The organism is Mycobacterium sp. (assembly GCF_049683935.1).
Taxonomy (GTDB): Bacteria; Actinomycetota; Actinomycetes; order Mycobacteriales; family Mycobacteriaceae; genus Mycobacterium.
The window spans coordinates 1-51,983 of the sequence record NZ_JBAUJR010000257.1 but is presented as its reverse complement, the minus strand read 5'-3'; the positions used below and the strand labels follow the sequence as shown (position 1 = coordinate 51,983).

The following is a 51,983-nucleotide window of genomic DNA, read 5'->3' as shown; positions in this document are numbered from 1 at the left end:
GCATTCGGCCGGGACCGCGTGACGCCGCCCGCAGCGACGGTTCCCGCCGGTGCGTGGCCGGTGCAGACGGCCGATGTGGTCGACGGTTGGCCCTCGATGAGCCAGGACCGGATCGCCGCGCAGATCGCCGCGATGACGCCGGCACAGCGCGAGCACCTGACCGCCACGTTCCCCCGGCAGATAGGCAACACCGACGGCGTTCCCTGGGAGATGAGGGTCGCCGCCAACCGGATCAACATCGCCGAGGCGATCGTCGCCGAACCCGGACACGACGCGGCGTCCCAGCGCCGAATCACGTTCTACCGCAGCCTGCTCGGTGAGATCGACGATCCGGCCGGGGTCGGCGGCCGGATCCGGCGTCAGATCCTCGCATTCGACCCGCACCGCGCATCGCTGGTCGAACTCAACGGTGATCTGGCGGCGGCAGAGAGCGTCGCAGTGCTGGTTCCCGGAGTGAACACCACGATCGAGGCATCCGCGGCCAACACCGCCACCGCCCGCAGATTCGTCTCGGCCACCGGAGGCGACGTCGCCGTGATCACCTACCTCGGTGGACCTTTCCCGCAGGTCCGTGATCCCGCGGGAGTACTCGTCAACGCCGCCGATCCGCGCTACGCCCTCGACATGGCGCCCCGACTGGTGGCGTTCACCGAGGACGTCGAACGTGTGGTGCCCGACGGCGTCCCCGTGACGGTGATCGGTCATTCCTACGGCGGCTCGATCGTCGGGACGGCCGAGTCGCTCGGCCTGACGTCGGACCGCACGCTGTTCCTGGCTGCGGCGGGTGCCGGCGTCGGTGTCGACGACCCCGACGACTGGCACAACCGAAATCCCCACGTGCTCAGATTCTCGATGACCCCACCCGGGGATTTCATCGAGCTCGTACAGGGCATCCCCGGCGGTCCGCACGGGGCGGATCCGGACGACGTCGACAGTGTGATCCGCTTGCGCACAGGATATTACGACGATGGTGGGCCGGTGTCGGGCTGGGGAGCACACACCGGCATGCTCAATCGCCCGTCTGATTCGTGGCGGACGATCCTGGCGGTCATCACCGGGGATTCACGGACCCTGCGTCGCGCAACCGCGGGCGCGCCGCATTGAGCCATGGGCGACCGTGGGCGCGTGCGCTCAGTCGCGAGCGATCCAGCCCAGACGCCGGCTGATCGCGTCCGCCGCCGCGATGGTCAGCTTCGCGACCTCTTCGAACCGCTCCACTCCCAGGCGGTAGGAGGGGCCCGAAACACTCAGCGCCGCAATCACTTGGGAGTGGGCGTCGTACACCGGCGCGGCTACCGCGTTCAGGCCGACCTCGAGTTCTTCGGACACGCTGGCCCACCCGCGTTCGCGTACCGCGGTCAAGTCCCGCTCGAGGTCGTTGGGGCTGGAAACCGTGCCGTCGGTGAACGATTCCAGCGCAGGCCCCAGCCGGTTGCGAACCTCGGCGGGGTCCAGTCCGGACAGCAACACCTTGCCGCTGGAGGTCGCATACGCCGGGCAGGTCTGACCGACCCAGGTGCGCAGCGTGATCTCCGACGGACCGATGGCCTCGACGATGTTGACGATGCGATCGGCGTCGAGCACCGCCAGGTTGGCGGTCTCCCCCACTTCGACGCTGAGCTCATCGCAGATGTCCTGACCGACCTTGACCATGTCCAGCTGGGCGCTTGCGGCACGCGCGAGCCGGGTGACGGCAAAACCGAGTTGGTACTTGCCCCGCTCGGAGACCTGAACGACGAACCCGCGGGCCTCCAAAGCCGCAATCAGCCGCGACACCGTCGACTTGTGCACACCGAGTTGGTCGGCGATCTCGGTGACCCCCGCCTGACCCGTCTCGGCCAGGATCTCCAGGACCTGCAGCGCGCGGTCGACGGACTGTACGGCGGGTGGGGTATCGCGGCTGACCATCACCCACGACCCTATACGCCGTGAATCCCGACGTTGCCGACCCGGCGTCGCACCGCCGCGATCTCGCGCAGACCCTCGCCGAGCAGGCTGCGGTTGAGTGGCGACAGCTCCGACATGGTGATGACGTCGCCCGGCGGGTGTCCCGCGGCGACCTGTTCGACCTGGTGCGCCAATCGCAACCGCTGCAGCATGGCGAACACATCACCCAGTGTGCGGGCGTCGCGCTGGCTGAAGGCGCCGGACTGCGCGCCTGCCTCCAGCCGGGTCGGCGTGCTCGCCGAGGTCAGTCCGGCGGTCAGCCCACCCCAGCGGGACAGGTTCACGATCGGTGTCAGCGCGTGACTCTTCAGGTCGAACGTGCCGCCGCGCCGCGACAGCACATCGCGCAGCGACCTCGTCCTCACCCGGCCCGACAACGCGTTGAGCAGCTGCAGCCGCAACGCATTCGGATGTTCCTCGCGGACCCGCTGATACGCGGCTGCCACGCTGTGCAGGCCCGGGTCACCCCACACGACCCTGCCGTCCAGTAGCAGAGACGAGAAGATCAGCCCGCGATCGCGCAGCGGGTCCTGCAACCATCCCTGCGCGGCGTGCCGCCAGTCCGCTTCCGATCGGGAGAAACGCGCCGTGGCGGCGATCGCGCCGTTGCGATCCGACGGCAGTCCGCAGCCGTCGAGCAGGGTGTGCACCTCGGCGGCCACAGCACGCAGTCGCGCGGCCTGATCGGTGTGGTCGTCACGCCAGGACAGCGCGCTGTCGACGTCGGAGGACGGCATCGCCTCGCGACGTGCCACGCTGCCGAGCGTCAACCAGGCGAAGCCGTCCAGCCCCGCGTTGGCCGGCTGTGCCAGAACAAGTTCCAGTGCCCGCCGCACCAGGCTGTCGATGACGACCGACAGGATCGCGCTCGTCGCTGTGGCTTTGGTGCCGTTGCGGAACAGGTCGACGGCGATGCCGGTGACACGTCGGCCCACCTGCTGCAATGTGGCCGGGTCGTCGGCCTGCGCGATCGAGCGGCGGAGCATGAAGCTCTGCCGCGCCGACGCGGCCAGCAGGTCGGCGTCCTCGAGAACACCGAGCACCTCGCCGCGCGAGGTCAGCACCGGCATGTGCCGCAAACCGCACTCCAGCATCTCCATCAGGACGCTGTCCGCTGTCAGGTCGGCGGTCACCGTTCGGGCGGGCGCACTCATCACCTCGGCGATGGCCACCTCCACCGACAGACCCGCGGCCACCACCCGGGTGCGGAGGTCACGATCGGTGAAGATGCCGAGGCGGCCGTCGGGCAACCGGATCAGCGCATACGACACGTGACGCGCGGTCATCTGAATGACGACATCACGCACCGAATCCGACGGTTCGGCCATCAACACCTCGCCGTGGACGAGTTCGGCGACGGGCCGGCTGTCGATGGTCGGCGCGATCGTGGGGCGCTCCGCGGTCGCACCGCTCCAACCCGATGACGCCAGGAACGCCAGCCCGGCGGGCTTGGCGAACTGCGCTCGCACCAGCGCGCCGGGAAGCCGGACCAACGTGCTCGGCGCACTGGTGCGCGCCTCGAAATCCATTCCGGCCCCGGTCAGCAGCGGCAGGTAGCCGAAGATCCCGCCGGGGCCGACGGTGTCGATCAGCGAACCGTCCCCGCTGGCGCGCAACGCCACCGCGCCGTCGCGGACCATCCAGATCTCGTCGGGTACCCGCGCCGCGTAATCCGCGACGACCGCGTCGGCCGGAAACCGCTCTACCGAGGCCCCATCGGCGAGCTCGGCGAGCTCTGAGTCCGTCGATCCCTGGAACGGGATGTGCCCGGCCAGGAACGACGGCAGCTCGGAACCGTCAGGACGTTCTGATGAGGTCGGCACACTTCTCCGCCATCGTCATCACCGTGATGTTGGGGTTGACCGAGGGGAGCTTCGGCATGGCCGAGGCGTCCACCACGCGCAGACCCGAGACACCCTTGACCCGAAGCTGCGGATCGAGCACCGCCATCGGATCGTTCACCGCACCCATCCGCGCGGTCGCCGCCGGGTGATAGACGGTGTTGTGGCATTTGTGGAGGTAGTCGAGCAGCTCGTCATCGGAGGTCGCCTCCGGCCCCGGCGCCAGCTCCGCGCCCACCCAGGCGGCCAGCGGGGGCTGCTCGGCGATGGTTCGGGCCAGCTTCACCCCGGCGAGCATGATCCGTTCGTCGTAGCCGTCAGGGTCGGTGAAGTACCGCGGGTCGACCCGCGCGCGGTCGCGGAAATCGCGGGACCGCAACCGCACCGTACCGCGGGATCGGCCCTGTGTGACGTTGGGCGTCAGGCAGAATCCGTTGTCGGTCGTGGGGTACCCGCGACGCAGGGTGTTCATGTCGAACGGCACACTGCCGTAGTGCATCATCAGGTCCGGCTGGGCGAGTCCCTCGTCCACTGTGGTGAACAGCCCGATCTCCCACCACTGGGTCGACTCGGTCACCATCGGCCTGGCGGCCTCCCAGAACACCAGGCCCTCCACGTGGTCGTCGAGGTTCGCCCCCACTCCCGCTGAATCGACACGCACCGGGATGCCGATCTCGCGCAGGTGCGCGGTGGGGCCGATTCCGGAGAGCATCAACAGTTTCGGCGTGTCGACGGCACCGGCGGTCAGGATCACTTCGCGGCGGGCGGCCACGGTGTCGTACCCGGTCAGGTCAGGCCGCTGGTAGCGAATCCCGTTGGCCCGTAGGGACTCGTCGAAGAGAATCTTCGAAACCCAGGAATCGGTCCGGACCTCCAGATTCTTGCGGGCGCTAAGGATCGGATGCAGGAAGGCGTGCGACGTGGACATTCGAGTGAGGCGGCCGCCCTCCTCGGCGGCGTTGATCTGGAACCACCCGGCGCCGTTGCGCACCGTCTCACCCCGGTTGAACTTCACCGTGGGCAGACCCACCATCGCAGCGGCCTCCAACACCGCTGTGCCGCAGGGGTCCGCGGGCGGGACATCCTGCAGCAGCACGGTCTGGGTGAGCCGCTCGACCAGCGGCAGGATCTCCGCTGCACTCCAGCCCGACGCGCCCATCTGCACCCAGTCGTCCAGACATTCGGCGGGTGGGTGGAACGCGATGCACGAGTTGTGCGAGGAACATCCGCCGAGCACCTTCGCTCTGGCGTGGCGCATGAACGAGTTTCCCCGTTCCTGGGGTTCGACGGGATAGTCCCAGTCGTAACCGGAGTCGAGCAGGTGCATCCACTCGGACAGCGCGAGGATGGCGTCGTCGTCGACGTCGGACGGCCCGGCCTCGACGAGGCACACCGTGACATCGGGGTCCTCGGACAACCGTGCTGCCAGCACGCAGCCCGCGGTGCCGCCGCCGGCGATCACGTAGTCGAAGGTCCCGGCGTCAGCCATCCGTGCGGACTCCCGGAATAGATCCCGCTGCATGCGATTTCAATATACCGATGTGGTCGCGGCCCTTGGCGTGGTACCACAGTAGACCGGCGCCCAGGATGATGCCGATGTAGATGAACGCCCCCCACTCGTAGTACCAGCCCTCGCCGTAGACCGCGGCGCGGGGCCAGGCCAGGTTGGTGGCCATCGCGATACCCCAGACGACGGCGACGATGTTGACGGGCATCCCCCATTTACCCATCGTGAAGTAGCCGCCCTCTTTGAGATCCTTCGGCGGCCACTGCCCCTGGAATCGCTTCTTGAGCAGCGGTCCGGTCACCATCAGGTAGGCGAGGTAGATCATGATGATGGCGATCGAGGTCAGCACCGTGAAGATCTTGGGCTGACCGATGTTGATGACCAGGATGACGATCGCGATGATGCCGATGGTGACGGCCGGGACTATGGGTGTCTGGGTCCTCGGATTGACGGTGGCCAGTTTCTCACCGAAGGGCAGTGCGTTGTCCCGGGCCATCGCAAAGGTCAGCCGGATTGCGGCAGTGTGCACCGCCAGGCAGCAGACGGTCACCGCGATCACGATGCAGACCAGAAAGACGGTTCCCAGTGGACCCCACATCACCTGCTCGACGATGTACTGCAGGCCACCGCTGCTCTCCCCGATCTGAGGATCCTGCAGGTTGGGTGCGGCCATCACCGCGAACACCAGGATCGCGCCGCCGATCACGAAGGACGCCAGGATCGCCCGCGCGATCGCCTTGGGCGCGGTGCGGCGCGGCTCCACCGTCTCCTCGCCCAGCGAGCTCGCCGTGTCGAACCCGTACATCACATAGCCGGACGCCAGCGACGCGATCAGGAACGCTCCGAGGAATCCCATGCTCTCGTCGGTGCCGTAACCATTGGTGGAGAAGAAGATATCGGGCCCGCGGTTGATGTTGATGGCCAGCAGGAAGGCGATGAGCACAGCGGCGATCAGCTCGATGAACACCCCGGAGCTGTTGATCCTCGCAATCAACCGCACTCCCAGCGCATTGACCAGCGTGGTGAACGCGATGAGCGCGCTGCCCAACAGCACCGCGTTGGCGGCGTAGTCGTAGTCACCGCTGCCGTCGCCGATGATCTGGAATCCGCTCCACACTCGGGGCAGGTTGAGCTGGTAGGCCAGCGCCACCGCGGAGATGGTCACGATCGACGCGGTCAGCATGAGCCATCCCGATGTCCAGCCGACCAGCCGGCTGGCGAGCTTCTTGCTCCAGTTGTAGACCGATCCGGCGACCGGGTACTTGGCGGCCAACTCCATGAAGCACAACGCCACGGCCATCTGGCCGACGAACACCAGCGGCCACGACCACAGGTAGGCGGGCCCGGCGGTGCCGAAGCCGAAGTAGAAGAGCTGGAACGTGCCGGTCAGGATCGAGATGTAGCTGACCCCGGCCGCGAAGCTGGCGAACTTGCCGATGCTGCGATCCAGCGACTCCTTGTATCCGAAGTCCTCCATGCCACTGTCGGCGGACGGCTCCTTGACAACCATGCGCGGTCCTTTCCGAACCTGTCAGTGCTTGAACCAGCCCGCGGCAGTGGGAGCGGTGTTGTGCCAGATGTGCTTGAGCTCTTGGTATTCCGCAAGACCTGTCGGACCGAGCTCGCGGCCGTTGCCCGATTTGCCGAAACCGCCCCATTCCGCGGCGGCGGTGTAGTACCCGAAATCGTTGAGCCAGACCGTGCCGTGCCTCAACGCTCGCGCCACCCGCTCGCCCCGCGCCGCGTCCGATGTCCGCACCCCGGCGGCGAGACCGTACTCGGTGTCGTTGCCCAGTGCGATCGCCTCGGCTTCGGTGGTGAACCGCTCGACCGTGAGGATCGGACCGAACGTCTCCTCCTGAACGATCCGCATCGACCGATGACACTTGTCGAAGATCGTCGGCAGGTAGAAGCTGCCGTCGGCCAACGCCGGATCGGACGGCCGTGCGCCACCGGTGATCAGCTCTGCCCCTTCCGAAATTCCCAACTGCACATAGGCTTCCACCTTGGATCGGTGCTGCTCGGAGACCAGCGGACCGGTTTCGCTGGCGGGGTCGCGGCCGTCGCCCACCGTGATGCCGGCGGCGCGGGCCGCCACCGCGCCGACGAATTCGTCGGCGATGGCGTCTTCGACGATCAGTCGGGTGCCTGCGGAGCAGACCTGCCCCGAATGCAGGAACACCCCCGTCAGGACGTGGTCGACGCCGGCATCAAAACCGTTCGGATCGTCGCTGATGTCGGCGAACACGATGTGCGGGTTCTTGCCGCCGAGTTCGACCGCCACCTTGGTGACGTTCCCGGCAGCAGCCCTCGTGATGGTCTGCCCGGTCGCGAGCCCGCCGGTGAACGAGATGAAGTCGACGTCCGCCCCGGCGGTCAGCGCTTCACCGAGAACGGCGCCGCTGCCCTGCACCAGGTTCAGCACGCCCGTCGGCACTGAGAATTCTTGGAACGCCTCCTCGAGCAGGTGCACAAAAGCGATGGTGGACAGCGGGGTCACCTCGCTGGGTTTGGCGACCATCGTGCACCCGGCGCCGAGCGCCGGTGCGATCTTCCAGGACATCTGCAGCAGCGGATAGTTCCACGGGGCGATCAACACGCACACCCCGATGGGTTCCCTGACCACCCGGCTGATGACCGCCGGGTCCCCGACGTCGACGACCCGGTCGGACTGGACTCCGACGAGCTTGGCGTAGTAGCGGAACACCGACGTGACGTCGTCGATGTCGATGCGACTCTCGGCCAGCGTCTTACCCGTGTCGCGGGTTTCCAGCAGGGCGAGATCCTCTTTGTCGCGCTGCAGCAGATCGGCCACCTGATCGAGCAGAGCGGCCCGCTCCGTCGCCGGCGTGGCGCGCCAGGCACCGTCGTCGAAAGCACGGCGGGCGGCGGCGATCGCCTCACGGGCATCGTCGGGGGTGGCTTCGTCGACGACGGCGGCAACGCTCCCGTCGGCCGGGTTGACGATGTCGCGGGTCCCCCCATCGCGGGCATGACGCCATACCCCTCCGATATAGAGGTCAGGCTCGCCGTCCATCCGCTCTCCCGTTCGCGTCAACCGACACGGGACACTACCCACTCATGGAACTCCGCGATGTGGTGTTCGGCGGGGACGAGTACTCCGCCGTGGCGGTAGGCCCGCGACGACATCGCCGGCTGGGTTCGCTCACAGGCGGCGAAGTCCTGCTCGTTGACACGATGGAACAGTTCGACCGACCGAGACACGTCGTGGTCGGATCTGACCACCTCTCCGGTGTAGAGCCAGTCGCACTCCACCACCGTGCGATCGGCCGCCATCGGATACATCCGGTGGAAGATGACGTGGTCGGGCACCAGGTTGATGAACACCGTCGGTTTGACCGTGATCGCGAAGTAGCGCCGGTCCTGTTCGTCGGTGATACCCGGCAGCCGGTCGAATCCCGACGCGCCGTCGATCGTGAATCCGGCTACTTGTGAACCGAATTCGGCACCCCTTCCGATGTTCGCCTGTGCTGCCACGCCGCGCGCGAACTCGGGGACGACGCCGACCAGCTCGGGGTGGATGGAGCTGCAGTGGTAGCACTCCATGAAGTTCTCGACGATCAGCTTCCAGTTCGCCGCGACGTCGTAGACGACCCGGTGGCCGACGTCGAGTCCACCGATGCCGTACCGGTTGATCGCATCCGGGTCCCCGAGCGTTCTGGTCGCCTCGGCCATCACGTCGTCGAACGGCGGCGGGGTGTCCGACAGGCACACCCAGGCGTAGCCGAGCCACTCGGTCAGCGCGACCGGAATGAGGCCGAATCGGCTGCGGTCGATCGGGGCGCCGGCGTCGTCGGTCAGCGTCCCGATGTTCGGCGCGGCCGTCAGTCTGCCGTCGAGCCCGTAGGTCCAGGAGTGGTACGGGCAACGCAGGCTGCGCTTCACCTCGCCCACGGCCTCGGTGCACAACTGGGCGCCGCGGTGCCGGCACACGTTCAGGAACGCCCGCAGCAGACCGTCCCTCCCCCGGACGAGCAGCACGCTCTCGCGGCCGATCTGCACCTTCTTGAACTTGCCTGCCAATGCCAGATCCGAGGACCGGACGGCGCAGAACCACATGTTCTCGAAGATGTGTTCCTGCTCCGTGGTGAACACGTCCGCGCTGGCGTAGTAGTTCCCGCCCAGCGTGGCGCGCAGTGCGGGTGCCGAGGGTGGCTCAACGCTGGTCATGACGTCACCAGTCGTTTCGGGTCGAACAACGAGATCGGGTGACCGGTGGCGCCGTCGATGGCGAGATCGGCGAGGATCTCGCCGACCACCGGGACGAACTTGAATCCGTGCCCGGAGAATCCGCACGCCACCGTCACGTAGGCGCTGTCGGGGTGCCGGGCTATCACAAAGTGCTGATCCGGGGTGTTGGAGTACATGCAGGTCGCTGTGTGCAGGCACGGCCCGTTCAGCGCGGGCAGCAATTGCACCGACCGATCGCGCATCTCGCGTATCTCGTCGCCCCGAACGGTGCGGTCGATGGTCTCCGGCGTACAGGCGACGCCCTTACGGAAGAAGGCGACCTTGACACCGCCGCGCGCGCCGTCGATCGCCGGGAACCCGTAGATCTGCATTCCGTCGGAACTCTCGTCGATGAAGATCGGGTGCTCGACAAACGATTCGGTTCCTGCGACCGGGTCCAGCCAGTAGAGCACCTGACGCTCCACGGTGATCGGGATCCCGAACTCGGCCAGCAGCTGTGGCGCCCATGCGCCGGGACAGACCACCAGTTGCCCGGCGGTGTAGGTGCCGCGATCGGTCCGGACGACGACACCTGCTGCGGTGTCGGCCCATTCGAGAACCTCCTCGCCGAACTGCAGGGTCGCGCCCGCGCTTTCGGCCAAGCTCAGGTGGGCCTGCACGGTCAGTTCCGGTCGTGCGAAGCCGGCCATGTCCTCGTACAGCGCGATGTCACCGGATTCCGGGGTGAAGTTCGGGAAGCGGGCCCGGATCCCGGCGGCGTCGAGCACCTCGTGCGGCAGATCCCACTCCCTGCTCGCCGCGAGGCTGCCTGCGACGGTGAGGCTGTCCGGAGCGCCGATGAACAGGCCACCTGTGACCCGGTACACCTCGCGCTGCGAGTCGGCGGCGAGCTTGTCCCACAACTCGTAGGCGCGCAACAGCAGCGGCACATAAGCGGGGTCCTCGAAGTAGGACTGCCGGATGATGCGGGAGCCGCCGTGGCTGGAACCCCGGTCATGGGCCGGGGTGTACTTCTCCAGACCGAGAACGCGCTGCCCGCGCGACGCGAGATGGTAGGCGGCCGAGGATCCCATGCCTCCGAGGCCGATGACGATGACGTCGTATCCCATGGCTGTCGTCACCTTTTGATCCGCGCCATCTCGGGGTCGACCACCGGCTCCGCATGGATGACAGCAGGAAAGTCCGAGCCTCGGTAGGCGACGGTGACCGCATCGCCGACGCCCAACTGCGCGGGGAGCCACGCGTAGGCGATGGTGCGCCCCATGGTTGGTGAGTAACCGGCGCTGGTCACATAGCCGATGCAGGCACCGTCGACGGATACCGGTTCCTTGCCCAGCACTGCGGCATTCGGGTCGTCGAACACGATGCTGCGCAGCATCGAGGCGGGAGTCGACGCCCTCTGCAACGCCGCCCTGCCGACAAAATCAGACGCCTTGTCCATCCGCACCGCAAAATCGATCCCGGCGGCAGCCGGGAGGTGTTCGGCGGTCATGTCGGTACCCCAGCTGCGGTAGCCCTTCTCGATCCGCAGGCTGTTGAACGCGATGCGGCCCGCGGGGATGATGCCGTGTGGTTTTCCTGCCTGGGCGAGCAGGTCCCACAGCGCTGCACCGTATTCGGCGCCGGTGTAGATTTCCCAGCCGAGTTCACCGACGTAGGACACCCGCATCATGGTCACCGGGATGGCATCGAGGTAGGTGCTGATCGCCCGGAAGTACCGGAAGCCCTGATGCGACAGGTCGTCGGGACACAGCGGCGCCACCACGTCGCGAGCAGCCGGACCCCACACTCCGATGCAACAGGTTCCGCCGGTGATGTCGCGCAGTACGACGTCACCGGGTAGACGGCGGCTGAGCCAGTCGAAATCCATCGGCGAGTTGGCGCCGACCTGGAATGTCTGCGGCCCCAGGCGCGCCACCGTGAGATCGCTTCGGATGCCTCCGGTTTCGTCGAGCAGCAGCGTGTAGGTGACCGACCCGACACTCTTGTCGACGTTGTTGGTGGTCATCTGTTGCAGGAAGGCCGCGGCACCCGGGCCGCTGACCTCATAGCGGGTCAGCGGCGTCATGTCGTACATCGCGACGTTCTCACGGGTCCACTGCGCTTCGGCGACCGAGATCGGTGACCAGAACTTCGACGCCCAGTCGTCGCGTTCGGGCAAGGCCAGACCCTCGGTGGAAAGGCGTTGGGTGAGTTCGGCGTTGGCCTCGTACCATGCGGGGCGTTCCCACCCGCCACCTTCGTAGAAGTACGCGCCCGATTCGATCTGGCGTGCGTGGAACGGGCTGGTGCGCAGACCGCGCAACGCGGTGCGGTACTGGTGCGGGTGGACGACGTCGTAGACCTCGACAAATGCCTGCGAGCTGGTCTGCATGATGTACGACAGGCTGCGTGCGATGTCCTCGAAGCGGTACAGGTCGCATTCGTGGGTGTCGATCGACGGTGTGCCGTCGATGATCCACTCGGCCGTGGCCCGGGCGACCCCTGCCGAGTGGGTCACCCAGACCGCCTCGGCGACCCAGAAGCCGGCCAGCTCACGGTGCTCCCCGATGAGCGAGAACCCGTCCGGGGTGAACGAGAAGATCCCGTTGAACGCCTCTTCCAACTTCGAATCATCAAGCGCCGGAATCAGTTCCGTTGCCGCTTTCCACGCAGGCGCGAAGTCCTCCTCGGTGAACGGCATCATCGAGGGCATCGGTTCGCCTGCGGTGTCGGACAGCAGGGTGGACATGTCGACGGGCATCGGCTTGTGGCTGTAGGAGCCGATACCCAGACGGTCGACATGTTCGCGGAAGTACAGATCCTGGTCCTGGTGGCGCAAAATGGGCAGGCCGGCTTCGGCCGACTCGGTGTTGCGTCCGACCAGCGCCTCGATCTGACCGGTGCGTCCGTACTGGTGCGCCATCGGGACCAGTGGGAGCACCAGTCCGACCTGCTTGGCGATCTGCGCGCCCCAGAACCCGGCCGCGCAGACGACGACGTCGGCATCGATGACACCGTCGGCGGTGCGCACCCCGGTGACCCGGGTCCCGTCGTCGACGATGCCCAGCACCTCGGTGTGGGGACGCAGGGTCGCTCCCCTGGCCTCGGCTCGACGGCCCTGCGCCTCTGCGGCGCGCAGCGCTTTGGCCAGTCCGTCGGCCGGGGTGTGGAAACCGCCGAGGATGCGGTCGCGGTCGATCAGCGGATGCATCGCCACACACTCGGCCGGGGTGACCAGGTTGCCCTCGATTCCCCACGCCTGCGCCCAGCCGGCCTTGCGATGAAGATCCGCCCAGCGTTCGGGAGTGGTGGCGACCTCGAGTCCGCCGACCGCATTGAATGCCCACCCGTCGGGGTGCCGGAGTGCGCCGAACTTCTCGACGGTGTACTTGGCGAAGGAGGTCATGGTCTTCGACGGGTTGGTCTGGAACACCAGTCCGGGGGCATGCGACGTGGAGCCGCCCGTGGCGAACAGCGGCCCGCGGTCGACGACCGTGACATCGGTCCAACCGCGCGCGGTCAGCTCGTCGGCAAGGGAGGTGCCGACGATACCTGCACCGATAACGACGACTCTGGGCATGGCGGGACCGCTCCGATTCAGCAGTGAGATTCTTGAGGACTAGCTGTGAAGATGTTGTGTATTACGCAACGCTGTGCACGATACGCAACAGATCATCCATCTTCGGACCCGTTCACGCAAGACGGACTCGCCGGTGAATCACAAATGCCGCGAGCGTGCAGTCACGGTGGGAGCCCGAGGGGCCGGACTACCGGGACTGCACGCTCGCGGCGATGACAGGGGTGAGGCTAGGAATCGCGGTCCGGGGCCGCGCCGACCTCGTCGGCGACTATCGGATCACCTTGCGGCAGCAGCTCTTCCAGAGCAGTACCGGTGATCCGGCGGAACGCCCGGCGACGCCGGTTGGAGTCGAGGATCGCGACCTCGAGGGTGGCAGGTCCCAGCGTGCGCGGTTCGGTTCCGTTGCCGCCGGCACTCAGCGCCCCCACGGCGATGGACACCGCGTCGGCCAGACTCGCGTTCTCGGCGTAGGTGTCGTTGAGCGCCGTGGCGATGGGCTCGGTGGTCCCGCCCATCACGACAAAGCTCGGCTCGTCGGCGATCGACCCGTCGTAGGTGATGCGGTACAGCTCAGGAGCTTTGGTTTCGCCGTAGTGGGCGACCTCGGCCACGCACAGCTCCACCTCGTAGGGCTTGGCCTGCTCGGTGAAGATCGTGCCCAGCGTCTGGGCGTAGACGTTGGCCAACTGGCGGCCGGTCACGTCCCGGCGCGAATAGGCATACCCCTGCGTGTCGGCGAACCGGATACCGCCACTGCGCAGATTGTTGAACTCGTTGAAACGGCCCACCGCGGCGAAGCCCACGCGGTCGTAGAGTTCGCTGACCTTCTGCAGTGATCGCGACGGGTTCTCCGCGACGAAGAGCACACCGTCGGCGTAGGCCAGCACCACCACGCTACGGCCTCTGGCGATGCCCTTACGCGCCAGTTCCGAACGCTCACGCATCGCCTGCTCAGGCGAGATGAAATAGGGAAAGCTCACGAATCCTCACCTCGAGGCTCGGCGTCGGGGCCGAATGTGTCTGCCCGCGAACGACTCTCGATGATCGCACGACACATCGCTGCGATCTGCTGCTCGGGGATGTCTGCTGCGCCGTCGGCGCCGATCACGACGGCGGTCGGGTAGATGCCTCGTACCAGGTCCGGACCGCCGGTCGCCGAGTCGTCGTCGGCCGCATCGTAGAGCGCCTCGATCGCGACGCGCAGCGCGGAATCGGCGTCGGTGACCTGTGAATAGAGCTTCTTCATCGACGACTTCGCGAAGATCGATCCAGAGCCGACCGACTGGTAGCCCTCTTCTTCGATGTTCCATCCACCAGCGGCGTCGAACGACACGATCCGGCCCGCGCCCTCGGCGTTCGGATCATCGAGGTCGTAGCCGGCCAGCAACGGTAGCGCCACGAACCCCTGGAGCGCGGCGCCCAGGTTGCCGCGGACCATGGTCGCCAGCCGGTTCACCTTGCCGGGGAACGTCAGCGCCACCCCTTCGATCTTCTCGTAGTGCTCGAGTTCCACGGCGTAGAGACGGGCGAACTCGACGGCGATGGCGGCGGTCCCCGCGATGCCGGTCACGGTGTAGTCGTCGGTGATGTACACCTTCTGCACATCGCGGCTGGCGATCATGTGACCTTGGGTGGCCCGGCGGTCGCCCGCCATCACCACACCACCGGGGTATTTCAGCGCGACGATCGTGGTGCCGTGGGGCACCGCGTCGGTGGGCACCGGTCCAGCGCCGGGCAGCAGGTGGGGCGCCTGATGCCGAAGATAGTCAGAGAACGACGACAAATTGACGCCGCCTTGTGAAAGACCTTGAGACAAGGGGCTGAGTGCTCCGGGTAGTGAGGGCGGAAAGGACTGTTCGCGGTGCGGCCAGGTCACTGGCCGCCCTTCTGGACGTACGCACGCACGAAGTCCTCGGCATTCTCCTCCAGGACGTCGTCGATCTCATCGAGGAGGTCGTCGGTCTCCTCGGTCAGCTTCTCCCGGCGCTCCTGGCCGCCGGCCGTGCTGCCGGTGGGATCGTCGTCGTCGCCGCCCCCGCCTCGCTTGGTCTGCTCCTGAGCCACCGCTGCCTCCTGCGTATGTCTTCGGCGGGCTCAACAGTGTTGTCCCTGCCCGCCGGTTCTTCCACACTACCGGTCGGCAGCGAGATTGCTGGGGATAGCTCGATCAGTTTGTCAGCTGCTCAACGAGGTCCGCGGCGCTGTCGACGGAGTCCAGCAGAGCCCCGACGTGCGCCTTGCTGCCGCGCAACGGCTCGAGCGTCGGGATCCGAACCAGCGAATCACCGCCCAGGTCGAAGATCACCGAATCCCAGCTGGCGGCCGCGATGTCCGCACCGAACCGCCGAAGGCACTCGCCGCGGAAGTACGCGCGGGTATCGGTCGGCGGGCTGTCCACGGCGTCGAGCACCTGCTGCTCGGTGACCAGACGCTTCATCGATCCCCTGGCGACGAGCCGGTTGTAGAGACCCTTGTCCAGGCGCACATCTGAGTACTGCAGGTCGACCAGGTGCAGCCGCGGCGCCGACCAGCCGAGGTTCTCACGGTGCCGGAATCCGTTGAGCAGCCGCAGCTTGGCCGGCCAGTCGAGCAGGTCGGCGCATTCCATCGGATCACGCTCGAGCAGGTCCAGGACGTTGGCCCAGGTCTCGACGACGTGGGAGGCCCGCGGGTCGGGGTCGCGGCTGTCCACCAGCTTGGCGACGCGGTCCAGGTAGATGCGCTGCAGCGCAAGGGCGGTCAGCTCGCGGCCGTCGGCCAGCGCCACCGTGGCGCGCAGTGACGGGTCGCGGCTGACGACGTGCACGGCGTGCACCGGCCGGGCCAGCGCCAGATCGCTGAGGTCGAACCCCTCCTCGATCAGGTCGAGCACCAACGCCGTCGCCCCGACCTTGAGATAGGTGGATGTCTCGGCCAGATTGGCGTCGCCGATGATGACGTGCAGCCGCCGGTACTTGTCGGCATCGGCGTGGGGTTCGTCGCGGGTGTTGATGATCCCGCGCTTGAGGGTGGTCTCCAGGCCGACCTCGACCTCGATGTAGTCGGCGCGCTGGCACAGCTGGAAGCCGGGTTCGTCGCCCGAGGCACCGATGCCGACGCGACCCGAACCGGTGACCACCTGCCGGGACACCAGGAAAGGCGTCAGACCGGCGATGACCGCCGAGAACGGCGTCTGCCGCGACATCAGGTAGTTCTCGTGCGATCCGTAGGACGCACCCTTGCCGTCGACGTTGTTCTTGTAGAGCTGCAGCTTCGCCGCGCCGGGGACGCTCGCGACGTGGCGGGCCGCGGCCTCCATCACCCGCTCGCCTGCCTTGTCCCAGATCACCGCGTCCATGGGATCTGCGCACTCCGGCGCCGAGTACTCAGGATGGGCGTGGTCGACGTAGAGCCGGGCTCCGTTGGTCAGGATCATGTTGGCGGCGCCGACCTCGTCGGCGTCCACCACCGGTGGCGGGCCCGACGCGCGGCTCAGGTCGAACCCGCGGGCGTCGCGCAGGGGCGATTCCACCTCGTAGTCCCAGCGCGTGCGCTTCGCTCGCTGGATACCTGCGGCCGCCGCATACGCCAACACTGCCTGGGTCGAAGTCAGGATCGGGTTCGCGGTCGGGTCAGACGGCGACGAGATGCCGTACTCGACCTCCGTTCCGATGATCCGTTGCATACAGGCCAGCGTAGAGGTCAACAACACGGGCAGGCTCATGGGCTGCGCGGAATGCGGGCATCGAGGCGGACCTCGTGATGAGATTGGCCGACGATGACAACGCGTCACAGCTATCGCCGGCACCTCGGGTGCAGCGCTCGGTGAGCCCGACCTCCGAGCAGCGCCTGGCTGCCGAACGTTGGTTCCTCAGGCACGGGCTCCCGGCCGTGCTGCGTCCGGGCACCCTGGTGCGACGGGTGTGGATCAGGTCGGTGCCTGCCCTGGCGGCTTTCGCGACGACGATGGCGTTCTCGATCGTCACCGTCACCGTCACCGGTAGGCACACCATCGACATCGACGGCACCCCCACCAGAACCGAGTGGTTCATCCTGGCGATCGTCGTGTTGGTGCTTCCGGTCGCGGCGGTGGTCGGCTGGCTCGCGTCGCGTGTCGACGATGTGCGCATCCGCATCGTGATCTCGGCGGTGTCGGTCGCGGTGGCGGCCTTGAGCACCGTCTTCGGGGGTCCGACCGCCTTCATCCTGGTCGACGTGATCGTCGAGGTCGTCGTCATCGCGGCGATATTGCTGTGCACCGCAACGGGAATCGGCTCGATCCTGGGCTGGGCGGCGCGGATGACGATCGGCAATCTCGCCTCGGTGGGCAGCATGCTGCTCCGCGCGCTTCCGATCATGCTGCTGACCGTGCTGGTGTTCTTCAACGGGCCGGTCTGGACGATGGCGTCCACCGTCAGCCGTGGCCGGCTCTGGATCGCACTGATCTTCCTGTTCACCATCGCCGCGGCCTTCATGGTGTCCAGCACGCTCAGTCGCGTCCGACCCATCCTGGATCCGGGCGCCAAACAGCCCGAGGACGCACAGAACCTCGTCGGGACACCGTTCGAGACGATGCCCGACCGGCCGCGGCGGGTGCGACTGTCCACCTACGAACGGGCCAACGTGGTGTTCGTGGTCAGCCTGTCGCAGATCGCCCAGGTGTTGACGGTGGCAGTGGTGACCGGCCTGTTGTTCCTCACACTGGGGTTGATCCTGGTGAGTCCCGAACTGTTGGCCGCGCTGACCGGCGACGGACCCAGCGACGGGCAGTTCCTGGGCATGACGCTGCCGATACCCGACGCGCTGATGCAGGTCACGATGTTCCTCACCGCGTTGACCTTCATGTATCTGGCCGCCCGCGCCGTCGGAGACAAGGAGTACCGGGGCCAGTTCCTCGATCCGTTGCTCGACGACCTGCGGCTCACGCTGGTGGCCCGTGACCGCTACCGCACCGCGACGGCGGTCGATGAGCACCTCTGAAGCGAGTCTGCCGCAGATCCACGAGTGGTTCCTGCACCGTGGGCTGCCCCTGGTGCTGACGCGACGGGTTCGGTCCCGGGCGTTGATCTCGCGGTCGGCGCCGGTGGTGGCCGGTCTGGGCGCACTGACCGCGCTCACCATGCTGCTCGCCGACTGGACGGGCGACGATCCCGACTACGACTACATCGTCCGACTGGCGGTCATCGCCGCGATCCTGGCGGCCGCGCCGTTCGTACTCGACGTGCTGCACCGTCGCGACACGACGGCATCGGAAGCCGGAAGACGCACGGCCGCGCTGGCGGTGATGGCGATCTTCGTACTCCTGATGCCGGTGATCGCGTCCGGTTGGTCGGCTTCAGCGCTGGCCGAGGCGCCGGCCTTCCTCGCAGTGTCCCTGTTGGCGATCTGGTTGACCTACCTCGGTTTCGGCTCGATCCTGTTGTGGGCGTTCCGGTTCGCCTGGGTTCAGCTGGGCGCCCTCGGAACGCTGATGAGCCGGGCACTGCCATTGCTGATGCTGACGGTGGTCGTGTACTTCACCGGTGAGCTGTGGCAGTTGGCCGCCCGGATGAGCCGGGAAAGGCTCTGGCAGACCATCGGATTCTTCAGCGTGGTGGCAGTCGTGTTCATGATCGCCACCATCCGCGACGAGGTCAGCGCGTTGCGCGAGGACAGATCCGGGCCGTCAGATCCCGCAGCGCTGCTCGCCGGCACACCGCTGGCCGGAAAAGCCGACTCCCACCCCGCCAAGACTCCGCTGTCACTGGCCGAACTGGTGAACGTGGTGGCCGTCATGGTCGTCGCGCAGGCCATCCAGGTCGTGCTCTTCACCGCGGGACTGTTCGCGTTCTTCCTCGCACTCGGCATCATCGCGATCCCCGACGATGTGACGGTGTTGTGGTCCAGCGAGCAAGCCTGCGCCGTCGGTCAACCGCCTTGCGCCGGAACCTGGTTCGGCATCCACATCCCGATACCACAGACCGTCGTGCACACCTCGCTGTTCGTCGCGGTGCTGTCCGGGCTGTACTTCACCGTCAGCACCAGCGTCGACCCGCTCTACCGGCAGCGGTTCTTCGAACCGCTGATCGCCGACGTGGCGGTGAGCCTCGCCGGTCGCGACGCCTATCTCGAACTCGAACGTTCCTGATCCCGGGGATCGTCACGCAGCAGCATGTGCCGGGTCGCCTCGGTTCGCGAGGACACCCCGAGCTTGCGGTAGGCACGGTAGAGATGGTTGGCCACCGTCTTGGCACTCAGGTGAAGTCGCTTGGCGATCTGTTGATTGGTCAGGCCGCGCGCGACCTCCTCGAGGATTCGGCGCTCGGTGTCGGTCAACCTGCCGATCTCCGGAGAGTGTGTCGGCGGTGGCACCCGTGCGGCCCACGCGGAGGCGCCGATTCTGCGGAATCCGTACAGAGCCTCGGTACGGGCGTGGTCGCGCGCAGCCTGCTCGGTGGCCACCCCGGCCACGTCCATCAGAGTCCGGGCGCGGTCGAACGCGTCGATGCTGTTGTCGTAGAGGGTGACCGCGTCGCCGAGCAGGCGTTGCGCACGCTGCGGATCGCGGGCCGCACACAACAGCGCCTGCGCTCGGAGTGCGGTCGCCCGGGTCCACCGACTGGCGCCGGGGCTGGCAGCGACACCGGTGAGATGAGCGGCGATCGGTTCCGCGTCGCCGGGTCGCCCGTGGGCGACGTACGCCTCGATCAGGTCGATGTGCCACCGCGCCAGTTGTGGCGCCAACAGCCCCGCCACCTGCTCGAAGGCCCAGCACTCGCCCAGGTGACCGATCACCTCGTCGTATCGGCACTCGGTGAGGGCGACCAGACCGGCGTTGGCGAGCAGGAAGTAGCGGGCACCGAACGTCAACTGCTCGTCGGAGATCGCGAAGCCCAGCGTCAGATCTGCCGCTGCCGCCTGGTCGTCGCCTCTGATCGCTGCCACCCGCGCCCGCAGCGACAGCCAGAACGGCGCGAACGCCCGCTGTCCGGTGGCCAGACACAGTGCGACGGCTTCGTCGAGGCAGACCAGTGCATCGTCGAATCGGGAAGCACGCAGGTGAGTTTCGCCCAGCGCTCCGTACGCCATCGCCAGTGACGCCCGCGCTCCCTCCGATCGCAGCGCACCGATCAGACCGGTCAGCGCGGACACACCCTGCCCGTATCTCTCCGCGATGGACATCGCGCGGCCGACGTGCAATCCGACCAACGGGTCGTGGCGGATCGCGGCCATCAGGTCGAGGGTGTCGAGCGTGCCGACCAGGTCGTCTGCGCGACCTTCGTCCCAGGCGCTCGCAGCGTGTGCGAGAACCACCGTGGCCACGTCCGATTCGACCGATCCGGACTTGGTCTGCGCCACCGCAGCTTCCGCGGTCTCGACGATCTGCGCGACGAGCCCGAGCATTCCGAGGGGAACCGCCATCCGGGCGCGCACGACCCCGACCTGCTCGGGCGTTGCCACGGTCAGGCACTCCGTGAGTCGCTGATGGGCAGCCGCGGGGGCACCGTCCATCGCCTCGAGTGTGGCCAGCGTCAGAGTCGCTGCCACGTGCAGGTCCCCCGACGCCGGATCCGCGAGCACCGCCTCGAGTCGGTGTCGCGCAGTCCCCGCCTCGCCGGCCACCCCGAGCAGTTCGGCCGCCTCGAGTCGCAATCGACCGCGCCGGGTATCGCTGCCCGTCATCTCGGCGGCGAGGTCCAACATGCGAGCCGCCGCCTCGATTCCCCGGCCGGCCCGCATCCCCTTGGCGGCGTCGACGAGCGCGTCGGTCAGGGCGTCGTCCGGTCCGATGGTGCCCTGCGCGCGATGTGCCAGCCGGATTTCCTCGGGCACCGTCGGGTTGTCTGCGAACTCGATGTTGAGCTGACGACGCCGCTGCTCGGGCATGCCTGCGAGAACCGCGCTCCGCAGCAGCGGATGACGCAGCCACAGTCGGCCGTCAGCCAGGTTGACCAATCCGAGGGCCTCGAGTTCCCCGAGTGCCGTAGCGGCATCGGGTGTTTCGGTATCAACGAGGGTTGCCCAGGCACCGTCGGAGGACACCGCGACGCGGTCGAGCAGCTCTCGCGCCGGGCTGCCGGGTGGCGGGAGTTGGCGGGTGAAGACGGCGGCGAGGTTGCCGACGAGCGGAATTTCCTGCGGCAGTGGCTGCGCGCCTGCCAATTGGTCGCGCGACAGCGCCTGCGGGAGCTCGAGGAGCGCAAGGGGATTACCCGACGCGTCGCCGACGAGACGCTGGGCCACCGAGGAATGGATCGGCGAATCGGTGGCGGACCCGATCACCTCCAGCGCCTGGCCGGGGGTCAACCCGCGGAGTTCATGAGTGCAGAAGCCCTCGGCGAAGGCCAGCGTGGTGCGCACCCGACGCCCAGTGACGACGACGAGCACCCCACCGAGCACCGCCCGCCGCAGCGCCAGATTCACCGCTGTCCGGCTCGATGGATCGGCGTCGTGGATGTCGTCGATGAGCAGCGCGAGATCGGCGGCGTTCTCCAGCCCGCAACGGAGCACGTCGGCGGCGGCCATCGGGTCGGGATCGGTCGAATCCCACGCGGTGGCCGCCGGAATCGGCAATACCGCCGCGATCTCGGCCGCGGTGGACATCGGAGTTCCGAGTTCGCCGGATCGACAGGTGACGATGCGCGCCGCGGTTCCGATCTGATCGGCGAGCCAGGTCAGGGTGCTGGATTTACCCATCCCGGGGTCACCCAGAAGGACATGCACCCGGCCCCCGCCGATGCGGGTCTGAGCCCATGCGTGCGTCAACCGGTCGCCGAGTTCGGTCCGCCACGCCAAACCTGCCATTTGCTGGCAGGTTATCCCAGAAGTCGGGCTGAGCGCTCCCGCTAGTTCGCGCCGACCACTTCCCAGGTGTCCTGAGCGTCCGGCCCTCCTGCGGTGACCTTCACCGGGCGGGTATCGCCACGCCGATCCGCGGCCTCGCATTCGAACGACTCACCGACGGCGACCACTTTGAGCCCGTCGCCGCAGCTGACGACGACTTCGAATCCGTAGTCCTTGGAGACGTCCTCGGACAGGCCCTGTCCGGTTTCGGCCAGATCGAAGACCACGTCGAGGGTGGAGAAGTCGACGTTGTAGTCGTCGTCGGTGAACTTCACCTCGACCCGCACGTCGTTGCCCTCGAGATCGGCGATGCAATTGAAGCTGGAACCCGCTTTCGGTGAATCCTCGGGCCGGGGGCATTCGACCGCCGACACCTCGCGCGCCACAGCCATCGAGGAGTACTGCTTGTTGAGTTCGTCGCTGATCGCGGACTCGAGCTTCTCGTAGTCCGGACCTCCGGACGAGAAGGAGAACTGGCAACCCGCGGCCATGGGCGCAAGCAACACCAGGGCCAGCAGTGATCTTGGCGATGTCACGCTCTAAAGGTACTGCTCAACCCGGGCGTGGACCATGGGAAATAATGCTCAACTTCCCTCCACCACATCCCCTCGACCTCGCCTGTCCGGGTACTAGATTCACTGTCGTGAGCGAACTGCGTGGTAAGCGCTACGGCGAAGTCCTGTTGGTGCGCGTCAGTTCGGACTCCGACGCGGGACCGACCGCCACGGTCTACAACACCTTCCCGCTCAACGACTGCCCGGCCGAACTGTGGTCGCAGCTTGACGCGGGAGCCATCGCCCGAGAGCACGGGACGGCAGGTGCACTGCTCAACGGCCCGCGGTATTGGTTGATGGACAGTATCGAGAAGGACATGTCCGGAAAGCGGGAGATCGTGACGTTCGGTGGCATCGAGATGCTCCGGCAGGCCACCGTCGAGTTGTCGTCGATGAACCCCGGGCCGTATCTGGCCAACACCGTCATGCGCAACGCGGTGTTCGTGTTCAACGCCGGCGCACCGGTTTTCGAGCTGATCGATGCGGACGGCCGGCGCTGGGTGATGCAGACGTGGAGCCAGGTCGTCGACCCCGCACTGTCCTACAGCGACCTTGCCGACCTGGCCACCCGACTGAAACTGCCCGAGGGTTGGTCCTATCGAACCCGCGTCCTCGAAGAACCGCTTCGTATCGACACCACCGATCAGGCCGCCCATGTTCTGCAGGACGACCTGACCAACAGCTACTCGCTTTCGGTACCGGTCTAGAGGTACTGCCCCAGGTTGGACTCGGTGTCAATGGCACGGTTGGCGCTGCTGCTCTTGCCGGTGACCAGCGTGCGGATGTAGACGATCCGCTCACCCTTCTTGCCTGAGATCCTGGCCCAGTCGTCCGGGTTGGTGGTGTTGGGCAGATCCTCGTTCTCGGCGAACTCGTCGACGATCGAGTCGAGAAGGTGCTGGATCCGCAATCCTCGCTGACCGCTCTCGAGCACCGCCTTGATCGCATTCTTCTTCGCCCGATCGACGACGTTCTGGATCATCGCGCCGGAGTTGAAGTCCTTGAAGTACATGACTTCCTTGTCACCGTTGGCATAGGTGACCTCCAGGAACCGGTTGTCGTCGATCTCGGCGTACATCCGGTCGACGACCTTCTCGATCATCGCCTTGATGGTCAGCGAACGATCGCCGCTGAACTCGGAGAGATCGTCGTCGTTTATCGGGAGTTCCTCGGTCAGGTACTTGCTGAAGATGTCCTGCGCCGACTCGGCATCCGGCCGCTCGATCTTGATCTTGACGTCCAGGCGGCCGGGCCGCAGGATCGCCGGGTCGATCATGTCCTCACGGTTGGAGGCGCCGATCACGATGACGTTCTCCAGCCCCTCCACGCCGTCGATCTCGCTGAGGAGCTGCGGGACGACGGTGGTCTCCACATCGGAGCTCACCCCGGTGCCGCGCGTGCGGAAGATGGAGTCCATCTCGTCGAAGAACACGATCACGGGGGTGCCTTCGGACGCCTTCTCCCGGGCCCGCTGGAAGATCAGCCGGATGTGACGCTCGGTCTCACCGACAAACTTGTTCAGCAGCTCGGGGCCTTTGATGTTGAGGAAGTAGGACTTCGCCTCGCGCGCGTCGTCACCACGCACCTCTGCCATCTTCTTGGCCAGCGAGTTGGCCACGGCCTTGGCGATCAGCGTCTTGCCGCAACCGGGCGGGCCGTAGAGGAGCACGCCCTTGGGCGGCCGCAGCGAGTACTCGCGGTACAGCTCCTTGTGCAGGAACGGCAGCTCCACGGCGTCGCGGATCTGTTCGATCTGGCGGCCGAGGCCACCGATGTCGTTGTAGCTGACATCGGGCACCTCTTCCAGCACGAGGTCCTCGACCTCGGCCTTGGGAATGCGTTCGAAGGCGTAACCGGCCTTGGTGTCGACCAGCAGCGAGTCGCCGGGGCGCAGCTTGCGCGGCCGGTCGTCGCCGGGCTGCTCGTCCTCGTAGCTGTCCGGCAGGTGCTCCGCCGACACCAGCGGCTCGGCCAGCCACACGATCCGTTCCTCGTCGGCGTGGCCGACCACCAGGGCCCGATGCCCGTCGGAGAGGATCTCACGCAGCGTGCTGATCTCACCGACCGATTCGTAATGGCCCGCCTCGACCACGGTCAGCGCTTCGTTGAGGCGAACGGTCTGGCCCTGCTTGAGCTCTTTGGTGTCGATGTTCGGCGAGCAGGTCAGCCGCATCTTGCGACCCGAGGTGAACACGTCGACGGTGTCGTCTTCCTGCACGGCGAGCAGCACGCCGTAGCCGCTGGGCGGCTGCCCGAGACGGTCGACCTCTTCGCGCAACGCCAGCAACTGCTGGCGCGCTTCCTTGAGGGTGTCCATCAGCTTGGCGTTGCGGGCGGCCAGCGAGTCGATGCGCGCCTCGAGCTGATGCACGTCACGCGCGCTGCGCAATCCGCTCTGTGGTCCTACCGCGTTCTCCAGCTGCTCCCGCAGGATCGCAGCCTCACGGCGGAGTTGTTCGAGTTCTGCAGCGTCCTCTGCGGACAGGTGGTTATCAGGGGTTGTCCCAAAGACTTCAGAGGCCTCAGAACGCTCGGACTCACTCATGGGGAGCTCCTTTCCCACACCGGATGTTGGTGCGGTAACAACTTCAACGCTACCGGCGATTCAGTCTTTGTGTGCGCTGTAGGAATTCGACACACCAGCAACACTGTTAGCCTCTGAGAGAGTTCGGCCCTTCGAAAGGACAGGCGTGACCCTGAAAAGCCTAGTTACCGGCGCCGCCGCAGCAGTCGCGATCGGCGGCGCGGCACTCGGTGTGACCTCCATTTCAGCTTCCACTGTCGCGTCGGCAGCGCCCGGTTCGTTCAGCATCCCGGCGCAGCCCGCGTGCGCGGCGACCGCCGGGCAGCTGCGGTCTGTGATCGACGGCCTGCTCGCGCCCGGCGTACCCGCCCGAACAGGTAAGAGCGACCTCGTGCAGGGTGGCCTCGGCTTCAGCGACGGTGCACTGGCAGACCGGGCCATCAACGGCGCCTACGCCCGGGGATCGCTGCCCGTCAACTTCACCGTCGCCGACCCGGTCTGCAACGGACCCTCTGCCACCACGACGTTGTCCGCGAACGGCCAGAGCCTCAACGCTGTGTTCGTTCCGGGCGGCCGCTACGGCTGGGTGCTCTCCCGTGCGTCAGCGGTGAGCGCCCTGAGCCTGTTCGGCTGATCTCTCGGTAAGCATTACCGGTCTATGACGCTGGTGCGTCGCACCACTCTGAGCCTGGGCGCCGCCACAATCGTGGCGGCGTTCGGGCTCAGCGCGTGCAGCCAGCCGGCTACTCCGGTGGAGTCACCATCGGTGGAGACCTCCCCGGCCCCGTCGGTGGGCATGCCCGCACCGGCCGCCCCGGCGCCCGGAGGGCCGCCGCTCCCACCTGACGCGGCGTTGATCGACGTCATGGCCAGGCTCTCCGACCCCGCGATCCCAGGGGACCAGAAACTCGATCTGATCGAAGGCGCGACTCTCGACGAAGCGGCCGACCTGGACCGTTTCGGTGTTGCGCTGCGTGACAACCGGTCGCTGCCCCTCACCTTCGAGGCACGGGACCTGGCCTGGTCCCAGGCGGACCCGGGCAACGTCGTCGCGACGGTGGTGATCAGGACGGCCAACCCCCAGGACGGTGAGTTCACCTACCCGATGGAGTTCGCCCGGGTAGACGGGTCGTGGCAGCTGACGCGACGGACCGCCGAGCTGATGCTGCAATTGGATGACGGAGAGACAACGGCTCCCCCCTCCGCCAGTGCGCCGCCTCCTCCTCCGGCTCCCCCGGCTCCCCCGACTCCGCCGCGCTAGCCGATGTGGATCGGCTGGCTGGAGTTCGACATCCTGCTCGGTGATGTGCAGTCACTGAAGCAGAAGCGCTCCGTCGTCCGGCCGTTGATCGCCGAACTCGCGCGGCGGTTCTCGGTGTCGGCCGCCGAGACCGGATCACTGGACCTTCATCGACGCGCAGGCGTGGGTGTGGCCGTGGTCGCCGCGGACCGCAGTCATGTGGTTTCGGTGCTCGACGCCGCAGAGCGGCTGGTGGCCGCCCGGCCCGAGATCGAGCTGCTGTCAGCCAGGCGGGGACTCCGCCGCAGTACCGACGACTGACTCGCGCCCACGATTCTTCTTGCGCAGCGGAATCGGCGCGACCGTTCCCGGGGCCAGTTTGCGCGCACTCACCAGGAACGCCGTGTGCCCACGCATCGTGTGCTCAGGGCGCACCGCCAGCCCCACTACGTGCCATCCCCGCTGCATGCTCTCCCAGGCCCGGGGTTCGGTCCAGCACTGTTGTTCGCGCATCGCCTCCACGGTCTTGGACAACTGCGTCACGGTGGCGACATAGATCATCAGCACGCCGCCGGGGACGAGCGCTCTGCCGACCGCGTCGAGCACATCCCACGGCGCGAGCATGTCCAGGACCACCCGGTCGACCTCGGGTCCGGCGTAGTCGACGACGTCGGCGATCACCAGCTCCCAGTTCGGCGGTCGGTCACCAAAAAACGTCTCGACGTTGCGGATCGCGTGCTCGGCGTGATCGTCGCGCACCTCGTAGGAACTCACATGCCCCTCGGGCCCGACGGCGCGCAGCAGCGAGCAGGTCAACGCCCCGGACCCGGCACCCGCCTCGAGCACCCGTGCCCCGGGGAAGATATCGCCTTCATGCACGATCTGAGCGGCGTCCTTGGGGTAGACCACCTGCGCGCCGCGGGGCATCGACATCACATAGTCGACCAGCAGCGGCCGCAGCACCAGAAATTGATCGCCGTTCGTCGATCGCACCACACTGCCTTCGGGCAGACCGACAACCTCGTCGAGAGAGATGATGCCGCGGTGTGTGTGGAACTCCCCACCCGGCTTGAGCAGCATCGTGTAGCGCCTGCCTTTCGCGTCGGTGAGTTGCACGCGATCACCGACGGCGAACGGACCGGTTCTGGGCACAGCTGTTCAGCCTGCCAGTAGACGCGCCGCTCCGGGTGCCCGGGGTTTGTCTCACCCCGGTCATAGGCTTGGGTCATGAGTGAGGCGACGGGGCGGCCGGTGCGGCGGCCGGCGCTGTCCCCGTCGCGGGCCAGCGACTTCAAGCAGTGCCCGCTGCTGTACCGGTTCCGGGCCATCGACCGGTTGCCGGAGCCGTCGTCCACCGCACAGGTTCGCGGCTCGGTCGTGCACGCCGCGCTCGAACAGCTCTACACCCTGCCGGCGGCCGAACGTGGTCCGGACACGGCGCTGTCTCTGGTCATGCCCGCCTGGGAGCGGATCGTCGCCGAGCAGCCCTCGGTCGCCGACGACATCGATCCGACGCTGCGGACCGAACTCCTCGAAGAGGCCGGCCGCCTGCTGTCGGGCTACTACCGGTTGGAGGATCCCACCCGCTTCGATCCTCAGAGCTGCGAACAGCGTGTCGAGGTCGAACTGGAGGACGGGACACTGCTGCGAGGGTTCGTCGACCGCATCGACGTCGCGGCTACCGGCGAGCTCAGGGTGGTCGACTACAAGACGGGCAAGGCGCCGTCGGAAGCATGGGCGCTGGCCGAGTTCAAGGCGATGTTCCAGATGAAGTTCTATGCGGTCGCCCTGTTGCGGTCGCGGGGCGTGCTTCCCGCCCGGCTTCGGCTGCTGTACCTTGCCGACAGCCAGGTGCTCGACTACACACCCGACCTCGACGAGCTGTTGCGCTTCGAGAAGACGTTGATGGCGATCTGGCAGGCGATTCAGTCTGCCGGTGTCACAGGGGATTTCCGGCCACGCCCGTCCCGGTTGTGCAACTGGTGCGCCCACCAGGCCCACTGCCCGGAGTTCGGCGGCACTCCCCCGCCCTACCCCGGCTGGCCCGAGGTGCTCGACGACGGTGATCCCGATGCGGTGCTGCGGGCTGCGGAGCCTGCGGCGTGATCGATTGTCTCTTCCGTCGGCGACGCGGGGCCGGTGACGGCGCCGACGAGCCTGGCGGTGAGTACGAGGTCTTCGAATCCACCGACGGCACCCGCAGCAACTGGGATCCCGAGATCCAGCACGGCTCACCGCCGTTGGCGCTGCTCACCAGGGCGATCGAAAATCTCGCTGCGGGATCGGGTCTGCGGATCGGGCGACTCACACTCGACATCCTCGGCGCCATCCCGGTGACGACCGTGCGGGTCCGCGCCTGGGTCGACCGGCCGGGCAGCCGGATTTCGATGATGGTCGCCGAGATGGTGACCGATCGCGCCGACGGTACCCGGCGCCCGGTCGCGCGCGTCACCGCCTGGCTGCTGGCACCCAGCGACACCCGGGACGCCGCCACCGACCGGTATCCGCCGCTCGTCGAAGGGGTTGCCACCGAGAAGGCCCACGCCTGGGAGGGCGCGCCGGGTTATCTGGAGACGGTGGATTGGCGCAAGCAGGCGGACCCCGGCGGGGCAGCCGCCGAGGTCTGGCTGAGTCCGCGTGTACCGCTCGTGGATTCGGATCCGACAACGCCTCTGCAACGGCTTGCGATGGTGGTCGATTCTGCCAATGGCATCGGTGCCGCGTTGGATCCGCAACTGTTCGTCTTCATGAACACCGACACCGTCGTGCATCTGCACCGGTTGCCTACGGGCGCCGATTTCGGCTTACAGGCCCGGGGATCGATCGGCCCGGATGGCATCGGGGTGACGACCGCGGAGATCTTCGACCGACAGGGCTTCATCGGCACCTGCGCGCAGACCCTGTTGGTGCAGCGCCGCGCATGATCATCGAGGCGCGTCGGCAGTTCGAGCTGGCATGGTCGTTGGCCGAACTGCACCTCGCGGAGCTTGTCGACGAGGATTTCCTCTGGGAGCCGGCGAGTCTGTGTTGGACGGTTCGGCAGGACGAAGCCGGGGTGTGGCGTCCGGACTGGGCCGAGGCCGAACCCGACCCGATCCCGGTGCCGACGATCGCCTGGTTGAGTTGGCACATCGACTACTGGTGGAGCGCGGCGATCGCAGCGCTGACCGACCGGAAAGGCCGTGACTGGTCCGAGGTCGTCTGGGCCGGCGATGGCCCGGCCGCGGTGGCGCGGCTTCGCGCCCTGGCCGTGGACTGGCGAGAGGTGTTGGCGGACATCGGCGAACGGGATCTGACGGCGGCCGCCACGTTCCCGTGGGGCGCGGACACCGAGCACACTGTCGCCGACACCGTGCTGTGGGTGACCGTGGAGCTGACCAAGAACATCTCCGAGATCGGGCAACTGCGACTGATCCGGGCGGCTACTGCAGCGGCTTGAGGTCCTGCAGCATCGTCGGCACCAGTTCGCTGACGGTTGGATGGATGTGCATCGTGCGCGATATCGCGGTGTAGGGCAGTTTGGCGGTCATCACATCGAGGATGTCCTGCACGACTTCGTCGCCGCCGACCCCGAGGATCGACGCCCCGAGGATCTGCTCGGTCTCGGCATCGACCACCACCTTCATGAAACCCTGCGTCTCCCCCTTCTCGACCGCCCGGCCGACCCGGGTCATCGGCCGCTTGCCCACCAACGCCTTCCGGCCGGACCGACGGACCTCCTCGGCCGTCATTCCGGCCCGGCCCAGCGGAGGATCGATGTAGAGCGCGTAGGTGGTGATCCGGTCACTCACCTTGCGGGGATCGTTGTCGAGCAGGTTGGCCGCGACGATCTCGAAGTCGTTGTACGAAGTGTGGGTGAACGCGCCACGGCCGTTGCAGTCGCCCATCGCCCAGATGTGGTCGACGCTGGTCCGAAGCTCATCGTCGACCACGACGTGGCCGCGGCCGTCGGTCTCCACACCAGCCGCCTCCAGTCCGAGATCGTCGGTGTTGGGTTGGCGCCCGACCGCGACGAGCAGATGAGTGCCGGCGATCGGTTCGGCTCCGGCGCGCGGGGTGACGGTGAATCCGCTGTCCTGCTTGGCGAAGCTGATCGCGTCGGCGTCGAGCACCACGTTGATGCCCTCGTTCTCGAGAATGTCCTTGATGGCGGCGGAGACGTCCTCGTCCTCCCTCGCCGTCAGCCTCGGTCCGCGCTCGACGACGGTGACCCGGGCGCCGAACCGGCGGTGCATCTGGGCGAACTCCAGGGCGATGTAGCTGCCACCGATGACCACGAGGTGTTCGGGGACGACGTCGAGGCCGAGGACGCCCACGTTGGTCAGGTAATCGATGTCGGCCAGGCCCGGCATATCCGGCACCACGGCGCGCCCGCCGACGTTGAGGAATATCCGATCGGCTTCGAGGAGTTGGTCGTCGACGCGGATGGTGTGCGGGCTCTCGAAACGGGCGTGGCCGCGAATCAGGCTGCACCCCTTCATGCCTTCCAGCCAGGACTCGACGCCTTCGCGGTCGCCGCTGCTGATGCGGTCCCTACGTGCCTTGACCTTCGCCATGTCGACGGTGACATCGCCTGTGCCGATACCGAAGTCGGCACCGCGCCGTGCCACATGTGCCGCATGCGCACTGGCCACCAGCGTCTTGGTCGGGATGCAACCGTAGTTCACGCATGTGCCGCCGACGAGCTTGCGCTCGATCACCGCAACTGTCTGCCCGGCGGCCGTCAACCGCCCCGCCAGCGGCGGGCCGGCCTGGCCGGCGCCGATGATGATCGCGTCGAATCGCTGCGCACCCGAGGAGCCTTCAGACTTCTGTGCCATCTCGCTGTTCTACAGCAGGCTCACGAGGAACGCGACCAAGAACCCACCACCGACGGCGAGCGCATCCTCACCGAACGCACCGGGTCGGTCGTTACCCCCCTTGGCGGCGGCCACTCTGCTGCGCAGTGCAGCACCACCCAGCGTGCCGAGCACGGCGCCGATGACACCGGCGCCGGTGGCGCTGAATGTGTGGAAGAACGCGCTACCGATCACGGCGCCGGCGAATCCTCCGGTGATCAGGCGAGCGATGAACTGCGGCGGGACCTTCCGGCTCGGCGTCTTGGGCAACTGATCGGTGACCAGTTCGGCGAGCAGGAAGATCGTCAGGACCGTGACGGTGATCGGATGCGAGACCCATTCCGACCATTTGTCGCTGACATCGATCCAGCCGAGCATCGCGCCCCAGGCAACCACAGCGGGCGCGGTCATTGCGCGCAGACCCGCGATCACACCGATCATCAGCGCCAGAAGCAGAACGAGAACCTGTGTCATCGGACCTCCGAGCGGTGGACGGACCTCCGGACGCTAACACGGGTGACCGACTTACGCGTCAAGATCAGAAGCGGCAGAACCTGATATCGGAGGCCAGGATCGCCTTCGCGCCGATCGCCGCTATCTCATCCATGATCGCGTTGACGTCCCGCCGGGGTACCAACGCCCGCACCGCGACCCAGTCCGGATCGGCCAACGGCGCGATCGTCGGGGACTCCAGCCCGGGTGTGACCGCAGTGGCTTGCTCGAGCAGCGAACGGGGGCAGTCGTAGTCGAGCATCAGGTACTGCTGGCCGAACACCACACCCTGGACACGGGCCGCCAACTGGTCGCGGGCAGCGGCCTTCTCGCCACCGCCCTCCCGGTCGTCCCCGTCGCCGGAGTCGTCGCGTTCGATCAACACCGCCTCGGAATCACACAGGGATTCACCGAAGGCGATCAGGTTGTGCAGCCCCAGGGTGCGACCGGATCCGACAACGTCGGCGATGGCATCGGCGACGCCGAGTTGCACCGAGATCTCCACGGCGCCGTCGAGCCGGATGACCGTCGCCGTGATGCCGCGGGCGGCAAGATGTTTGCTCACCAGATTGGGAAACGCGGTGGCGATGCGCTTGCCCTCCAGGTCTTCGACCCGCCACTGCCGACCGGCGGGCGCCGCATAGCGGAACGTCGACGAACCGAAGCCGAGTGCCAGCCGCTCACGCACCGGCGCAACGGATTCCTGAGCCAGATCGCGCCCGGTGATGCCGAGGTCCAGTTGGCCCGAACCGACGTAGATCGCGATGTCCTTGGGACGCAGGAAGAAGAATTCGACCTGATTGGCCGGATCGACGACGGTCAGATCCTTGGTGTCGGTGCGCCGGCGATATCCGGCCTCGGAGAGGATCTCGGCAGCCGACTCGCTCAGCGTGCCCTTGTTGGGCACTGCGACTCTGAGCATCCTCACAGCTTCCGGTACACGTCGTCGAGCGACAACCCGCGGGAGAGCAGCAACACCTGTGTCCAGTACAGCAGCTGGCTGACCTCCTCGGCCAACGCCTCGTCGCCCTCGTGCTCGGCCGCCAGCCACACTTCGCCGGCCTCTTCGAGGATCTTCTTGCCGATGCCGTGCACGCCGGCGTCGAGTGCTGCAACGGTGCCGCTGCCTGCAGGGCGGGTGCGCGCCCGTTCGCTCAACTCCGCGAACAGCGCATCGAAGGTCTTCACGGGTCGCGATTGTCCCATGTCGCCGCGGGCGGAGTCACGGCGGTTTCATGAGGTTGCGTTCGGCGACTTCTTTCCGTGCAGGACCTCACCGTGCATGTCCTCCAGCGACACACCCTTGGTCTCCATCACCCAACGCCACACGAAGAGTCCCGACAGGATCGCGCACAGCCCGTAGAACCCGTAGGCCAGGCCCAGTTGTTCGCGCAGGCCGGGGAAGGTGACGGTGATCAGCCAGTTGGCCGCCCACTGGCCGGCCGCTGCCAGTCCCAGCGCGGCGGCACGGATGCGATTGGGGAACATCTCTCCGAGCAGCACCCAGACCACCGGACCCCACGACATGCCGAACGCCACCACGAACAGGTTCGCGGCGATCAGGGCGATCACGCCCGAAGCGCCGGGCAGGCTGGGATTGCCGTCGGGACCCACGGTGGCATTGGCGAAGATCACCGCCATCGTGATCAACGTGACGGCCATGCCGGACGATCCGATGAGCAGCAGCGGTTTGCGCCCGATCTTGTCGATCAGTGCGATCGCGATCAACGTGGTCAGCACGTTGATCACCGACGTGATGACGGTGTAGATAGCGGACTCGTCGGCACTGAAACCGACCGCCTGCCACAGCACGTTGGAGTAGTAGAAGATCACGTTGATGCCGACGAACTGCTGGAAGATCGACAGCCCCAGGCCGACCCAGACGATGCCGTAGAGGCCACCGGTCGGTTTCCTCAAGTCCCGCCAGGACGGCTTGTCCTCGCGCTCGAGCGTGTCCTGGATTCGCGTGATCGTGATTTCCAGGTTCTTCTCGCCGAGCAGCATGTTGAGCACCCGGCGCGCCTCTGGAATCTGATGGCTGGCAACGAGATACCGCGGCGACTCCGGGATCGTGAAGGCCAGGGCCCCGTACAGCACGGCCGGCGCCGCCATCGCCAGGAACATCCACCGCCAGGCGTCCAGGCCGAGCCACAGCGGCTCGTTGGGTCCACCTGCGGTCCATTGGAGCAGCCAGTTCACCACGAATGACAGGAAGATGCCGGACACGATGGCCAGCTGCTGCAGCGAACCCAGCCGGCCGCGAATCCGCGGCGGCGAGGTTTCGGCGATGTAGGCCGGCGCGATCACCGACGCGACACCGACACCGATGCCACCCACGATCCGGAAGACGACCACCCACACCACATCGGGCGCGAGTCCGGTACCGAAGGCGCTTATCAGGAAGAGCAGCGCGGCGATCTTCATGACCGCGATGCGGCCGATCCGGTCGGCGATCCGGCCCGCGGTCATCGCGCCGGCCGCGGCGCCGAGCAGCGCCGAGGCGACCGCGAAGCCCAGCTCGGCGTTTCCGATGCCGAAGTCTTCCTGGATCGAGTCGACCGCACCGTTGATCACCGCGCTGTCGTAGCCGAAGAGCAGACCGCCGAGGGCCGCTACCGCGGCGATGCGGACCGCAGTGCGGCCGGAGGAGAAGTCGTCATCGGTGATCGCCGAAGCGGCGTCGTCCACTGGGGGACCCTGACCAGCCATGAGACCCGTCCTTTCGCAGCGTTGCGTGATGCGTGTCACATTCAAGCACTCGCGCGACGACCTCGGGTGGTTTCGTTCAGGTCGCGGCAGATGTGTGAGGCTGCGGCGAAAGCCGGCGCTGTGCCGCCGCGCCCGAGCAACCGAAAGTGCGGGGGCACCGATACGTCAGGTGAGGTGTTCCCGAGACTCCCGGTCTATTTCGCCGTGGATCCTGCGCAGGTCCGCGACCTCGAGCTCGGCCAGCGAATCGGCATGGCGCCGCCGTAAACCGCCGGGGACGGGGACGTCGTTGGGAACGACCAGCACGGCGCACCCGGCGCCCTCGGCCGCTGCGGTGCCGGTCACCGAGTCCTCGACGGCCAGGCAATCGGCCGGCTCGAAGCCGAGTAGTTCCGCGGCCCGCAGATACGGATCGGGGGCAGGCTTGCCGTTTCGGACCTCGTCGCCGCACACCGAGACCGAGAAATAGTGGCGACCAATGCTATTGAGGGCGCGCTCTGCCAGGGCACGCTGGGTGTTCGTCACCAGAGCCATCGGAGTGCCTTCGGCCACAAGCGCTTCCAGCATCTCGCGGGCTCCGTCGCACCACGGCAATCCGTCGTCGAAGAGCTCGGCGGTGTGGTCGTGCAGCCTGACGATCGACTCCGCCATCGCGTCGGGATCGGGCTCCAGGCCCAGTTCCGCGAAGGCGATCACCATCGTCTCTTCGGCTGATGCCCCGACCAGAGCTGTCCGGGTCTCGCGACTCATCGCGCCGCCGTGCGACTCGTAGAACGCGGAAAGTGACACGTCCCACAGCTTCTCGGAGTCGACGAGCGTGCCGTCCATGTCCCACAACACTGCCCGCACCCGGCCATTCTGGCACGCGGTCGTGGTGCGGCGCGAACCCGCTCGACATGCGAAGAAGTGAGTTCTGCCGGATTCTTGGACGATGGCGGCTCCGATCACGACAAAAAAGGGCAAGCGTGTGCACCCGGTCGACGAGGTGCTGCCCATTCCACAACTCGCGACATACGGCTTCCAGCACGTCGTGGCGTTCTACGCGGGTGCCGTGCTGGTGCCGATCCTGATCGCGGGCGCGATCGGGCTGTCGGACGAAGAACTCGTGATGCTCATCACTGCCGACCTGTTCACCTGCGGCATCGCGTCGATCATCCAGGCCGTCGGCTTCTGGAAGGTCGGGGTCCGGTTACCGCTGCTGCAAGGCGTGACATTCGCCGGGGTCGCCCCGATCATCGCGATCGCGATGGCCCACGGTGGCGGCACGGCCGGTCTGCTCTACGTCTACGGAGCGGTGATCGTCGCCGGTGTCTTCACCTTCCTCATCGCGCCGGCGTTCGTGAAGATCCTCAGGTTCCTCCCCCCCGTGGTCACCGGCACCCTCATCACGATCATCGGGTTGTGCCTGGTGCCGATCGGCGCGCTGGACGCCGTCACCAACCCCGCGACCCACGAGCCCGATCCGACCAACCTTCGCTGGGTGCTCTACGCCCTGGGCACGATCGCGGTCATCGTGGCGATCCAGCGGCTGTTCCGGGGTTTCATGTCCACCATCGCGGTGCTGCTGGGCCTGGTGATCGGCTGTGTGGTGGCCTACGTCCTCGGCGACATGAACTTCGACCGGGTGGGCGAGGCCTCCATGTTCGGGTTCACTCCCCCGTTCGCGTTCGGCGTGCCGAAGCTCGACTTCGTCGCGTGCCTGACGATGATCATCGTGATGCTGATCATCGCCGTGGAGTCGACCGGCAGCACGATCGCCACCGGCGAGATCGTCGGCAAGCGGGTCAGGCCCTCGGACATCGGCAACGTGCTCCGCGCCGACGGAGTGGCCACCACGATCGGCGGGATCTTCAACTCCTTCCCTTACACCGCGTTCTCCGAGAACGTCGGCCTGGTACGTCTGACCGGCGTCAAGAGCCGCTGGGTGGTGGCCGCGGCGGGCGTTTTCATGATCGTCCTGGGCTTCCTGCCCAAGGTGGCTGCGGTCGTGGCGTCGATCCCGAATCCGGTGCTGGGCGGTGCCGCGCTCACGCTGTTCGCCACCGTGGCCGTCGTCGGCATCCAGACCCTGGGCAAGGTCGACTTCACCGACCACCGCAACGTCATCATCGTCACCACCAGCCTGGCGCTGGCGTTGTTGGTGACGTCCTACCCGGAGATCTCGTCGGCGTTGCCGTCCGGGCTCGACCTGCTCTTCGGCAGCGGCATCAGCACCGGCGCCATCACCGCGATCCTGCTCAACATCGTGTTCTTCCACACCGGCTCCCGGGGACCGCGAGTGGCCGGTGGCGGCGCCATCACCCTCGACCAGGTGAACTCGATGACCAAGGACCGCTTCACCGAGGTCTTCGGCCACGTGGTGCAGGACGTTCCGTGGGCCGTCGAGCGTGCCTACGAGCAGCGACCGTTCACCGACACCAAATCGCTGCGGGAGGCGTTTCAGGACGCGGTGCTGACAGGATCCTCCGATCAACAAGCCGAGTTGCTCAACGCATTCCACGATCTCGGCGCCGAGGACGAGACCGGAACCGCGCTCGCAGTCGACCACGTCGCCCTGTCCAATCTCGACGAGGACGACCACAACGACGTCGTGCAGTTGGCCGGCGCGTACCGTGAGCACTTCGGCTTCCCGCTGGTCATCTGCGCACGGGAGACCGAGCACTTCGACCGGGTGCTCAAGAACGGATGGTCACGTATGGACAACTCCCCCGGCGCCGAAAAGGCGTTCGCGTTGATCGAGGTCGCCAAGATCGCCAACTACCGGTTCACCGATCTGGTGGCCGACGCGAACCCGATCGCCGCCGCGCGGTTCAGCCGCCTCAACGAACTCCAGTAGATGGCCGCGAACGGACCCTTGGGCATCGAAGGTTTCAACCGCCTCTCCGAGCGGCAGCGGATGCACCTGCTGTTCGATGTGTGCTCGTCGCCGATCTGGGCTCGCCGGGTGCTCGCCGGCGGTCCGTTCCGCGACGATGACGCACTGCTCGACCGCGCCGACCGGGTGCTCGCAGAGCTACCCGATGCCGAGGTCGACGCCGCCCTCGACGGTCATCCGCGGATCGGGGCCTCGGTGTCGTCGGCCCACAGTGCGTCCTCGGCACATGAGCAGGCGCGAGTCGCCGACGCCGCCGATGCGGTGAAAGCCGAACTCGCGGAGAAGAACCGGTGCTACGAGGACACCTTCGGGTACGTCTACCTGGTGTGCGCCAGCGGTCGGACGGCCGAGGAACTGCTCGCGATCCTCAACGACCGGCTCGACAACGATCCCGACACCGAACGCCGGGTGATGCGCTCGGAGCTGGCCAAGATCAATCGGCTGCGACTGTCCCGCCTGCTGTCGAAGGAGACGGTATGAACACCCTGAGCACCCATGTTCTCGACGCCGTGACGGGCACCCCCGCCGTAGGCGTCACCGTCACGCTGACCGACACTGCCGGCGGGTCGATGGCTGCCGCGCAGACCGACGACGACGGCCGCGTGAAGACGCTGTCCGACGATCTGGCCGCCGGCACGTACCGTCTGCACTTCGATACCGGAAGTTACTTCGCCACCAAGAAAGTCGACGCTTTCTACCCCGAAGTGGTGATCGCCTTCGATGTCACCGGCGTGGACACGCACTTCCATGTGCCGCTGCTGCTGTCGCCGTTCGCCTATTCCACCTACCGCGGCAGTTGACGAGGGGAGTCCACACGTGAAAGCGATCATCATCGGCGCCGGCATGGGCGGCATGAGCGCGGCGATCGCGCTGCGGCAGATCGGGATCGACACCGCGGTCTACGAACGCGTGACCGAGAACAAGCCGGTGGGCGCCGCCATCTCGGTATGGTCCAACGGCGTCAAGTGCCTCAACTACCTGGGTCTGGAAGAACAGACGGCGAAGCTCGGCGGGATCGTCGAGACGATGAGCTACCTCGACGGGCACACCGGCGACACCATGTGCCGGTTCTCGATGCAACCGTTGATCGACGAAGTCGGACAACGCCCCTACCCCATCGCCCGCGCCGAGTTGCAGATGATGCTGATGGAGGCATATGGGCTCGACAAGATCCACTTCGGCCACCGGATGGTCAGCGTGGCCGACGGACCGGACGCGGCGACAGCGACGTTCGCCGACGGCACCACTGCGACCGCGGACTTCATCATCGGCGCCGACGGTGCCGGCTCCCAGACCCGCGAGTACGTGCTCGGTGCGCCGGTGACGAGGCGTTACGCCGGATATGTGAACTTCAACGGTCTCGTCGAGACCGACGACACCATCGGCCCGGCCACCGAGTGGACCACCTACGTCGGTGACGGTAAGCGGGTCTCGGTGATGCCCGTGGCCGGCGGACGCTTCTACTTCTTCTTCGATGTGGTCGAAGAAGAAGGTCTGAGCTACGAGAAGGGCAGCGCGCGTGAGGTTCTGCGTACGCACTTCGCAGGCTGGGCGCCCGGGGTGCAGGCGCTGATCGACAGATTGGACCCGATGAGCACCAACCGCGTCGAGATCCTCGACCTGGATCCGTTTTACACGTGGGTCAGGGGCCGCGTCGCCGTACTCGGCGACGCCGCCCACAACACCACCCCCGACATCGGACAGGGCGGCTGCTCGGCGATGGAGGATGCGGTAGCGCTGCAGTGGGCGTTCAAGGATCACCCCGAGGACGCGCACGCGGCACTGACCGCCTATCAGCAGGCGCGCGCCGAACGCGCAGCGGACCTGGTCCTTCGGGCCCGCAAGCGCTGCGACGTCACCCATGCCAAGGACCCCGAGAAGACCGACGAATGGTATGACGAGTTGCGCAACGAGGACGGCACCAACATCATTCGCGGTATCGTCGGCAACATCATGGGTGGACCAGTGACTCCGGTCAGCTGAACCGCCATGGATCTCAACACCGTCGAGACGACCAGCATCCCGACCCGCCGCGACGCGGTGTGGCCGCTGGAACCCGGGGATGCCATCCTGGCGGGCGGAACCTGGCTGTTCTCCGAACCGCAACCACACATCCGCCGGCTCGTCGACATCACCGCGCTGGGCTGGCCGCCGATCACCCTGACCGACAACGGGATCGAGCTGTCCGCGACCTGCACGCTGGCCGAGGTGTCCGAGCTGTCGTCTCAGCTGGCAGACGACCGTCCCGAGTGGTCGGCGGCACCGCTGTTGCATCAGTGCTGCACCGCCCTGCTGGCGTCGTTCAAGATCTGGGCGACGGCCACTGTCGGCGGCAACATCTGCCTGTGCTTCCCGGCAGGGTCGATGATCTCGCTCGCCACGGCACTCGACGCGGAGCTGACGATCTGGCGCGCCGATGGCAGCGACTATCGGCTGCCCATCACGGAGTTCGTCACCGGTTCGGCGAGCAACGCTCTCGGCGCGGGCGAGGTGCTTCGGTCGGTGTCCTTACCCGCCGCCGCCCTGCGTTCACGCACGGGGTATCGCAAGCTCGCGCCGTCGCCGCTGGGCCGCTCCGGCGTGGTTGTCATCGGCAGACGCGACACCCCTGTCGACGGCGGGCGAGTCGTGCTGTCGGTGACCGCGGCAACAGTGCGTCCGTACGTGTTCACCTTCCCGACTGTCCCCAGCGCGGTGGAGCTCGCGGCCGCGCATGCCTCCATCTCAGAGGATTCCTGGACCCGGGATGCGCACGGTGATCCCGACTGGCGGCGCGCGGTGACGTTGGTGCTGGCCGAGCAGATCTGTGAGGAACTGGCGTGAATATCCGCGTGAACGGCGAAGAGACACAGGCAGTTCCGCGCGCAGGCCAGTGCCTGCGCAGCTACCTGCGAGAGCACGGGCATTTTGAGGTCAAGAAGGGTTGTGACTCCGGCGACTGCGGGGCGTGTTCGGTGCTGATCGACGGCCGCGCGGTGCACTCGTGTGTGTACCCGGCGTTCCGCGCCGAGGGACACGAGGTCACCACCGTCGCGGGACTGGGCACGCCCACCGACCTGCATCCGCTGCAGCGCCGATTCGTCGAGGCCGGCGGCTTCCAATGCGGGTTCTGCACGGCGGGCATGATCACGACGGCCTCGTCGCTGTCCGGGCAGCAGCTCGCCGACCTCCCCCAGGCGCTGAAGGGAAACCTCTGTCGCTGCACCGGATACCGCGCGATCACCGACGCCCTCGACGGCGAGATCAACATCGAGAAGTCCGGCGGGATCGGCTGCTCCATCGGAGCCCCGGCCGGGACGCGAGTGGTGACGGGGACCGAGCAGTACACCATGGACTTCGCCCCGCCCGGGCTGTTGCATCTGGCGGTGCTGACCAGCCCACTCGCCCATGCCCGGATCGTCGCCATCGACACCACCGCGGCCGAGGAGATCGACGGGGTGCACCTCGTGCTGACACACCGTGACAGTCCCGGTGTTCCGTTCTCCACCGCCCGCCACGAGAACCGCCACGACGATCCCGACGACACGGTGGTGCTCGACGCTACGGTGCGCTTCCGGGGGCAACGGGTGGCCGCCGTCGTCGCCGACTCGGTGGCCATCGCCGAAAAGGCCTGCCGGGCAATCTCTGTCACGTACCAGGAGCTGCCGGCGGTGTTCGATCCCGAGGCCGCTCTGTTGTCGGATGCGCCTCTGCTGCACGGCGAGAAGGGTGCGGACACGCGGATCGCCGATGCGTACCGAAACCTCGTCGCCGAGGTGCACGGCGGTGTCGGAGACATCGAGACAGGTATCAGTGCGGCGGTGGCTGCCGGCGGCGCGGTGGTGCGGGAGCGGTTCACCACCCAGCGTGTCCAGCACGCACACCTGGAGACCCACGGCTGCACCGGATGGCGGGATGAGGACGGCCGGTTGGTGCTGCGGACGAGTTCGCAGGTGCCGTTCTTGATCCGCGACGAGCTCTGCCACGTGTTCGGTCTCGAGCCAGACGATGTGCGGGTGTTCACCCGTCGGGTCGGCGGCGGCTTCGGCGGCAAACAGGAGATGCTCACCGAGGACATCGTGACACTGGCGGTGCTGCGACTGGGCCGCCCGGTGCGCTACGAGTTCAGCCGATCGGATCAGTTCACAATGGCGCCGTGCCGCCACCCGTACCGGATCGACGTCACCGCAGCCGCCGGCGCCGACGGGGTGTTGACCGCGCTCGCCGTGGATGTCCTCATCGACGCCGGGGCGTACGGCAACCACAGCACCGGGGTGATGTTCCACGGCTGCGCGGAATCCGTGTCGGTGTACCGGTGCGCGAACAAACGTGTTGATGCGCAAGCGGTCTACACCAACAACCTGCCCTCCGGCGCGTTCCGGGGCTACGGGCTGAGCCAGATGATCTTTGCCGTCGAGTCCGCGATCGACGAGCTGGCGCACCGGCTCGACATGAACCCGTTCGACCTTCGGCGGCGCAGTGTGGTGGTGCCCGGGGACGACTTCGTCGACGCCCACGTCGGCGACGATGACCTCGCCTTCGGTAGTTACGGCCTGGATCAGTGCCTCGACCTGACGCAGCAGGCGCTCGCCGACGGCACCGGTTCAGCCGGTCCGGAGGGGTGGCCCGTCGGTGAGGGGATGGCCATCGCGATGATCGCGACGATCCCGCCGCGCGGCCACTTCGCCGAGGCCTCGGTCACCGTCACCCCCGACGGGGAGTACCTGCTGTCGGTCGGCACCGCGGAGTTCGGCAACGGCACCACCACTGTGCACACGCAGCTGGCCGCCACCGAGTTGGACACCACGCCCGACCGGATCATCATCCGTCAATCCGACACGCAGACAACGGGTTACGATACCGGTGCGTTCGGCTCGGCGGGGACCGTGGTCGCGGGTCAGGCGGTGATGGCGGCGTGCCGAGAGCTGCGGACGATGATGGTGAACGCCGCCGCCGAGTTGGCCGGGGCGAGCCTGCACACCTGCGCGCTGACCCCCCACGGAGTCCAGTGCGGCACCCGGCTGGTCGAGTTCGCCGATCTGCCCACCTCACTGGTCGGCCGCGGCCGCCACGACGGCACACCGCGCTCGGTGGCGTTCAATGTGCAGGGCTTCCGGGTCGCGGTGAACCCGGCCACGGGCGAGGTGCGCATCCTGAAGTCGATCCAGGCCGCCGACGCAGGTGTGGTGATCAACCCTCAGCAGTGCCGCGGGCAGGTGGAAGGCGGTGTGGCACAGGCGATCGGCTCCGCGCTCTACGAGCAGATCCTGATCGGACCCGACGGCACCGTGCTCACCGACGCACTGCGCAACTATCACATCCCGCAGTTGGCCGACGTGCCGGTCACCGAGGTGCTCTTCGCCGACACCTATGACCAGTTCGGTCCGCTGGGTGCAAAATCCATGAGCGAATCGCCCTACAACCCGGTGGCACCCGCGCTGGCGAACGCGATCGCGCGGGCCTGCGGCGCCCGGGTGCGCGACCTGCCGATGACCCCCGCGCGGGTGTGGCGCACGCTATCGAGCTAGCGATTTCGAACGCCGAGAGTACGGTTTATGACGGAAATCGGCCGAAATCCGTCATAAACCGTACTTTCGCGGCTGACCCGCGGTGAGGCACGTGGCCGAGGACTCAGTCCTCCGGGTTGTAGCCGAGGTTGGGGGCCAGCCAGCGTTCGGCCTCCTTCAGCGTCCAGCCCTTGCGCTTCGCGTAGTCGGCGACCTGGTCCTGAGCGATCCGGCCGACCACGAAGTACTGCGACTGCGGATGCGAGAAGTACCAGCCGCTGACCGCAGCTCCGGGCCACATCGCCATCGACTCGGTCAGCTCGATGCCGGTCCGCTCCTGGACGTCCATCAACTCCCAGAGCGTCGCCTTCTCGGTGTGCTCGGGGCAGGCCGGGTAGCCCGGTGCCGGCCGGATTCCGACGTACTTCTCACCGATGAGCGCCTCGTTGTCCAGTTGCTCGTCGGGCTGAAATCCCCAGAACTCCTTGCGGACTCGTTGGTGCATCCGTTCGGCGAACGCCTCTGCCAGTCGGTCGGCGAGCGACTCCAGCAGGATGGCGTTGTAGTCGTCGTTGGCTGCCTTGAATTCCTCGATCTTGGCTCCGCCGCCCAGACCCGTGGTGACGGCGAATGCCCCGACGTAATCCCGGAGGCCCGTTTCCTTGGGGGCGATGAAATCGCCCAGCGACCGGTTCGGGATGCCTGCCCGGTGCTCGCCCTGCTGCCGCAGGTTGTGCAACGTCGTCAGCACCTCGGTACGGGTCTCGTCGGTGTAGACCTCGAAGTCGTCACCGACGGCGTTCGCCGGGAAGAAACCGATCACCCCGTTGGCAGTGAGCCACTTCTCCTTGATCAGGGTGTCGAGCATCTCCTGAGCATCGTCGTACAGCTTGCGGGCCGTCTCGCCCGAAACCGGGTTGTTGAGGATGTCGGGGAACTTGCCCTTCATCTCCCAGGCGTTGAAAAACGGCTGCCAGTCGATGTATTCGCGCAGTTCGGCCACGTCGTAGTCGAGAAATTCACGCACTCCGAGGCCTTGCGCGGGCACCGGCGGCGTGTAGTCGTCCCACTCGATCGGCGTGCGGTTCGCCCGGGCCTTCTCCAGCGTCAGCATCGGCCGCTCGCTCTTCTGGGCGTGCCGTTCACGCAGGGCCGCATAGTCGGTCTCGGTGGCCTCGAGCAGGGCCGGACGCTGCTTGTCGTCGAGCAGTGCCGCGGCGACCGGCACCGAGCGGGACGCATCCTTGACCCAGACCACCGGACCGCTGCGACGCGGCGCCACCTTCACCGCCGTGTGCGCACGCGAGGTGGTCGCACCGCCGATCAGCAGCGGGATCTCGAGACCCTGACGCTCCATCTCGACAGCGAAGTTGACCATCTCGTCCAGCGACGGGGTGATCAGGCCGGACAGCCCGATGATGTCGGCGTTGTGCTCCTTGGCCGCATCCAGGATCTTCTGAGCGGGAACCATCACACCGAGGTCGATCACCTCGTAGTTGTTGCACTGCAGGACGACCCCGACGATGTTCTTGCCGATGTCGTGGACGTCGCCTTTGACGGTCGCCATGATGATCGTTCCGTTGGTGTCCTTCGACGCCGCGGCTCCGGAGGTGACCTTCTCCTCCTCGATGAACGGCAGCAGGTACGCCACGGCCTTCTTCATCACCCGGGCCGACTTCACGACCTGCGGAAGGAACATCTTGCCCGCGCCGAAGAGGTCACCGACGACGTTCATGCCGTCCATCAGCGGTCCCTCGATCACCTCGATCGGGCGACCACCGGCGGCGGCGATCTCGGCCCGCAATTCCTCGGTGTCGGCGTCGACGTCGGCGTCGATGCCCTTGACCAGGGCGTGGGTGATGCGCTCGCGGACCGGCAGGCTGCGCCACTCCGCCGCTTTCGGATCGTCTGCCTTTTCCGACTTGTTGTACCGCTCGGCGATCTCCAGGAGCCGTTCGGCCGCGTCCTCGCGGCGGTTGAGCACGACATCCTCGATCCGGTCCCGCAACTCGGGCTCGATCGAGTCGTAGGGCACCAGGGCGCCCGCGTTGACGATGCCCATGTCCAGACCGGCCTTGATGGCGTGGAACAGGAACACTGCGTGGATCGCCTCGCGGACGGGGTTGTTGCCCCGGAAGGAGAACGACACGTTCGAGATGCCGCCGGAGATGTGCACTCCGGGCAGGTTCTCCTTGATCCAGGCGCACGCCTCGATGAAGTCGATCCCGTACGTCGCGTGTTCCTCGATACCGGTGGCCAGCGCGAAGCAGTTCGGGTCGAAGATGATGTCCTCGGGCGGGAACCCGACCTCTTCGGTCAGGATCCGGTAGGCGCGCCCGCAGATCTCCTTGCGGCGCTCCAGGTTGTCGGCCTGGCCCTGCTCGTCGAAGGCCATCACGACGACGGCGGCGCCGTACTTGCGGCACAGCCGTGCCTCGCGGATGAACTTCTCCTCGCCCTCCTTCATGGAGATCGAGTTCACGATCGGCTTGCCCTGCACGTTCTTCAGGCCGGCCTCGATGACGTCCCACTTGGAGGAGTCGATCATCACCGGCACCCGACTGATGTCCGGCTCCGCTGCGATCAGCTTGGTGAACCGGTCCATCGCGGCGACGCCGTCGATCATGCCCTCGTCCATGTTGATGTCGATGACCTGCGCACCGACCTCGACCTGCTGCAGGGCGACCGACAGGGCGGAGTCGTAGTCCTCGGCCTTGATCAGGTTGCGGAACCGGGCCGAGCCGGTGATGTTGGTGCGCTCACCGATGTTCACGAACAGCGAGTCGTCACCGATGTTGAGGGGCTCCAGGCCCGAGAGCCGGGTAGCCACCGGGATCTCGGGCAGCTGTCGCTGCGGCTTGCCGTCGACGACCCTGGCGATCTCGGCGATGTGCTCCGGCGTCGTCCCGCAGCACCCACCGACCAGGTTCACCAGGCCGGCCTCGGCGAACTCGGCGATGTAGCCGGCCTGGGCTTCCGGGGACTCGTCGTACTCACCGAAGGCGTTGGGCAGGCCGGCGTTCGGGTAGCAGGAGACGAAGGTGTCCGCGATACGCGCCACCTCGGCGATGTAGGGCCTCATCTCCGGCGCACCCAGCGCGCAGTTCAGGCCGACCGCGAGCGGCTTCGCGTGCCGGATCGCGTTCCAGAACGCCTCGGTGACCTGGCCGGACAGTGTCCGTCCGGACGCGTCGGTGATGGTGCCCGAGATGATCACCGGCCAGCGGCGGCCGCGGTCCTCGAACAGCGTCTCGAGGGCGAACACCGCCGCCTTCGAGTTCAGCGAGTCGAAGATCGTCTCGATGATGATGAGGTCGGACCCACCGTCGACCAGGCCGTTGGCAGCCTCGAGGTAGGCCGCAACCAGTTGGTCGTAGCTGACGTTGCGGGCTCCGGGGTCATTGACGTCCGGCGAGATCGACGCGGTCCGCGTCGTCGGCCCCAGCGCCCCGGCGACGTAGCGGGGCTTCTCCGGGGTGCTGAACTGGTCGCAGGCTGCCCGCGCCAGGGCAGCGCCGGCGTAGTTCAGCTCGTAGCTGAGCGCCGCCATGTCGTAGTCGGACAGCGAGACCGCGTTCGCGTTGAACGTGTTGGTCTCCAGGATGTCGGCGCCCGCCTCGAGGTACTCGCGGTGAATTCCCTCGATGATCTGCGGCTGCGTCAGGTTGAGCAGGTCATTGTTGCCCTGGAGATCGCTCGGCCAGTCCTTGAAGCGCTCACCGCGGTAGCCGGCCTCGTCTGGCCGGTCCCGCTGGATCGCCGTTCCCATGGCTCCGTCGATCACCATGATCCGCTGGCGTAACGCAGCCGTCAGTTCGTCGGTGCAGTCAGGGCGGATGTTCGGCACCAGGGTTGCCGGCGCCGAGACATCCGGTTCAGCGGCGTTCACGTGCGCTCCTTCCATTACGGAAGGCGTCCTTAACTCTGCCGAGCGTGGCGGATACCGGCCGGGGCCGGAGAACCGTTGCAACGCCTCTCGACCTCGACGAGTCTACGTCCTCACCTGATCGACGTCTGGACACCCATCTCGTCGCCCCGACCTCAACCCGCTCGGCGATCGCGGCGCCGTCGACCGGCAACTCGCGGATCCCGTCGGGAAAGTCGAAGCCACCAGAGTTAACCAGATTGCCGCCGAGGGTATTTCGCCCCCTGATCGGCGGCCTTCGCATCGGGGTGGTTCTTCAGCCGCGAATCGGGTCGCGAGTCGATGCCCGCCATCGGGCCCGCGCAGGGCTTACGCTGGCCTGGTGACCCCCTCGGATTTCAGCGGTCCGAAGCGATCCGACCTGCCCGATCTCAGCGACACGATCATCGTCGCGGCGTTCGAGGGCTGGAATGACGCCGGTGACGCGGCCAGCGATGCGCTCGAGCACCTGGATGCCATCTGGGAGGCCGAGACACTCGTCGAGATCGATGACGAGGCCTACTACGACTATCAGGTCAACCGGCCGGTGATTCGGCAGGTCGACGGCGTGACCCGCGAACTGGTCTGGCCGTCGATGCGGATCTCGCACTGCCGCCCGCCGGGCGCCGACCGCGACATCGTGCTGATGCACGGCGTGGAACCGAACATGCGATGGCGCACCTTCTGCGCGGAGTTGCTGGCCATAGCGGACAAGCTGGGCGTCCAGACGGTTGTGATCCTGGGCGCGTTGCTGGCCGACACCCCCCACACCAGGCCGGTACCGGTGTCGGGAGCGGCCTACTCCCCCGACTCGGCGCAGACGTTCGGGCTGGAGGAAACCCGGTACGAGGGTCCGACCGGCATCGCCGGCGTGTTCCAGGACGCCTGCGTGCAGGCCGGGATACCGGCGGTGACGTTCTGGGCGGCGGTGCCGCACTACGTCTCGCAGCCACCGAGCCCCAAGGCGACGGTCGCGCTGCTGCGGCGCGTCGAGGACGTGCTCGACATAGAGGTGCCACTGGCAGATCTACCCGCACAGGCCGAGGAGTGGGAGCAGGCGGTCACCGAGATGACCTCCGAGGACGACGAGATCGCCGAATACGTGCAGTCCCTGGAGGAACGCGGCGACGCCGAGGTCGACATGAACGAGGCGGTGGCCAAGATCGACGGGGATGCGCTGGCAGCGGAGTTCGAGCGCTACCTGCGGCGCCGAGGGCGGTAGCGCCCGACAGAAGACACCGAGGGCCCGGTTACCGCAGCTGAACTGCGTCGGCGTCAGCGGAATCGCTTCGTGTAGCTCGACCAGTCCCAGGTCGACAGGAAGTCCTCCCCGGCGCGCTGCCCGCTCTGGTACAGCGATCGTTTGTCCTGCTCGGAGAGGTCGAAGTCGAGAACCCCGACATCTCTGGTGTCGATTCGAATGGTCCGGGCGCTCACCCGGGGCTGGTTGAGATATGCCTGGTCGCGGCCGACGAGGGTGGTCGTCACGACCTGCTCGAGCAGCATCGGCGAACCCAGCCGGCGCAGCGGTCGCAACGCCGGGATCACCTGCTCGTTCTCGGCCGGGAGCGTGGGCAGCAGCGTCACCCCGAACGTCGGCCAGCGCGGATCCTCGTCGTCTGTGCGGTCGAGGGAATCGATCGGGAAGTTCGACAGCAGACCGCCGTCCACCAGCGTGAACACCCTGCCGTCAGCACTGGTCAACGACGCGGGACGGTAGAAGAACGGGATGGCCGTCGACGCGCGGACGGCGTCGGCCACGAGTTGCACGTCGGGATCGAGCCCGTAGATCCGCTGGTAGTCCCACGGCAGCCGGATCAGCTGGCCCAGGGAGACGTCGGCCACTGTGACGACGAGGCGGTACCGCTGCTCGGGCGGCAGGCTGGAATCGCTGATCGCGAGGTCGGCGAACGTCCTCACCCCGAAGTCGGCCAGTTGCGCCGCAACCCAGTCGCGCAGGGCGTCGCCGCGGTAGATGCCGCCGCCGGTCAGCACCCCCCAGGCGGGCCCCAGCACCGGCACCCGTTCGATCGGACCCGGGTCGAGGAACGTCCGGTAGTCGATGTCCATCGCCAGCGATTCCAGCTGTGCCGCGGACAGGTCGCCGCTCTGCGTGGCGGCAGCCAGGACGGCACCCACCAGTGCCCCCGCGGAGGTACCCGAGACACGTTGTGGCACATAGCCTGCGCGCACAAGCGATGCGACGGCGCCGACAAGCGCGACACCTTTGACGCCGCCGCCCGAGAGCACCAGGTCGGCGTGCACGGAATCTGCCACGGTCACACCTTTTCGGGAGGTGGTGCCGTCCAGGTGCCGTTGAGAGCGTCGGGCTTGGGCCAGTACAGCCGCAGGACGAGCATGAACGGCCCTTCGGGTGCGGGCAGCCAGTTGGCCTCCCGGTCGATGCCCGGTGACGGGTTCTGGACGAAGAAGGTGTACCCGCCGTCGGGATCGGGCACCAGGCTGGGCAGCATCTCCGAGTTGATCAGGTATCGCCTCATCGGATTGGCGACCAGACGACTCGCCGGCAGTTCGTACATCGTCAGCGACCAGAAGGCGTTCACCGGGGGCAACCCACCGGACGGGAACCGGAATGTGTAGTTGTTCGCGCCGGTGAGCGGCGAACCATCGGCGTCGTTGACGAAGCTCGGGTAGATGGCTTCGGCGGCGGTGTTGCCATAGATCCCGAGGACTGCGCCGGCCATCCGGTACAGGTAGTTGCCGTTGAGATCGTCCCTGGTGCCGAACAGCTGCGACGACGTCACCCGACCGGTGTCGATGTCGGCCTTCTTGAACGCCTCGAATTCCGCCCAGGCGTCGGCCATCCCGCCTTCGATCGCCGCGCGCATCTCGGGGCTCAGCGCATCGGCGTCGAAGGACTCCTGGGATCCGATGCCGATGCCGGCGAACCTCTCCCGCAGCCCCTCTTCACCGGGCAGCACCGGAGCGAAGCGCAGCACGAAGTCGAGAACCTCGAAGAACTGCGGCGATGCACGCTGCTGATCCGCTGTCAGGGGCGGTGCGAAGTCGATGGCCGGCACGGGTTCGGGCGGCGGCTGGTTCAGGAACACCGACAGCGGCGCGACCTGATAACCCGCCTGGATCTTCTCGACCTCACCGATGTCGGACGGCCCGAACAGTTGGGTGCGGTAGAGCACAAACGCCAGCTCGGTGTCCGACCGGATCACCTCGTCGACGCCTTCAGGTTTCTCGCCCTGCCAGTTCGGCCCGGCGAGCAGGAACGTCCCGCCACCGTTGCCCGTGGTGCGGCTGCCGACGTAGGCGACGTTGGAGGTGTATCCGTCGACGAACTGCAGCGAGTAGTACCGGTCCTGCTGGATCGGCGGCACAGTCAGCACCAGCGGTTCGGCGCGTAGGTCGGCTCCGACGGCGGAGTAGGGCGTGTCCGAGTTGGGTGTCTGGATGGCGGTGTCCTCGGGGGTGTACACCCGCGCGGTGTTGTGGATCTCGTTCCAGCCGCCCTTGTACTCGGGATCCTGGTTGTCGACGAAGTAGGCGTACTGCACCCGGTAGTTGTCGACCATCGGGAAGCCGTAGATGTAGGCCTCCTTGGCGATGGCGCGCGCCTCGGCGGGACCGACGGCGGCCGGAGTCTCGGTGGGTGTGGATGTCTCGGAGGTCTGCGCTTCCTCGGTGGCCGACGTACACCCGGCGAGAAGCGCCAGGGCGGCCAGTCCGAGGACCAGACGGCGGATCACGTCCGCGCCGCCCCTTGCATGCAGAACTGCCATTCCGGCCACCGGTCCCATGGGCGGAAACCTACTCCACGGCAGGTGGTTTACAGCTGAACGCCGAGCAGCGCGTCTACCGCCGTCGCGACGGTTCGTCCCGCTGAACTGTCGTGACCGCCGTAGGACAGCGCGTCGGCAGCCCAACCATCAAGAGCAGCAATCGCTTTCGGAGTATTCAGGTCATCCGCGAGATAGCGGCGAACACGGGCCACGACGTCGGCGGCGTCCGGCGCCTGGGCCAGGGTCGTCGCACTGCGCCACCGGTGCAGCCGGCCCTGCGCCTCCTCGAGCACCGCCTGGCTCCAGAACCGGTCATCACGATAGTGCCCGGCGAACAGACCGAGCCGGATGACGGAGGCATCGACGCCCTCCCGGCGCAGCCCCGACACGAGAACCAGGTTGCCGCGACTCTTGGACATCTTGTGCCCGTCCCAGCCGATCATGCCTGCGTGCACGTAGTGACGCGCGAAACGGCGCTCGCCGGTGACGGATTCGGCGTGCGCGGCGGAGAACTCGTGGTGCGGGAAGATCAGATCACTGCCACCGCCCTGGATGTCGAGGTCGGTACCGATGCGGCTCAGCGCGATCGCCGCGCACTCGACGTGCCAGCCGGGCCGGCCCGGCCCGAACGGCGACGGCCAGCTGGGTTCATCCGGTCGCTCCGCACGCCACAGCAGAGCGTCGAGGGGGTCGCTCTTGCCGGCCCGCTCGGGGTCTCCCCCGCGTTCGGCGAACAGGGTCAGCATCGTGTCGCGGTCGTAACCCGATTCGTAGCCGAACTGGACCGTTGCGCCGGCGTGGAAGTACACGTCGGGGTACTGCGCATCGTCGACGGTGTAGGCGGCCCCTGAGGCCAGCAGTTTCTCGACGACCTCGATCACCTCGGCCACCGCCTCGGTGGCGGCCACGTAATCGTGCGGTGGCAGCACCCGCAATGCCGCCATGTCCTCGCGGAACAGGTCGGTCTCCCGGTCGGCGAGCTCGCGCCAGCCGATGCCGTCGCGCAGCGCGCGCTCGAACAACGGATCGTCGACGTCGGTGATGTTCTGCACGTAGTGCACGTCCAGACCGGCGTCGAGCCACAGCCGGTAGACGAGGTCGAACGTCAGGTAGGTGGCGGCGTGGCCGAGGTGGGTGGCGTCGTACGGGGTGATGCCGCAGACGTACATGGCGGCGGTGTCACCTGGGCTGACCGGGCGCACCTGGCGGTCCGCGCTGTCGTAGAGCCGCAACTGCGGACCTCGGCCAGGCAGCACCGGAACACTCGGCGCCGACCACGATTGCATAGATACGACCTTAGACATCGTCGTCTGGGACAACACCGACGGCCGTTTCATTCCCGGTCATCGCCGGCGGGCCGACAGCATCGTGTCCAGCAACACCCCCGCCAGCTCCGGCCGACACATCAGCAGATCCGGCAGGTAGGGATCGCGGCGGTTGTAGATCAGCGGCGAGCCGTCGATCCGCGACGCGTGCATCCCGGCGGCCCACAGCACCCCGGCCGGCGCGGCCGAATCCCACTCCCACTGGCCCCCCGCATGCACGTAGGCGTCGACGTCGCCGCGGACCACGGCCATCGCCTTGGCTCCCGCCGATCCGATCCGGACCAGTTGGATGTCGAGGTGATCACGCAGCCACCACAGCACCGCGGGAGGCCTGTTGGAGCTCGCGGTGATGCGGATCGGTCCGTCGGCGCGTGGCGGCGGAGCGGTCACGGTGTCGGTGCGGTACACCTCAC

General features: G+C 67.1%; 44 protein-coding genes. 17 read left to right on the top strand and 27 right to left on the bottom strand.

The features are described 5' to 3' along the window. A partial coding sequence (locus WA965_RS15030) for an alpha/beta hydrolase (RefSeq protein ID WP_526447708.1) occupies positions 1-1,104 on the top strand: 1,104 nt, incomplete at its 5' end. Positions 1,105-1,131: 27 nt separating this feature from the next. Here WA965_RS15030 and WA965_RS15025 read toward each other — a convergent pair. The 12 genes from WA965_RS15025 to dop all read right to left on the bottom strand — a co-directional run bounded on the left by WA965_RS15025 (position 1,132) and on the right by dop (position 16,733). Beyond that, positions 1,132-1,908 carry an IclR family transcriptional regulator gene (locus WA965_RS15025; RefSeq protein ID WP_526296138.1) on the bottom strand — a complete coding sequence of 259 codons (777 nt, stop codon included), beginning with the start codon at positions 1,906-1,908 and terminating at the stop codon, positions 1,132-1,134. 11 nt (positions 1,909-1,919) lie between these two features. After that, on the bottom strand, positions 1,920-3,770 hold the full coding sequence (locus tag WA965_RS15020) for a putative nucleotidyltransferase substrate binding domain-containing protein (protein ID WP_526296136.1): 1,851 nt from the start codon (positions 3,768-3,770) through the stop codon (positions 1,920-1,922). Further along, on the bottom strand, positions 3,745-5,277 hold the full coding sequence (locus tag WA965_RS15015) for a GMC family oxidoreductase (protein ID WP_526296145.1): 1,533 nt from the start codon (positions 5,275-5,277) through the stop codon (positions 3,745-3,747). Before WA965_RS15015 ends, WA965_RS15020 begins: the two co-directional genes overlap by 26 nt. Then, a complete protein-coding gene (locus tag WA965_RS15010) occupies positions 5,270-6,805 on the bottom strand; it encodes an amino acid permease (protein WP_526296134.1) in 1,536 nt (511 codons plus the stop codon). The genes WA965_RS15015 and WA965_RS15010 overlap by 8 nt, the downstream gene beginning before the upstream one ends. A gap of 21 nt (positions 6,806-6,826) precedes the next feature. After that, entirely contained in the window at positions 6,827-8,332 is a 1,506-nt protein-coding gene (locus WA965_RS15005) for an aldehyde dehydrogenase family protein (RefSeq protein WP_526296132.1), read from the bottom strand. 17 nt (positions 8,333-8,349) lie between these two features. Continuing rightward, positions 8,350-9,486: an aromatic ring-hydroxylating oxygenase subunit alpha gene (locus WA965_RS15000; RefSeq protein WP_526447706.1), complete on the bottom strand. Its 1,137-nt coding sequence runs from the start codon at positions 9,484-9,486 to the stop codon at positions 8,350-8,352. Beyond that, the gene (gene solA, locus WA965_RS14995; protein WP_526447710.1) at positions 9,483-10,616 is read right to left on the bottom strand and encodes an N-methyl-L-tryptophan oxidase; all 1,134 of its coding nucleotides are present in this window, start codon (positions 10,614-10,616) and stop codon (positions 9,483-9,485) included. Before solA ends, WA965_RS15000 begins: the two co-directional genes overlap by 4 nt. An 8-nt stretch (positions 10,617-10,624) precedes the next feature. After that, a complete protein-coding gene (locus WA965_RS14990; protein WP_526296128.1) occupies positions 10,625-13,069 on the bottom strand; it encodes an FAD-dependent oxidoreductase in 2,445 nt (814 codons plus the stop codon). A 227-nt stretch (positions 13,070-13,296) separates the two neighbouring features. After that, positions 13,297-14,049 (bottom strand): proteasome subunit alpha, encoded by a 753-nt coding sequence (gene prcA, locus WA965_RS14985; RefSeq protein ID WP_526296126.1) that lies wholly within the window; start codon positions 14,047-14,049, stop codon positions 13,297-13,299. Beyond that, positions 14,046-14,945, bottom strand: coding sequence for a proteasome subunit beta (gene prcB, locus WA965_RS14980; protein ID WP_178360137.1), 900 nt, complete (start codon positions 14,943-14,945; stop codon positions 14,046-14,048). Before prcB ends, prcA begins: the two co-directional genes overlap by 4 nt. Beyond that, on the bottom strand, positions 14,942-15,133 hold the full coding sequence (locus WA965_RS14975; RefSeq protein ID WP_526296124.1) for a ubiquitin-like protein Pup: 192 nt from the start codon (positions 15,131-15,133) through the stop codon (positions 14,942-14,944). Before WA965_RS14975 ends, prcB begins: the two co-directional genes overlap by 4 nt. Positions 15,134-15,236: 103 nt before the next feature. Then, entirely contained in the window at positions 15,237-16,733 is a 1,497-nt protein-coding gene (gene dop / locus WA965_RS14970) for a depupylase/deamidase Dop (protein ID WP_526296122.1), read from the bottom strand. Positions 16,734-16,873: 140 nt separating this feature from the next. On the opposite strand from dop, the gene WA965_RS14965 reads away from it, so the two are divergent. After that, positions 16,874-18,028 (top strand): hypothetical protein, encoded by a 1,155-nt coding sequence (locus tag WA965_RS14965; RefSeq protein WP_526296142.1) that lies wholly within the window; start codon positions 16,874-16,876, stop codon positions 18,026-18,028. Then, positions 18,015-19,175, top strand: coding sequence for a hypothetical protein (locus tag WA965_RS14960; RefSeq protein WP_526296120.1), 1,161 nt, complete (start codon positions 18,015-18,017; stop codon positions 19,173-19,175). The genes WA965_RS14965 and WA965_RS14960 overlap by 14 nt, the downstream gene beginning before the upstream one ends. Here the strand turns inward: WA965_RS14960 and WA965_RS14955 are convergent. After that, the gene (locus tag WA965_RS14955; RefSeq protein WP_526447704.1) at positions 19,151-21,832 is read right to left on the bottom strand and encodes a helix-turn-helix transcriptional regulator; all 2,682 of its coding nucleotides are present in this window, start codon (positions 21,830-21,832) and stop codon (positions 19,151-19,153) included. The genes WA965_RS14960 and WA965_RS14955 overlap by 25 nt on opposite strands. A gap of 41 nt (positions 21,833-21,873) precedes the next feature. After that, entirely contained in the window at positions 21,874-22,407 is a 534-nt protein-coding gene (locus tag WA965_RS14950) for a DUF4333 domain-containing protein (RefSeq protein WP_526296116.1), read from the bottom strand. A 107-nt stretch (positions 22,408-22,514) separates the two neighbouring features. Between WA965_RS14950 and WA965_RS14945 the strand changes: the two genes are divergently transcribed. Next, positions 22,515-23,132 carry a hypothetical protein gene (locus tag WA965_RS14945; protein ID WP_526296114.1) on the top strand — a complete coding sequence of 206 codons (618 nt, stop codon included), beginning with the start codon at positions 22,515-22,517 and terminating at the stop codon, positions 23,130-23,132. Here WA965_RS14945 and arc read toward each other — a convergent pair. After that, a complete protein-coding gene (arc, locus tag WA965_RS14940; protein ID WP_526447702.1) occupies positions 23,129-24,970 on the bottom strand; it encodes a proteasome ATPase in 1,842 nt (613 codons plus the stop codon). The genes WA965_RS14945 and arc overlap by 4 nt on opposite strands. 145 nt (positions 24,971-25,115) lie before the next feature. On the opposite strand from arc, the gene WA965_RS14935 reads away from it, so the two are divergent. The 3 genes from WA965_RS14935 to WA965_RS14925 are packed head-to-tail and all read left to right on the top strand — an operon-like array spanning position 25,116 to position 26,510. Beyond that, positions 25,116-25,583 (top strand): MTB12 C-terminal domain-containing protein, encoded by a 468-nt coding sequence (locus tag WA965_RS14935; protein ID WP_526296110.1) that lies wholly within the window; start codon positions 25,116-25,118, stop codon positions 25,581-25,583. Between the two features lie 24 nt (positions 25,584-25,607). Beyond that, a complete protein-coding gene (gene lppK, locus WA965_RS14930) occupies positions 25,608-26,210 on the top strand; it encodes a lipoprotein LppK (RefSeq protein WP_526296108.1) in 603 nt (200 codons plus the stop codon). A 3-nt stretch (positions 26,211-26,213) separates the two neighbouring features. Continuing rightward, a complete protein-coding gene (locus tag WA965_RS14925; protein ID WP_526296106.1) occupies positions 26,214-26,510 on the top strand; it encodes a DUF503 domain-containing protein in 297 nt (98 codons plus the stop codon). Here the strand turns inward: WA965_RS14925 and WA965_RS14920 are convergent. Further along, a complete protein-coding gene (locus WA965_RS14920) occupies positions 26,472-27,341 on the bottom strand; it encodes a class I SAM-dependent methyltransferase (RefSeq protein ID WP_526296104.1) in 870 nt (289 codons plus the stop codon). The genes WA965_RS14925 and WA965_RS14920 overlap by 39 nt on opposite strands. A 75-nt stretch (positions 27,342-27,416) precedes the next feature. On the opposite strand from WA965_RS14920, the gene WA965_RS14915 reads away from it, so the two are divergent. Genes WA965_RS14915 through WA965_RS14905 form a run of 3 tightly spaced genes read left to right on the top strand, consistent with a single transcriptional unit; the run spans position 27,417 to position 29,628 of the window. Continuing rightward, positions 27,417-28,295 carry a RecB family exonuclease gene (locus WA965_RS14915; protein WP_526296102.1) on the top strand — a complete coding sequence of 293 codons (879 nt, stop codon included), beginning with the start codon at positions 27,417-27,419 and terminating at the stop codon, positions 28,293-28,295. Beyond that, the gene (locus WA965_RS14910; protein ID WP_526296100.1) at positions 28,292-29,113 is read left to right on the top strand and encodes an acyl-CoA thioesterase domain-containing protein; all 822 of its coding nucleotides are present in this window, start codon (positions 28,292-28,294) and stop codon (positions 29,111-29,113) included. Before WA965_RS14915 ends, WA965_RS14910 begins: the two co-directional genes overlap by 4 nt. Continuing rightward, positions 29,110-29,628 carry a DinB family protein gene (locus tag WA965_RS14905; protein ID WP_526296098.1) on the top strand — a complete coding sequence of 173 codons (519 nt, stop codon included), beginning with the start codon at positions 29,110-29,112 and terminating at the stop codon, positions 29,626-29,628. Before WA965_RS14910 ends, WA965_RS14905 begins: the two co-directional genes overlap by 4 nt. Here WA965_RS14905 and WA965_RS14900 read toward each other — a convergent pair. The 6 genes from WA965_RS14900 to WA965_RS14875 form a co-directional block, all read right to left on the bottom strand. Next, positions 29,612-31,009: an FAD-containing oxidoreductase gene (locus WA965_RS14900; protein ID WP_526296096.1), complete on the bottom strand. Its 1,398-nt coding sequence runs from the start codon at positions 31,007-31,009 to the stop codon at positions 29,612-29,614. The two genes, WA965_RS14905 and WA965_RS14900, sit on opposite strands and share 17 nt — an antisense overlap. 9 nt (positions 31,010-31,018) lie before the next feature. Continuing rightward, positions 31,019-31,501, bottom strand: coding sequence for a DUF4126 family protein (locus WA965_RS14895; RefSeq protein ID WP_526296094.1), 483 nt, complete (start codon positions 31,499-31,501; stop codon positions 31,019-31,021). A gap of 64 nt (positions 31,502-31,565) precedes the next feature. After that, positions 31,566-32,441, bottom strand: a complete 876-nt coding sequence (hisG, locus tag WA965_RS14890) for an ATP phosphoribosyltransferase (RefSeq protein ID WP_526296092.1) — start codon at positions 32,439-32,441, stop codon at positions 31,566-31,568. A gap of 2 nt (positions 32,442-32,443) precedes the next feature. Beyond that, on the bottom strand, positions 32,444-32,725 hold the full coding sequence (locus WA965_RS14885) for a phosphoribosyl-ATP diphosphatase (RefSeq protein ID WP_526296090.1): 282 nt from the start codon (positions 32,723-32,725) through the stop codon (positions 32,444-32,446). A gap of 27 nt (positions 32,726-32,752) precedes the next feature. After that, entirely contained in the window at positions 32,753-34,228 is a 1,476-nt protein-coding gene (locus WA965_RS14880; protein ID WP_526296088.1) for a sugar porter family MFS transporter, read from the bottom strand. A 165-nt stretch (positions 34,229-34,393) separates the two neighbouring features. Then, positions 34,394-35,077: an HAD family hydrolase gene (locus tag WA965_RS14875; protein WP_526296086.1), complete on the bottom strand. Its 684-nt coding sequence runs from the start codon at positions 35,075-35,077 to the stop codon at positions 34,394-34,396. An 82-nt stretch (positions 35,078-35,159) separates the two neighbouring features. Between WA965_RS14875 and pbuX the strand changes: the two genes are divergently transcribed. Genes pbuX through WA965_RS14845 form a run of 6 tightly spaced genes read left to right on the top strand, consistent with a single transcriptional unit; the run spans position 35,160 to position 42,610 of the window. Then, positions 35,160-37,064 carry a PbuX/PucJ/PucK family nucleobase permease gene (gene pbuX, locus WA965_RS14870; RefSeq protein ID WP_526296084.1) on the top strand — a complete coding sequence of 635 codons (1,905 nt, stop codon included), beginning with the start codon at positions 35,160-35,162 and terminating at the stop codon, positions 37,062-37,064. Beyond that, positions 37,065-37,583 (top strand): 2-oxo-4-hydroxy-4-carboxy-5-ureidoimidazoline decarboxylase, encoded by a 519-nt coding sequence (gene uraD, locus WA965_RS14865; RefSeq protein WP_526296082.1) that lies wholly within the window; start codon positions 37,065-37,067, stop codon positions 37,581-37,583. It abuts the gene before it with no gap. Further along, positions 37,580-37,903, top strand: coding sequence for a hydroxyisourate hydrolase (gene uraH, locus WA965_RS14860; RefSeq protein WP_526296080.1), 324 nt, complete (start codon positions 37,580-37,582; stop codon positions 37,901-37,903). Before uraD ends, uraH begins: the two co-directional genes overlap by 4 nt. A gap of 16 nt (positions 37,904-37,919) precedes the next feature. Next, positions 37,920-39,086 carry an FAD-dependent urate hydroxylase HpxO gene (gene hpxO, locus WA965_RS14855; protein WP_526296078.1) on the top strand — a complete coding sequence of 389 codons (1,167 nt, stop codon included), beginning with the start codon at positions 37,920-37,922 and terminating at the stop codon, positions 39,084-39,086. A gap of 6 nt (positions 39,087-39,092) precedes the next feature. Next, positions 39,093-39,926 carry an FAD binding domain-containing protein gene (locus WA965_RS14850; protein WP_526296076.1) on the top strand — a complete coding sequence of 278 codons (834 nt, stop codon included), beginning with the start codon at positions 39,093-39,095 and terminating at the stop codon, positions 39,924-39,926. Next, a complete protein-coding gene (locus WA965_RS14845) occupies positions 39,923-42,610 on the top strand; it encodes a molybdopterin-dependent oxidoreductase (RefSeq protein WP_526296074.1) in 2,688 nt (895 codons plus the stop codon). Before WA965_RS14850 ends, WA965_RS14845 begins: the two co-directional genes overlap by 4 nt. Positions 42,611-42,713: 103 nt before the next feature. Here WA965_RS14845 and metH read toward each other — a convergent pair whose 3' ends face one another. Then, a complete protein-coding gene (metH, locus tag WA965_RS14840; RefSeq protein ID WP_526296072.1) occupies positions 42,714-46,493 on the bottom strand; it encodes a methionine synthase in 3,780 nt (1,259 codons plus the stop codon). Between the two features lie 343 nt (positions 46,494-46,836). On the opposite strand from metH, the gene WA965_RS14835 reads away from it, so the two are divergent. After that, positions 46,837-47,715 carry a PAC2 family protein gene (locus WA965_RS14835; protein ID WP_526296070.1) on the top strand — a complete coding sequence of 293 codons (879 nt, stop codon included), beginning with the start codon at positions 46,837-46,839 and terminating at the stop codon, positions 47,713-47,715. A 53-nt stretch (positions 47,716-47,768) separates the two neighbouring features. Here the strand turns inward: WA965_RS14835 and WA965_RS14830 are convergent, their stop codons facing one another. The 4 genes from WA965_RS14830 to WA965_RS14815 all read right to left on the bottom strand — a co-directional run. Beyond that, positions 47,769-48,770, bottom strand: a complete 1,002-nt coding sequence (locus WA965_RS14830; RefSeq protein ID WP_526296068.1) for a patatin-like phospholipase family protein — start codon at positions 48,768-48,770, stop codon at positions 47,769-47,771. A 2-nt stretch (positions 48,771-48,772) separates the two neighbouring features. Next, positions 48,773-50,245, bottom strand: coding sequence for a DUF1254 domain-containing protein (locus tag WA965_RS14825; protein WP_526296067.1), 1,473 nt, complete (start codon positions 50,243-50,245; stop codon positions 48,773-48,775). 47 nt (positions 50,246-50,292) lie between these two features. After that, positions 50,293-51,531 (bottom strand): cysteine--1-D-myo-inosityl 2-amino-2-deoxy-alpha-D-glucopyranoside ligase, encoded by a 1,239-nt coding sequence (gene mshC / locus WA965_RS14820; RefSeq protein ID WP_526447700.1) that lies wholly within the window; start codon positions 51,529-51,531, stop codon positions 50,293-50,295. 57 nt (positions 51,532-51,588) lie between these two features. After that, positions 51,589-51,983: inositol monophosphatase family protein (locus WA965_RS14815; protein WP_526447698.1), on the bottom strand; the 395-nt coding region annotated here is incomplete at its 5' end.

Coding starts and splice junctions, on each gene's coding strand:
- WA965_RS14905 (WP_526296098.1), top strand. CDS start 29,110: ATGATCATCGAGGCGCGTCGGCAGTTCGAGCTGGCATGGTCGTTGGCC.
- WA965_RS14925 (WP_526296106.1), top strand. CDS start 26,214: ATGTGGATCGGCTGGCTGGAGTTCGACATCCTGCTCGGTGATGTGCAG.
- WA965_RS14895 (WP_526296094.1), bottom strand. CDS start 31,501: ATGACACAGGTTCTCGTTCTGCTTCTGGCGCTGATGATCGGTGTGATC.
- WA965_RS14900 (WP_526296096.1), bottom strand. CDS start 31,009: ATGGCACAGAAGTCTGAAGGCTCCTCGGGTGCGCAGCGATTCGACGCG.
- WA965_RS14880 (WP_526296088.1), bottom strand. CDS start 34,228: ATGGCTGGTCAGGGTCCCCCAGTGGACGACGCCGCTTCGGCGATCACC.
- dop (WP_526296122.1), bottom strand. CDS start 16,733: ATGCAACGGATCATCGGAACGGAGGTCGAGTACGGCATCTCGTCGCCG.
- solA (WP_526447710.1), bottom strand. CDS start 10,616: ATGGGATACGACGTCATCGTCATCGGCCTCGGAGGCATGGGATCCTCG.
- WA965_RS14850 (WP_526296076.1), top strand. CDS start 39,093: ATGGATCTCAACACCGTCGAGACGACCAGCATCCCGACCCGCCGCGAC.
- WA965_RS14990 (WP_526296128.1), bottom strand. CDS start 13,069: ATGCCCAGAGTCGTCGTTATCGGTGCAGGTATCGTCGGCACCTCCCTT.
- WA965_RS15010 (WP_526296134.1), bottom strand. CDS start 6,805: ATGGTTGTCAAGGAGCCGTCCGCCGACAGTGGCATGGAGGACTTCGGA.
- uraH (WP_526296080.1), top strand. CDS start 37,580: ATGAACACCCTGAGCACCCATGTTCTCGACGCCGTGACGGGCACCCCC.
- WA965_RS15015 (WP_526296145.1), bottom strand. CDS start 5,277: ATGGCTGACGCCGGGACCTTCGACTACGTGATCGCCGGCGGCGGCACC.
- hisG (WP_526296092.1), bottom strand. CDS start 32,441: ATGCTCAGAGTCGCAGTGCCCAACAAGGGCACGCTGAGCGAGTCGGCT.
- WA965_RS14885 (WP_526296090.1), bottom strand. CDS start 32,725: ATGGGACAATCGCGACCCGTGAAGACCTTCGATGCGCTGTTCGCGGAG.
- WA965_RS14915 (WP_526296102.1), top strand. CDS start 27,417: ATGAGTGAGGCGACGGGGCGGCCGGTGCGGCGGCCGGCGCTGTCCCCG.
- arc (WP_526447702.1), bottom strand. CDS start 24,970: ATGAGTGAGTCCGAGCGTTCTGAGGCCTCTGAAGTCTTTGGGACAACC.
- WA965_RS14960 (WP_526296120.1), top strand. CDS start 18,015: ATGAGCACCTCTGAAGCGAGTCTGCCGCAGATCCACGAGTGGTTCCTG.
- WA965_RS15005 (WP_526296132.1), bottom strand. CDS start 8,332: ATGGACGGCGAGCCTGACCTCTATATCGGAGGGGTATGGCGTCATGCC.
- WA965_RS14825 (WP_526296067.1), bottom strand. CDS start 50,245: ATGGCAGTTCTGCATGCAAGGGGCGGCGCGGACGTGATCCGCCGTCTG.
- metH (WP_526296072.1), bottom strand. CDS start 46,493: ATGGAAGGAGCGCACGTGAACGCCGCTGAACCGGATGTCTCGGCGCCG.
- WA965_RS15025 (WP_526296138.1), bottom strand. CDS start 1,908: ATGGTCAGCCGCGATACCCCACCCGCCGTACAGTCCGTCGACCGCGCG.
- WA965_RS15000 (WP_526447706.1), bottom strand. CDS start 9,486: ATGACCAGCGTTGAGCCACCCTCGGCACCCGCACTGCGCGCCACGCTG.
- WA965_RS14955 (WP_526447704.1), bottom strand. CDS start 21,832: ATGGCAGGTTTGGCGTGGCGGACCGAACTCGGCGACCGGTTGACGCAC.
- mshC (WP_526447700.1), bottom strand. CDS start 51,531: ATGCAATCGTGGTCGGCGCCGAGTGTTCCGGTGCTGCCTGGCCGAGGT.
- lppK (WP_526296108.1), top strand. CDS start 25,608: ATGACGCTGGTGCGTCGCACCACTCTGAGCCTGGGCGCCGCCACAATC.
- pbuX (WP_526296084.1), top strand. CDS start 35,160: ATGGCGGCTCCGATCACGACAAAAAAGGGCAAGCGTGTGCACCCGGTC.
- uraD (WP_526296082.1), top strand. CDS start 37,065: ATGGCCGCGAACGGACCCTTGGGCATCGAAGGTTTCAACCGCCTCTCC.